Raw genomic sequence first — 57671 nt, forward strand, 5'->3', positions numbered from 1 at the left:
GGCAGAAGGATACCGTCATTTCATGCATGCTACGGGTCTGGATGTGACGATTAAGGAACTGCTCAAAGGCCTGACGGACGTAGAAGATCCGGTACAGCTCCGCGATGTCACTGCTTCTATCCGCAAAGCCATCTGCGATGCCGATATGCCGCAAGACCTGGCAGGCTCCATCCGCAGCAGCTATGAAGAACTGGGCCGCAAAATGGGCGAAACCGATCCCTTCGTAGCCGTCCGTTCCAGCGCTACGGCAGAAGATCTGCCCGATGCCAGCTTTGCCGGCCAGCAGGATACCTACCTCAACGTAAAGGGTGCCGATATGGTCATCCAGAAAGTTAAAGAATGCTATGCTTCTACCTTTACGGACCGTGCTACTTACTATCGTACGAAACAGGGATTTGACCACCTTTCCGTCGCCCTGAGTGCTGCCGTACAGATGATGGTATTCTCCAAGGCGGCCGGCGTCATGTTCACCGTCGATCTGGTGACCGGTGATGATTCGACCATCACCATCGAAGGAGCCTGGGGCCTGGGCGAATACGTCGTACAGGGTACGGTTACGCCCGATAATTTCCGCGTACGCAAAGACGACCTGGCCATCATTTCCAAGATGATCAATACGAAACCGATCAAACTGGTCCGCAAGGATACAGGCGATGTGGAAGAACAGGCCGTACCGGAAGACCAGCAGAAACAGCCGGCTATTACGGACGATCAGGTCAAAGAACTGGCCGGTTATGCCAAAGCCATTGAAAAACATTACGGATGCTATATGGATATGGAATGGGGCGTCGATGAACGGACTAACAAGATCTGGCTCCTCCAGGCCCGTCCGGAAACCGTATGGTCCAAGAAGAATAAAGAAAAGAAACCAGCCAGTGCAGAAAGCGGTGTCAGTGCAGCTATGACGAAAGACAGAGTTACCATTGTAAAAGGCCTTCCGGCCAGCCCGGGCCATGCCGCAGGCAAAGCCCATGTCATCCTCGATCCGTCCAAAATCGAAGAATTCAAAGATGGAGAAATCCTGGTCACGACCATGACGGCTCCCGACTGGGTACCGGCCATGAAGAAAGCCAAGGCCATCGTCACTGATGCCGGCGGCATGACCTGCCATGCTTCTATCGTCAGCCGCGAACTGGGCATCCCCTGCATCGTCGGCACCAAGAGCCGCAGTCAGGAAGCTACGACGACCATTCAGGACGGACAGGATATCACCGTCGATGCGACGAATGGTATCGTCTATGAAGGCATCGTAGAAGACATCGTCAAACCGGCTGCTGCACCGGCTGCCACGGCTGCTACGGTCGTTGCTGAAACGGCTCCGATCACGGGAACGAAGATTTATATGAATCTGGGTAACCCCGATCTGGCTGAAAAATACGGCGTTCTCCCCTGCGACGGCATCGGTCTCATGCGGGAAGAATTCATCTGGACGACCTTCATCCACGAACACCCCTTATACCTCATTGAAACCGGTCATCCCGAACGCGTTGTTGACCAGCTGGCCGACGGCATGCGCAAAGTCTGCCAGGCCCTGGCTCCGCGGCCGGTTACGCTGCGCTTCAGCGATTTCAAATCGAGCGAATACCGCAATCTTAAAGGCGGCGATAAATACGAACCGCAGGAAAGCAGCGCCCTCCTCGGCTGGCGCGGTGCGTCCCGCTACTACGACCCGAAATACATTGAAGCCTTCAAGCTGGAAATCAAGGCTGTACGCAAAGTCCGTGAAGAATTCGGCTTCAAGAATCTCAATGTCATGATTCCCTTCTGCCGCCGTGTCGATGAAATGGAAAAAATCGTCAACCTCATGGCTCAGGAAGGCCTGCACCGTGGACCGGACTTCAAGGTATGGCTCATGGCAGAAATCCCGTCCAACATCATCCTCGCCGACCAGTTCAACAAGTTCGTCGATGGCTATTCCATCGGGTCCAACGACCTGACCATGCTGATCATGGGCTGCGACCGCGACAATGACACCGTTGCGCCTCTCTTCGATGAACGCAATCTGGCTGTCAAACGGGCTATCCGCCATCTCATCAGTGTCGCTCATAAAGACGGCAAGACCGTTTCTATCTGCGGCCAGGCACCGAGCGTATATCCTGATTTCACGGAATTCCTCGTCAAGAGCGGCATCGATTCTGTATCGGTCAACCCCGATGCTGTCATTGCGACGAAAAAGAATGTGGCCCAGATTGAACAGCGGATCCTCATGGATTCCCTGACTGGCAAGGGCCGTGCTGATACAGAAGATTATACATGGTAATACGTTCCTGACCGGGGCGGCCCTAAAAGTGTAAACTACTCATAAGGGCCGCCTTTTTATATTTTCTATTTGTTCCTATTGTATATCCTATACAGATAGTATATAATTATTGGTGTATACTTATAGACTGCCATGGAGCAGGAGGTGAAGAGAGGACATGTTATCGGAACGCCAGGAAACTATTTTAAATATCGTAAAAGAACAGAGCCCGATTACGGGCCAGCATATTGCCGCACAGCTCCACGTGACGCGGGCGGCACTGCGATCGGACCTGGCAATACTTACTATGTTGGGATTGATTGATGCGCGTCCGAAACTGGGTTACTTTTTTACGGGTAATAAGGAAAAGGATCTGCTGGCACGGATTATTACCAATATCCGCGTCGAGTCCTGTCTGTCCCAGCCAGTGATCGTGGGCGAGCATACGAGCGCCTATGATGCGGTCATTGCCATGTTCACGGAAGACGTGGGGACGGTGTTTGTAGGGACGGACAATATTCTGGCAGGTGTCGTCTCACGGAAAGACCTTCTGAAAACGGCGCTGGGCAATAATGACCTGAAAGCCCTGCCGGTGCGCATGGTCATGACGCCGTCGAGCAAGCTCATTTACGTGGAACCGCAGGAGCAGGCTCTGGTAGCGGCACAGCGGCTCATGGAATATGAAGTGGACTGTCTGCCTGTCGTCCATGTCCTGGACCGCGATGAAGAAGACCGGAAAGAACTCCAGATTGTCGGACGTATTTCGAAAACTAATATTACCCGTCTCTTTGTAGAATGTGGCTTGGGGAGGAGATCATAAGTGGCCAGACCGATTGTCTATGCCTGCTCGGATTCACTGGGAGAAACGGCGGAACGCGTAGCCCGTGCCGCTGCCAGCCAGTATAATCAGGAAGAATTTAACATCATCCGCGTTCCCTATATCCGTTCGGAACAGCAGATTGAAGATATTGTAAAAAAGGCGGAAGCAGATCACGCCATGATCTGTTATACGATTATTTCACCGGTCCTGCGGCGCAAGCTCAAGACGCTGACTAAAAATTCGGATGTGACGGTCGTCGATATCATCGGACCGATGATGGATGGCATCGGAAATATCGCGACGACCGAACCGACCATGAAGGCCGGCATGATCCACCGCCTCGATGAAGAGTATTTCAAACGGGTCGAAGCCATCGAATTCGCCGTCAAGTACGATGACGGCAAGAATCCTATTGGCTTTTTGAAGGCCGATATCGTCATCGTCGGCGTGTCCCGCACGTCCAAGACGCCTCTTTCCATGTACCTGGCCCACAAGCGCATCAAGGCGGCCAATCTGCCGCTGGTACCGGAAGTGGCCCTGCCGCCGGAATTGTTCCAGATTCCGGCCCGGAAAATCGTAGGTCTCATCATCGACCCCTTTAAACTGAACTTTATCCGCAGCGAACGGCTCCGCAGTATGGGGCTGGATTCCAATGCCAGTTATGCCAATATCGACCGCATCAATGAAGAACTGACTTATGCCCGCGGCGTCATGCGCCGTCTTCATTGCCCGGTCATCGATGTGTCATCCAAAGCTATTGAAGAAACGGCAAACCTCGTGATGGATATTGTCAAACGCAATCGTGAACTGTACGATGAGTAATGTATAGTAAAAGACGCCGTTTCGGCGTCTTTTTGCGTATGAGGAGGAAATCGTATGAATCGTGGAAACTCCCTTACTATCCAGGATGCACTGCGTCATGCCCTGAATGACCCATCCTTTGCCCGGCAGCCCCTGTTCCAGTCGGAGCTGCTCGGGAACCTGCGCCGGCCGGCGATGCTGGCACCCATTGCAGAGGATCTGGCCCGTACAGCAGATGGGAACGGCCGGTTTTATGCACCGGCCGTCGCGTCCTGCCTGGCAAAGCATCTGGATGTCTTTGCCGCCGTGCCCGAAGGCGGCTGGCTGTCGTACTGCTATTATTCCATTCTGGCCCGGCTGTTTCCGGAAAATACGGCAGCCTGGGACGAGCCGGCCATGACCGCCGCACTGGACGATGCGCCGCCCTACCGCATCGGACGGATCCTGCTGCTGCAGATCCTGCGCGGCCTGTACCAGTATGAACGGTATACCCTGCCCTTCGACCCGACGAAGGATATGGAGCTCCTGTCGGAGGATGAAATCCGGGCCAACGGATTTATCCCGGAATACCTCCATATGAAAGAGCTCATATGGGACCATTATATCTATGAATTCATGCGCATCGGCATCGACATTACGCCTTTTAATACGCTGGGCCATATCGGCGGTGTCCACTATGTCGCCATGTACATGGCCCGCCAGCTGCGCCAGTGCGATGTGCCCGTAGACCTGGGGCTTATTTCCGGGGCCGCTGCCTGCCATGATATCGGGAAATACGGCTGCCGCAAGCAGGAAGAGCGGCGCGTCCCGTACCTGCATTATTTCTACACGGGACTGTGCTGCAGCCGCTTTGAACTGCCGGCTATCGGCCATATTGCAGCCAATCATTCCGTATGGGATCTGGAACTGGAAAACCTGTCTGCCGAGTCGCTGCTGCTCATCTATGCCGATTTCCGCGTCAAGAGCAGCCGGGACGAAAAAGGCCGGGAAATCGTCCATTTCTATACTCTGGCCCAGGCCTTCGACGTCATCCTGGGCAAACTCGACAATGTCGATGATAAGAAGAAGCAGCGCTACCAGAAAGTCTATGCCAAACTGGCAGACTTTGAAGAGTTTATGAAAGAACGGGGCGTCATTACGGACCTGCCGGAGGAGTTCTCCCAGGCGCCGCTCTTTCCGCCGGAACGGATCCACCGCGAACGGGTGCTCATGGAAGGAAATGATGTCGTCTCCGAGCTGAAATACGCCGCCATCGACCACAACCTGCGCCTCATGGCGATATTCCGCAGCGAGAGTGATTTTGGCAACCTCATCGAAGCCGCCCGGAGCGAACGGAACTGGAAAAATGTCCGTACGTATATCAGTATTTTCCGGGAATATTCGACGTATATGACGGAACATCAGAAGATGATGACCCTCAAATACCTCTATGAACTCTTGTCCCACCGGGAAGGGGATATCCGCATGGATGCAGCGGCCCTCATGGGCTCTATCGTGGCCGATTTCAACGACCGCTATACGAAAGAGCTGCCGGATGGAGTGTCCCTGCCGCAGAAGGAAATCACCAATCTCGTCCTGTTCCGCCATTATCTGTCGCTCATCATCAAGCCGGGGCTGCGCTTTACGGCCCAGCACCGCATGTGGATCGGCTACTGCCTGGGGACCTTTGTCAGCACGGTCCTTCAGGACTGCTATGTCACGGACCGGCCGTCCTATATGGACATCCTGTGCTCATATTATGAACGGACGAATTACATGACCGAGCTGTATATCATCCTCCTGAAAGCACTGGGCGATGTCGGGTCCGCTTATATGGATGAAACGTTCCAGGAGACGGCCCGTTCGTTCATTACGACAGCGGCCGGAGCGGAAGACACGAACTTGCAGATCGCAGCCCTCTACTGCCGGCACAAGCTGCACCTGTGCCCGGAAACGGAATTCTGGCAGGATCTGCTGACCGTCAAGGAACTGCCGTCTGAGCGTGAGGCTTTTTATCAGAAAGAGGGAAGCCTCTATCTGGATGACCTCAAAATGGGGACCCACTGGGTCGTCAAGGTAGCCAACATCGACCTCATGATCCATTATCTCGACGATGCCTGTGACAGCGGCACGGTCATGCACCTGTGCATGCATCTGACCAACCTGCTCAAAGTGAGCGAATCTCTGTTCGTCCGCCAGGCTGCCGGCCAGGCACTCATGTCTATCGCCGGCCGCATGACCTACGCCCAGCGCAATGAAATGGCGGTGGAACTCTTCAACGGGCTGGAAATCGGCGACCTGCAGATTTCCAAATATGTGCCGGAGTATCTGGGACGGATGATCCTGAAACTGCCGCCGCAGGAACTGGACGAATTCGTCATCACCCTGGATCAGCAGATCCTGACGGCCAGCACTCAGGTGGCGTCGTCCATGGTCAGTACGATAGGCGTCATTCTGGAACATTTCCGGGAATTCATGGCGTCATTTCCCAATTATGAGGAAAAGAACAGGGAACGGCAGCGCCATCTCCTGTATATCATGATCAAGGCCTATGCCCATTACGACAAGGAACGGAGCCGCGACGCTTTCCGCGATATCGGCCGTTTCGTCTTTAACAGCCCCTGCATGCCGCAGGAACAGACGGATTTTCTCTTTGCCCATTCGTACAAGAAATTGCTGATCACCCTCTATGAAAATAGTGAAGGGACGCTGGATTTTTACAGCAATGCCGCCGTGCTGAACCATATTTACCGCTATATCAGCCGTCACCAGTTCCTCTGCGGCCCCTTCCAGTTCCCACGCCATCATAAGGCCTGCTTTTATCCCGGCACCTTTGACCCCTTCAGTCTGGGGCACAAAGCAGTGGCCTGCCGGATCCGCGACCTGGGCTTCGATGTCTATCTGGCCCTGGATGAGTTTTCCTGGTCCAAGCATACCCAGCCGCGGCTCATGCGCCGCAAGATCATGAATATGTCTGTAGCCGATGAAGAGGATATTTATCCCTTCCCGGACGACGTGTCGGTCAATATTGCCAACGAGGCCGACGTGCGCCGCCTGAAGGAAATCTTCACGGGTAAAGAGCTGTACATCGCCGTCGGAACCGATGTCATCGAAAACGCCTCGGCCTATAAAGCCGTGCCGACGGCCGATTCCATCCATACGGTGAACCACATCACCTTTGCCCGGGAAACGCGGGAGACGAAGAATAAGAAGGGGACTGGCGGCTATCCCATTACGGGCAAAGTCATTCCGCTCCTCCTGGATAAATTCTACGAAGACATCAGCTCGACCCGTATCCGGGAAAATATCGACCTCAACCGGGATATTTCCAATCTCATTGACGCCGTAGCCCAGAATTTCATTTACGATAACAACCTGTACCTGCGCGAACCGGCGTACAAACACGTCCTGGAAGCCCGGGAAATCGGTATCGGCGCCTTCCGGCCCAGAGGAGCGGAAAGTCTCTGGCCGATTTACAGCCGTCTCGGCGCCCTGGGGTATGACATCGACGTAGTGGACCGCTACATCGAACGGGACCGCAATATCGACAAGGAACGGGTCTGGACGATTTATATCGATAACGCGGGGAAGCAGAAGCAGATGATTGCCTACGCGGCCGTCCACAATGCCCACAGCCGGGACCTGCTGTCCGAATTCGGCGATATGCAGACGGCGGACCACATCCGGCGCCACGCGGCCGGCAGTATTGCTTCCATCGGTTTTTTGTATATTGCCGGCGATTCGGATATTAGTAATGCCGGCCAGATCATCATCACGGAAGTCCTGACGGAACTCATTGCCCGGGATTACGCTTATGCCGTGTACCATCCCGTCGATGAGGCTGGTTATAACGACGCCGTCCTCGATGCCCTGGTGAAACAGGGGTTTGTTAATATCGCCCCGCCGGGATCGGCCCATCCCCTGTATGCGGTCAATATGAAGGATCCCATCGTCATTTTCCGCGACGTGGAAACGATTATCAAGAACCCCTTCAACAAGCATCCCCGGGTCCTGCAGGCGCTGGAACAGGCCCATACCAATCTGTTGGCCGTCATGCGGCGCATTTATCCGGGCAAGCTGCTCCTGTCGTTCAATACGAGTGCCATGCACCATAAGATCATTACCAAGATGGCCCACATCAACGGCGTTTCTATCGTCGATGATCCGAAGAAGCGGCGCGGCCCCTATATGTCTGTTCCCTTCGGCAAGGCCCTGAGCGACGTCCTCGTGCCCAATACGGTTACCAAATCGCTCCACATCGAAAAGTATTTTAACCGCGCCGTCAAGGGATTTACCATTGCCGAAACCCACCACTATTCGTCGGTGGAAAACCAGGTCCGGACCATTAAGTCCTTCAACCGGCCGGTCATCCTCATCGACGACCTGCTCCACAAGGGACACCGCATGCGCATGCTGACGCCGTATCTCATCAAGAACCAGGTGGAAATCAAAGAGGTCCTCGTCGGCGTCATGACCGGTCAGGCCATGGATATGATGGCGGAAAAGCACATCAAGGCCGAATGTGCCTATTACCTGCCGACGCTGGAAGTCTGGCTCAACGAACGGGACTGCTATCCCTTCATCGGCGGCGACAGTATCGACAATGCCCACGATTACAGCGGGTACGACCGCAATCCGTCGGTCAATCTCATCCTGCCCTATGTCAAGCCGGCTTTCATTAAGCACAGTGACCCTGATGCGGCCTTCCTCTATTCCCTTACCTGCCTGAAAAACGCCCGGCTGATCATGAAGACCCTGCAGGATGTGTATCAGGAAACGTACGAAAAGCGCCTGACCCTGAAGCGTCTCGGCGAAGTCGTCACCTATCCCCGCTATCCCGATATCGATGTGGGTGTCACCTTCGACCAGAATATGGATCTGACGCGGTTCATAGAAAACGACATAGAACGGCTCATCCGCCTGCGCTGGGGCGAATACTGGAAACTGGATGAAGAATAAGGGGGAACTGTGTATGGAACAAGTACATTATATCCATGAATTGCCGGGACAGGCCGGTATTGCGGCTCCGCTGTCCCTTGCCGGCCGGCCCTTTACGCCGGGGAAGAAGGCGCGCGTCCACATTCTGGCCCTGGGTGACGTGGGAATGACGATGCTCATCGGCCTGCGCCTCCTCGGCGCGGCGGATATTGCCTGTATCGGCATCTGCGACCTCAATGAAAACAATCTGCGCCGGCTGGAAATAGAAATCAACCAGATACGCTATCCCTTTGCCGGCCAGGGAGACGGGCCGGTACTGCCACCCGTATATATGGTCATGGAAGAGCAGCTCTTTGACTGCGACGTCTTCATCTTTTGTGCCAGCAAGGGTGTACCACCCCTTTCGGCAAAGGGAGACGTACGCATGGCCCAGCTGGAAGCCAACAAAGGCCTCATCGGCCATTTTGCCGGGCTGGCCCGTCAGGCGGCATACGGCGGTCTGGTCTGTATCGTTTCCGATCCCGTAGACCCCCTGTGCGCGGCCTTTTTGGACGAATCGGGCGTCCAGCCCTGGCAGATACAGGGCTACGGCCTCGGCGTCATGAATGCCCGGGCCTGTTACTATGCAGAACAGGATGAACGGATGGCCCATTACCTCAAGGAAGGACGGGCTTTCGGCCCCCACGGAGAAGACCTGGTCATCGCCGACCGCATCGATGGCTATGACGATGCTCTGTCGCGGGAACTGACCAGAAAGGTCGTAGAAGCCAACTACGTCGTCCGGAATCTGGGATATAAGCCGTACATCGCACCGGCCCTGTCGTCGGCGGCCCTGTCCATCCTGCTGACGCTTGAAGGACGCTGGCATTACGGGTCGGTATATCTGGGAGACCGGTACCGGGGTGCCTTCCTGGGCGTCCGCAGCCGCTATACGGACGAAGGGCTGGTCTACGAGGACCGGTCTCTGCCCAAAGCGTTGTATGACCGCATTGCCTATGCCTACCTCAGGTTGTGCGAGTTACGATAAGAAGGGATGTACTATGTTGTATGTTGTCAAAATGGGATGGCAGGAACCGGGCCATCCTGAACGGGTAGACAGCGCTTTGCGCTACGCCCTCCAAAACGTGCCTCATACGGTCATCGACAGTCTGGCCCCCTTTGTGGCCCTGTGCACGCGGCGCAGCGGCGGCGAAGACCTGCGCTTCCTCTTTGCCATCAATCTGGCCCGGGGCGGCCTCAATATGGCCTACGCCCGCATGATTTCCTTCCTTTCCCAGCATGTCCACTGTCTTGAAGGCTGCTGCGGTGCTGTCGTCGTCGATGGGGCCGATGAGCTGTTTACCAAGAAAATTGGCAGGGAAATGATTTTCATGGCCAACCGTTCCGGCTGCGCCTTTCCGGGAAAGCCGCTGGTCGAGGCGACGGGTTCGCTGTACAATTTCACCATACAGGCCCGGGTGCGGGGAGTCGATAATCTGGGAGCCTATCAGGAAGGCGTCCGCCAGCTCGTGGAGAAACTCCTATCCTTTGCACCGCCGCCAGAATGCGGGCGCTGCGTTCTGGCGCTCCACGCCAGCAGCCGCCGTACCAGCAATACCCTGCTGTTGTGGGAAATGGTGCGCCGCTATCTCACGGCGTCGCGGGTAGAGGAAATATCCCTGCGCAACGGGGCGGTCGTGGACTGCCGGGGCTGCAGTTATGAGGCCTGCCTGCACTTTGGCGAACGGGGAGACTGCTTCTACGGCGGCATCATGGTGGAACAGGTCTATCCCGCCGTGCGCCAGTGCGATACGCTGGTCCTCATCTGCCCCAACTATAACGATGCCGTCGGGGCCAACATCATGGCCTTTTTCAACCGCCTCACTGCCTTGTTCCGGACGGACTGGCAGACTTTTTCGAAAAAACGCGTCTTTGCTCTGATTGTTTCCGGTTACAGCGGCGGCGATATCGTGGCCGAACAGATCATCGGGGCGCTGAACTGCAACAAGAATTTCATCCTGCCCGGTCATTTTGCTCTCATGGAAACGGCCAACGAACCGAAGAGTATCCTCCGCTGTCCGGGAATTGAGGAACGGGCGGAATTATTGGCCCGTAATATCGATATGAAATAATAGAAGCGCAAAAAAAGGGTATAAAAAAAGATGATTCAGAGAAGAATCATCTTTTTTTATACCGGATTATACATCACGCTGTACTTTGCCGGAACGGAGGCAGCGGGTGCAGACGTTTACGCGTTTGACTTCGCCGTCTACGATAGCGCGTACTCTCTGGATGTTCGGCTTCCAGGTTCTTTTGGTTTTTAAATGGGAATGGCTGACATTCATGCCCGTTACGGTACCTTTACCGCAGATTTCGCAATAATTTGCCATGGGTTACACCTCCTAGTACTTTCGCAGTACAACATACAAATCTTATCATAAAATATGGGGCAAATCAAGGATTATTTATTAAAAGCCTACAAAATATGATACAATAAATACAATCAAATGACAAGGAGTATTTTCATGGATAGTTCAATTCGCCGGCTGCCCGGTATCGGAGTACGCCGGGAGAAGCTGTTTGCCCGTCTGGGAGTCACGACGATTCCCGCACTGCTCCAGTATTTCCCCCGCGACTATGAAGACCGGAGCCACGTCGTCCCCATCGGCCGGGCGGACCTGGAACGGAAGGAACCGGTCCTGGTGTGCGGCCGCGTCGGGACCATACAGGAAATACGGCCCCGGCGGGGCATGACGATTTTAAAGGTCGTGCTCCACGATGAAACGGGAGCCGTAGAAATGACCTGGTTCAATCAGTCGTTCAAGAAAAAACAATTTCATACGGGCATGACTGTATCGGCCTTCGGGCGCATCGAGTGGAATTATGGCAGGCGCCAGATGAATACGCCCGATGTGGAAGACGGAGAACCGCAGGGGCAGGGATTCATGCCGCTCTACGGACTGACGGACGGCCTGCGCCAGTCTGACGTGAGAAAAGCCGTGCGCCAGGCCCTGACCCTGGCCCGGACAGAACAGGATCTCCTGCCGGCGCCGTGCAGGCCGACGAGCCACTCCCGGTTTCCCCTCGTTGAAGCCTATGAGATGATGCATTTCCCAAAAAGCCGGGAAGAACAGGAGAAGGCCCGGGAACAGCTGGCCTATGAAGAATTGTTTGACATGCAGGCCGGCCTCTGCCTGCGCCGGCGGCGGGAAGGACGGCGGCAGGGCATCAAATGCGGCCCCAACGGCCCCTTACTGAAGCAGTTTTTTGACCAGCTGCCTTTTGCCCTGACCAGAGGCCAGACCTGTGCCTTCCTCGATATCCAGAACGACATGGAAGGCGAAGTGCCCATGCAGCGCCTCGTCCAGGGGGACGTCGGTTCCGGCAAGACCGTCGTCGCGGCCCTGGCCCTGGCCAAAATCGTGGAAAACGGCTATCAGGGAGCCCTCATGGCGCCGACAGAAATCCTGGCATCCCAGCATTACGAGGAATTCAGCCGCCTCTTTCAGGGCCTGCCCGTGCGCATTGCCCTGCTTACGGGACGGACCGGGGCCAGGGACCGGGTGCAGCTGCTGGAAGACCTGCAGAGTGGGGCTGTACAGATCCTCATCGGTACCCATGCCCTTATCCAGGACGACGTGCAGTTTGCCGCCCTGGGGCTCGTCGTCACCGATGAACAGCACCGCTTCGGCGTGCGCCAGCGGGAAGCCCTGCAGAAAAAAGGCCGGGCGCCGCACACGCTGTACATGACGGCGACGCCGATTCCCCGTACGCTGACGCTGTCTTTGTACGGCGATCTCGATGTATCATCCATCCGCGACCTGCCGCCGGGACGACAAGTCGTCAAAACCTATGCTGTCGGCGAGTCCATGCGCCGGCGCATCTATGCGTTCATGGAAAAGGCGATGAAAGCCGGCCAGCAGTGCTACGTCGTCTGCCCCCTCGTGGAAGAGTCGGAAAACGTAGACCTGCAGGCGGCTACGGCATTGTATGACCAGCTGCGGACGTCCGTTTTTCCCCGGTTCCGCTGCGGCCTCGTCCATGGGAAGATGGCAGGGAAAGAAAAGGAAGCCGTCATGGAAGCTTTCTCCCGCGGAGAGATACAGCTCCTGGTGGCGACCAGTGTCATCGAAGTCGGGGTCAACGTACCCAATGCGACGATTATGCTCATCGATGGTGCCGAACGGTTCGGACTGGCCCAGCTCCATCAGCTGCGGGGACGCGTCGGCCGGGGCAGCCTGCAGGCGTACTGCATCCTCCTTGCTAAAAAAGGCAGTGAAGAGACGAGACAGCGCCTGCACTATATGGAGACCATCCATGACGGGTTCGTCCTTTCGGAAAAAGACCTGCTCCTCCGTGGGGCGGGCCAGCTCTTCGGCTATGTCCAGCATGGCCTGCCCGATCTGCACGCCGCCGATATCATCCGCGACGTGGCGCTCCTTGCAAAGGCGCGGGAGGAAGCGGCATCCTTTGTGAACGGACCCGGTGCAGAAGAACCGGTCATCCGGGCCCTGAAGCGGCGGTTTGGCGGGTCGTTCCAGAAACTGCTGAATAACTGAATGGGAGAGGTCAGGGAATTTCTGTATAAAATATGTACAGAATCGGGGGAATCAGCTATAATAAAGGATAAAGTGCCAATGTGGCATAGTTCTGCTTTTCAAGGCAGAACAGACTATTATAGAATAAGGCGGAGATGGAGTTGTCTAGTAAAATCGATATATTATCCGTTCCCATTGCCAACATCAGTTTGGCGGAAACGAAAGACTTTGTGTTCCGTTGCATTGCCGAAGGCCGTGCAGCATCGATTGCGACGGCCAATGCGGAAATGGTGATGCGGGCCCAGAAAGACCGGGAACTGGCACAGGCCCTGCAGGAAGCCGACCTGGTGATTCCCGACGGCGCCGGCGTCCTCTGGGCGGCAGAGCAGAAAGGACAGAAATTCAAGGAACGGGTTACTGGCTGTGATGTGGCGGAACTGCTGCTCAAAGAAGCGGCAGCGCGCCAGACCCCGGTCTATTTGTTCGGAGCGGCGGCCGGCGTAGCAGACGAAGCGGCGGCCAATGTTGAAGCGCGCTATGGAAAACTGAATCTGGCCGGGACCCATTCGGGCTTTTTCAGCGCTGCCGAGGAAAAAGACATCATTGACGAAATCCGCAGCCATGGCACGCGGATCCTGCTGGTGGCTCTCGGCGTCCCCAAACAGGAAAAATGGATCCGCGACCACTTATATGATCTGGGCCCCTGTGTCTGCATGGGTGTCGGCGGTACTTTTGACGTGCTGGCCGGCCGCGTAGGCCGGGCCCCCGTATGGATGCAGCAGAACCGGTTGGAATGGCTGTACCGCCTGTGCAAAGAACCGAGCCGCTTCCGGCGTATGCTGGCGCTGCCCCGCTTTATGGCTGCCGTTAAATTCGGCGGCCGTATGTGAAAGGAGCCGTGGTGACGTGAAAAAACCGCTTATCATAGAAGATGGCTACGTATTCATTCTGGTACCGGCCCTGCTGGCTGTCCTGGCATGGCGTTTCCTCAATCCCTATGCGGCCGTACTGCCGGGTGTACTTGCCTTGTATTTTGCCTATTTTTTCCGTAATCCACCACGCCATATCCCCGATGATGAGCTGGCTCTCGTGTCGCCAGCCGACGGGACGGTTGTTTCGGTAGAAGAAACGTTTGAGGATTTGTATCTCAATCAGAAATGTCGGAAAATCACTATATTCCTGTCTATCTTCGATGCCCATATCAACCGCACGCCTCTTTCGGGAATCATCAAATTCCAGCAGTATACGTGCGGCCGCTTCCGCCCGGCCTATGAAAAGGGCGTAGGCTATGAAAACGAACGATATTCCCTGGGCATTGAAAACAAGCGCACCAATATCCTCGTGACGCTCATCGCCGGCGTACTGGCCCGGCGTGTCGTTTCCTGGGTGACGCTGGGAGATGAGCTGCAGCACGGCCAGCTGTACGGTATGATTAAGTTTGGTTCCTGCATCGAAGTATTTGTACAGGATAACGTCGATATATACGTCACGAAAGGCCAGAAGGTCCGTGGCGGAGAAACTATCATAGGGAGGATTCAAGAATGAAAAAAGTAATTCCCTGCCTGTTTACCTCAGGCAATCTGGGATTTGGCGTCCTGAGCATCATGCTTACGTCCCAGGGTTATCTGACATGGGGCGCTGTGTGCATCCTGCTGGCTATGGTATGTGATGCCCTCGACGGGCGGACGGCCCGGGCCCTGGGGGTGCAGGGCGAATTCGGTAAGGAACTGGATTCCCTGTCGGACTGCGTTTCCTTTGGCGCGGCAACGGGATTTCTGATTTATTCCTATTCACTTCATGAACTGGGCTGGATTGGCATGGTCCCGCCTGTCCTCTATGCCTGCTTTGGTGGCCTGCGCCTGGCCCGTTTCAATCTGAATACGACGGTCATCCACGGCTATTTCCAGGGTATGCCCATCCCGAACGGCGGATGTATCGTGGCGACCTATGTCCTGTCGGGCGTCCATCTGCCGGCCTGGATCATCGCCATCCTGACCCTGGCCCTCGGCTATCACCTGGTCAGCAAAGTCCATAATCCCGATTTCAAGGGCGCCAGCCCCGATGTGCTTCACAAATCGGCCCTGGCGATTGCCGTACTCTGCGGTGCCCTGGTCCTCTGGCTGGTAGACTGGCATCTGGTCCTCATCATGCCATTCTTCCTGTACATCATTTTTGGTCTGGTCAATACGGCCATGAATGCCGCTGCTTCTCACTGAGTTCGTTAGGGAGAGTCGTGTATGGAACATCTTTTGGATATCATCATGATACCCATACAAGTAATCATCGTATTTTATTCGCTGTACTATTTTATCCTGGCCTGCTTCGGTCTCATGAAGAAACGGGACCGGGTGATGATGCCACCCAAACATACCTTTGCGGCAGTCATCTGCGCCCATAATGAAGAACGGGTCGTAGGCAACCTCATCGACAATCTGAAGGAACTGAATTACCCCAAAGACATGTACGATGTCTATGTCGTAGCCGACAACTGCACGGACAAGACAGCCGATGTCTGCCGGGCCCACGGGGCCTTTGTCCGCGTGCGCACCAATAAGGAGCACGTCGGCAAGGGCTATGCCATGGACTGGATGTTCTCCCAGATGCTGGCCCAGGAAAAACAGTATGACGCCTTTGTCGTCTTTGATGCCGACAATCTGGTCCATCCGGAATTCCTCCGGGAAATGAACAACCATCTTTGCAAGGGCGAACAGGTCATCCAGGGCTATATGGATTCCAAAAATCCGACCGATACGTGGATTGCCGGTACCTTTTCCATTGCCTTCTGGCTCATCAACCACATGTGGCATCTGGCCAAGTATAATATCGGCCTTTCGACGGCTCTGGGCGGCACGGGCATGTGCATCGCCACGGACATCGTACGCAAGTATGGCTGGGGCTGTGACTGCCTGACGGAAGATATGGAATTTTCCATGAAGGTCCTCCTCGAAGGAGTGCGTACCTGCTGGGCCCACGACGCTATCATCTATGATGAAAAGGCACTGGGATTCATGCAGTCCTGCCGGCAGCGCAAACGCTGGGCCCAGGGGCAGTGTGACTGCGGCGAACGGTTTATTCCCAAGCTCTTTGCCAGAGGCATAAAGACGGGCAATATCCGCATGCTCGACGGCATCATCACCCTGTCGCAGCCGTTCTTCATGATGATGTCCACCATCTATGCGGGCATTGCCATGGTCAATTCCTATATTCCGCTGTATACCAATATCCTCAACCAGCTGATCCCCGTCCAGATATGGACTGTCCTCGGTATCGGACAATATCTCATACCAGTCATCGTGCTGCTGCAGATTAAAGTGCCGCCTAAATCGTGGCTGTACCTCATCGTCTATCCCCTCTTTATGTACAGCTGGATTCCCGTCAATTTCCTGGGATTCAAAGACCGTCATAAGATGGAATGGAGCCATACCCTGCATACGAGAGCCGTTTCCTATGATAACGCCGCTCTGTTGCGCAAGCAGAATAAAGAATAGGAGAATCTATGCATATATTACTTACCAATGATGACGGACTGCAGGCACAGGGTCTGCAGATCCTGAAAGAAGAAATGATGGACTATGCCCGGAAGGTCACCGTCGTGGCTCCGGCAGGGCAGCGCAGCGCCGCTTCCCATTCCATGACCATCAACCGCACGCTGTATTGCCATGAACATCCCGGTGCGACGGACCAGGTACGGGAAATATCCGTTTCCGGTACGCCTGTAGACTGTGTCAAAATGGCTATGGAATATTTCCTCCGCGATGACCGGCCGGACCTCATTATTTCCGGAATCAATGATGGCTATAATCTGGGCAGTGACGTTCTCTATTCGGGAACCGTATCGGCGGCTATGGAGGGACCGTATTATCAGGTACCGGCGATGGCTGTTTCCATGGGAACGATGACGGAAGACCGCTGCCGGGAAACTGCGCGCCTGGTAAAAGCCCTGGTGGAACAGGTCTTTGTCTGTGGTAAATTCCCGGGCATACTGAACGTCAACATACCGCGGGAAGGGGAGATATCCCTGAAGAACGCCTGCGTCGTTCCCCAGACAGTGCAGATTTACCACAACGTCATCGCCGAAAAACGGGACATTGATGGCAGCCTCTGCTACAAGATAGTCGGGGATCTCGATCTTACGACGGCGCCGGAAGACAGCGACGTTGCCTGCATCCGCAACGGCCATATCGCCCTGACCCCGCTAAAATGGCAGCAGACGGCAGACCGGGCAATGGAACTTGTACGGCAATATATTTGATAAAGTCATGTATACATGGTACAAAATGCAAGCCCTGTATGGACAAATTTCCATACAGGGCTTGCATTTTGTAAAAGAAGTGGTTATAATAACAAATACATCATACATATTGCGTGGATGAAGCATGCGGGAGAAGGCAGAGGCCTACCGAAGGAGTTAAACTCTCAGGTATCCGTATCCGGATGGGACCGTATGCAGACACGACTCTGGAGAGTCCCTCTTGGGCGCCGAAGGTGCACGGAAGTCATTTCCTTATCTCTCAGGCAAAAGGACAGAGGCTGTAAAAAGCGCAGATCGCGTATTTGTGCGTTTGTTTTGGCCTGTCTCCGGAGACATGATGGAGACAGGCTTTTTTTGTTATCATTTTTCTTTTTATTCGTTGCCATACCATGGGATAGAGAAAGGGAGAGAGTCATGAGTTTAGAAACATTGAATGCGATTGACAGTTTTATCTGGGGGCCGCCGTTACTGATTTTGCTGATCGGCACAGGCATCATGCTGACCTTCCGGCTCCGGTTATTACAGGTTTTCCGTCTGCCGCGGGCTTTGAAACTGATATTTACGGCGAAAAATCAGGGGGAAGGAGATATCGATAGTTTCAAAGCGCTTTGCACGGCTCTGGCTGCGACGGTCGGTACAGGCAACATCGTCGGCGTCGCAACGGCTGTACATGCCGGCGGGCCGGGGGCCATCTTCTGGATGTGGATGGCTGCCTTCGTCGGCATGGCGACAAAATACGCCGAAGGCTGTCTGGCTGTCCGCTACCGCACGGTTGATAAAAATGGGGAAATAGCCGGCGGGCCGATGTACTACATCGAAAACGGTCTGGGAAAGAAATATAAGCCGCTGGCTGTCCTGTTCGCCTTCTTTGGTGTTCTCGTCGCCTTCTTTGGCATTGGTACCTTTGCACAGGTCAATTCCATTGTAGAAATCACCCGTCTGACGGCGGACATCCCCGTCGAATACACGGCAGTCGTCCTCACCATCGTCGTAGCGGCTGTTACTATCGGCGGCCTGCAGTCCATCGCCCGGGCCGCTTCAAAAATCGTACCGGCTATGGCTGTCATTTATGTCATTTCTACAGTTGCCTTTCTGGCTATCTTTTATGAACAGATCCCGGCTGCTGTCTATGAAATCATTCACGATGCCTTTACTCCGACGGCTGCTGCCGGCGGCTTCCTCGGTGCTACCGTCCTCGTCGCCATGCGCAACGGCGTGGCCCGCGGCGTATTTTCCAATGAATCGGGCCTGGGCAGTGCTCCTATCGTAGCGGCTGCGGCCAAGACGAAATGGCCGGCCGAACAGGGACTCATTTCCATGACCGGTACCTTTATCGATACGATCATTATCTGTACGCTCACCGGGCTGGTCCTCGTCGTCAGCGGTGCCTGGACGGGTGATGTCAACGGGGCTGCTCTGACTAATGCGGCTTTCCTGCAGGCTTTCCCGGCCTATGGCAGTGTAATCCTCTGTGTCGGACTGACACTCTTTGCCTTCACGACTATCCTTGGCTGGAATTACTATGGGGAACGCTGCATGGAATATCTGGTTGGCGTCAAAGGAATCATGCCGTACCGCATCGTATTCATCATCCTCGTGGCCTGCGGTGCCTTCCTCAAACTGGATGTCATCTGGATTCTGGCAGATATCGTAAACGGCCTCATGGCTATTCCGAACCTCATCGCCCTCATCGGTCTTTCGGGCGTCGTCGTAGCCGAAACCAAGGCTTATTTTGCTCATGTCAAAGCAGAAGAAATGGCAGTGGCAGAAGGAGAAAAAGAAACGGTCAGCGGCGACTAACACAGGAATCTGTGGTATACAGACCAGGTTACTGGAAAAATACGTATGGACGGAGCTGTCCTCGTGGGCGGCTCCGTTTCTTCTGGTTGAAATATGCAGAATACCCCTTGACGTATGGATACAGTATGGTATAATTAATTTTGTTCCAGTATTTTATGCCGGAGTGGCGGAATGGCAGACGCACCTGACTCAAAATCAGGCGGGTAACACCGTGTGGGTTCAAGTCCCACCCCCGGCACCATAGAATAGGAAAGGCTGTCCCATTAAGCAGATACATGCTTGATGGGACAGCCTTTTTTTATGCTTATTATACATAAAAGATACAGAAAGAATTGTTCTATTTTTCTGGAAGTGTGATATGGGCGTCGGTTTTGACAAAATTAAAACGAAAAATTTGCACGAGAAAAGAATAAATAATTGTAGTATATAAATTAATATGCGATAAGAAGAGAGAGACGATTTTAACACTAGATTGTATATCTATAAATAACGCTTATTTTTATGCTTTTTGTTATAATTTGTTTTTATCGTCACTCATGATAAAAACATTTCGTTAAAGCGATAATTACGTGTGTTTTGCGATGTTTATATATTGAATAATATAAATATGAACGGGATAAAATATAAAATCACTTTGTATTTATATTTAAACATATTATAAACAGTTTATAATTTTGCAAGAACTCCTATTGATTTTTCTATGCAAATGAATGTATGATTACAAGTAGTATTAACGCGCATAATTGTAAAATAAGTTAATATTATTTGGGTCGTCATGTAAAGGAGATACATGGTTATGACAAAAAAACATTCATTGACTCTTTTGATTCCAGCCTTTTGTTCTTGTCTTACTCATCATTTCAGAAACCCAATCAGATAATCCGGCCCGGGAACAGGGGAGTGCTACAGGAAATGGTATGAAAGGAATAGTATTTCATTACAACAGGGTAATGATATCGTCATTTTTAGGGTAACAGGTCCGGACATCACGAGTACAGGCAGACCGGTTGCCGTACATAATGGACAGGACAGGCCCATGCATTAACAGGGGGACAGCGATGTTCGTCTGTATCTTTGACAGGCAGGTGAACGGTATGAAATATCAGCGTCGCATGAAAGAGTTACGGCAGGAGAATAACATGTCTCAGGCCGACTTAGGAAAAGTTTTGAAATGTACACAAGTTGCGTATGGGATGTATGAAAATGGCAAACGACGGCTTCCTATCTGCGGCCTCATTACATTGGCCCGGTTTTACGATGTATCAGCGGACTATATCCTGGGGCTGACGGATAGCAAGGAAAGAAAATGAAGGGGAGTCATCGCGGCGGGAACTTTTTTGTTTCGAAGAACTCTGCTTTTATGATATAATACAGGTGTGAGCCTATATTGGAGGGAGTGGAGTCGATGAATGAAATTTTTACGCGGCGCAGTGTGCGCAAATTTTTGCCCCAGCCGGTAGAAGAAGAAAAAATTGAAAAAATGCTGCGGGCCGGTATGGCAGCACCGTCTGCCGGCAATCAGCAGCCCTGGGAATTTTACGTAGTCCGCGATAAAAAAATATTGCAGGATTTATCCCATTGCAGTCTCTATGCCGGATGTGCTGCCAAGGCACCGGCCGCAATTGTCGTCTGCAGCCGCGATGACAACATGCGTTTCCGCGCCTTTGCCAACCTGGACCTCAGTGCCTGTGTAGAAAATATTCTGCTGGAAGCTGTCTGTCTGGGCCTGGGCGCTGTATGGCTCGGAGTTGCGCCATATGCGTCCCGGGAATTGAATGTGCGCCGGGCTATCGGCATCCCGAAAGGTCTTACGGCCTTTGCGGTCATTCCTGTTGGCTATGCTGCCGATACGGTGGAAGAACGGGCGAAAGAGGATCGTTTCGATCCTGACCGGATTCATTACGTATAAAAAAGACTCCTGCTCAGGCAGGAGCTTTTTTATATACATATCTGTAAAGAGAAAGGAAAAAGAAGCATGTTTAACGTAGGGTTTAGTGAAGCTCTGGTCATCTGTATCGTAGCCCTGGTCGTATTCGGCCCGAAAAAGCTGCCGGAAATCGGACGGGCCCTGGGACGGGGATTACGGGAATTCCGCAAGGCGGCGTCGGATGTGATGGAAGGGGCGGAGGAGGATACAAAAGATGGAACCCAGGGAAAAGACCGATGAGGCGGTACTGCCGCTTACGGGCCATCTGGCAGAATTCCGGCGTCGCCTTATATACTGCCTGGCAGCCCTGGCACTGGCAAGTGGCGCTTCCTATGCGTATATAGAAGATATCATTGCCTTTATTTCAGCTCCCGCAGGGAAATTATATTTCATGCAGCCGGCGGAAGTGTTTTTTTCATATCTGCAGGTGGCGGTTTGTACGGGATTCCTGGTTACCGTGCCCGTGTGGGCGTATCAGCTGTGGCGCTTCGTCCGGCCGGCTCTTACGGGAAAGGAACGACGGGGTGTCTTTCTGTTAGTACCGGCTGCGGTAATCCTTTTCTACAGTGGGCTGGCCTTTTCGTATGCCCTCGTATTGCCGCCGGCTATGCGCTTTTTTATGGATTTCGCCAGTTCTTCCCTGCAGCCCATGTTTTCCCTGTCGGCTTACCTCTCGTTCTTTATGTCTTTTACAGTGCCGTTCGGACTGGCTTTCGAACTGCCCCTGGTCCTGCTGGTCCTGTCCCGCCTCGGACTGGTCACGCCCCAGGGGCTGCGGCGGAAACGCAAAGCTTTCATCGTCCTTGATTTTATCTTTGCTGCGGTTATTTCGCCTACGGGAGACGCCTTTACCCAGATGATGATTGCCCTGCCGGTACTGATCCTATACGAAGGCAGTATCCTGGTCATGAAATGGCTGGACAAGGGGCGTCTGGGGAGCCGTAACTACGTGCCATAAAAGCTGCTGTCTTGTATACAGTATTTATATTGTTTAGCACCGGCCTTTCTCTTGTAAAGTTGCGGGCATTTGTTATAATTAAAGTTGCAGTGAATTGCCTATGGGGAGATAAAAAAGGCAGACGCTGCCATCCAATATAACAGGAGGGACTATTCATGAAAAAAATTCGTTCGGTTTTAGTGGCCAACCGTGGTGAAATCGCTATCCGCGTATTCCGGGCCTGCAACGAGCTGGGAATCCGTACCGTGGCGATTTACTCCAAGGAAGATTCGCTTTCCCTGCACCGTTTCCGTGCAGATGAATCCTATCTGGTAGGCCAGGGGAAGAAACCGGTTGATGCATATTTAGATATTGAAGATATAATCCGCATTGCCCATGAACACGATGTCGATGCTATCCATCCGGGCTACGGCTTCTTGTCGGAAAATGCCGATCTGGCCAAACGCTGCCAGGAAGAAGGCATCATCTTCATCGGGCCGAAAGTCGAACACCTCATCATGTTCGGCGATAAGATCAACGCCCGTATCCAGGCTAAAAAAGCCGGTATCCAGTACATCCCCGGCAGTGACGGCCCGGTCATGAATTATGCGGAAGTAGAAAAATTTGCCAAAGACGTAGGCTTCCCGATCATGCTGAAAGCCGTCAATGGCGGCGGTGGCCGCGGCATGCGCATGGTAGACCGCATGGCCGATCTGCGCGATGCCTATGATCGTGCCAAATCCGAAGCCAAACTCGCCTTTGGCAGTGATGAAATTTATCTGGAAAAGTGTATTGTCAACCCAAAACACGTGGAAGTACAGATTATGGGTGACGAACACGGCAATGTCGTCCATCTCTACGAACGGGACTGCTCCATCCAGCGCCGTCACCAGAAAGTCGTTGAAATCGCGCCGGCCTTTGCTCTGCCGCAGCAGCTGCGTCAGGATATCTGCAATGCCGCTCTCAAACTTATGCGCAATGTCCATTATGTCAACGCCGGGACGGTAGAATTTCTGGTAACGCCTGATGGCAAGTTCTACTTCATCGAAGTCAATCCCCGTGTCCAGGTTGAACATACGGTCACGGAAATGATTACGGGTATCGATATTGTCCAGACGCAGATCAAAGTGGCCGAAGGCTATGCCCTCGACAGCGATGAAATCGGCATCAAGTCCCAGGACGACATCGAATGCCGCGGCAATGCCATCCAGTGCCGTATCACTACCGAAGATCCGACCAACAATTTCATGCCTGATTCGGGAAAAATCATCGTATACCGCAGCGGTGGCGGTTTCGGCGTCCGCCTCGACAGCGGCAATGCCTTTGCCGGTGCCATCATCACGCCGTACTATGACTCGCTGCTGGTCAAGGCGACGACCTATGGCCTGAACCACGCCCAGGCTGTACAGAAGATGCTCCGCGTCCTTGGTGAATTCCGTATCCGCGGCGTCAAGACCAATATCGGTTTCCTCATCAACGTCTTGAAACAGCCGTCCTTTGTCAAAGGCGATTACAATGTCAACTTTATTGACGAACATCCGGAACTGTTCAATCTGCCTGTCGTTCATGACCGTGGCACGAAGCTGTTGAAATACATCGGCGATACGACGATTAATGGTTACACCAATGCAGGGCCGCAGGAAAAACCGGAATTTGAACGGCTTGAACTGCCGCAGCCGGCAGAAGGCCCGTATCCCGACGGGACGAAACAGATTTTTGATTCCATGGGACCGGAAAAATTCTCCCAGTGGATCCTCGACCAGAAAAAAGTCCTCATTACCGATACGACCATGCGTGATGCCCACCAGTCCCTGATGGCGACGCGGGTACGCTCTATCGATATGCTCCGCGTACTGGAAACGGCTTCTAAAAAGCTGCCGGGATTCTTCTCCTATGAATGCTGGGGCGGCGCTACCTTCGACGTGGCCTACCGCTTCCTTTATGAAGATCCCTGGGACCGCCTGCGCCAGATGCGCAAAAAGGCGCCGAATATCCTGCTGCAGATGCTCATCCGCGGTGCCAATGCTGTAGGTTATACGAGCTATCCTGACAATGTAGTCAAGAATTTCGTACAGCTGTCTGCCAAGAACGGCATCGACGTATTCCGTATTTTCGACAGCCTGAACAGTCTGGATAATATGTATGAAACGGTACAGGCCGTCCGGGAAACGGGCAAGATTGCCGAAGTCGCCCTCTGCTACACCGGCGATATCCTCGATCCGTCCCGCCCGAAATACAATCTTGATTACTATGTCCGCATGGCAAAAGAACTGCAGAATGCCGGCGCCAACATCATCGCCATTAAGGATATGGCAGGGCTGCTGAAACCGGAAGCGGCATACCAGCTCGTTTCGGCTCTCAAAGATGCCGTCGATCTGCCTATCCATCTCCATACCCACGATGGCTCGGGCAATGCCGTGACGACCCTCTGCCGGGCTGCCGACGCCGGTGTCGATATCGTCGATGCGGCCTATTCGGCCTTTGCCGGTGGTACGAGCCAGCCGAGCATGAATACCTTCTACTATGCCATGAGCGGCAAGGACCGCCAGCCGGACCTCAATATTGACGCCATGGAAGAAATGTCCCGTTACTGGGCAACCGTACGGCCATATTACAAAGGAGTCGATAAGGCCGAACCGTATCCCAATACGGAAACGTATTATTGTGAAATGCCTGGCGGCCAGTTCTCCAACCTCCGCCAGCAGGCGAAAGCCGTCGGACTGGGCGACCGCTGGAACGATATCAAGAAGATGTACCACGATGTCAACCTCATGTTTGGCGATATCGTCAAAGTTACACCGTCTTCCAAGGTCGTCGGGGATATGACGCTGTACATGGTACAGAACGATCTGACGGAAAAAGATATTTATGAAAGGGGCGATACCCTTGATTTCCCCCAGTCCGTCGTAGAATTCTTCGAAGGCCGTCTGGGCTTCCCGTATCAGGGCTTCCCGGAAAAACTCCAGAAGATTATCCTGAAGGGAAAGAAACCTCTGACACAGCGTCCTGGCAAATTGCTTGAACCGGCTGATTTTGAAGCTATCCGTAAGAAACTGGAAGACGCCGGCTACAGCCATAGCGACGAAGACATTAACGCCTACTGCCAGTATCCGAAGGTATTTACGGACTACAATGACCGCAACAAGAAATATGGCGATGTCAGCGTCCTCGACACTCCGACCTTCTTCTTCGGTATGAAGCAGAATGAAGAAATCACGGTCGAACTGGAAGAAGGCGTAGACCTGGTCATCAAACTGATCAATATCAGCGATCCCGATGACAGCGGCATGCGCACTATCACGTTCATGTTCAACGGGGCAGAACGTGAAATCCAGGTGCAGGACAAAAACGTGGACCAGACCAGCGTCACCAGCAAGAAAGCCGATCCGGACAAGATCGGTGACATCGGCGCTACCCTTTCCGGCTCCGTCGTCAACGTCCTCGTCACCAAGGGCCAGAAAGTCAAGAAGGGCGATCCTCTGGTCGTAACGGAAGCCATGAAGATGGAAACGACCATTACGTCACCCATCGATGGCGTCGTCGGTGAAATCTATGCCGTCAAAGGCAAACCAATCATCAGTGGCGACTGCCTCCTGGAAGTACTGGAAGGCTGATCCTGATAGAAGTATATATGAATCCGTGGCATGAATTAGCTGTCATGCCGCGGATTTTTTTTATTCAGCCGTGCCTCCCGCTTATGGCAAAATGACTGTGCAACATCTACAAACTACAAACAGAAAAGAGGTTGTCTTTGTGGGACAACCTCTTTTGTGTATATAGGACCAGAATCTGTCTTTTAATGGCTGTATTGGGTGCGTTTGCGGCGCACAGTCCAGCTGATGGCCAATAAGATGAGACCGGCGGCGAAGAAGACATACTTCATGCCGATGAAGGTGGCGATGGCACCGCCCAGGATAGGACCGGTCATGGCGCCAATCTGCTGGGCCGAGAATAACAGGCCGAAGACGTGGCCTTTGGTGCGGGCGTCGGTGTGTTCGGCCAGGATGGCATTGATGGAGGGGAAAATGCCGGAGAAGAACAGGCCTACGGCGAACTGACTGGCAGCAAATCCATAGAGCGTCGTCGGCAGGGCCTGGAGGAAAAAGAAAATGCCAGCCAGGACCAGGGCATAGCGCATGGATTTGAAGAATCCGTGGTGCTGTCCGAAGCGTCCCCAGAGGGGGGCCGTGATGGCGCTGGCAAATCCGCCGAGAGAAAAGACGAGGCCTGAAACAAAGACGAGATTATCCATATTCTGGGCCATATGAGAGATATACGTAGTCAGGATAGGCTGGACAATGAGGATGACGACCTGCACCAGGGCAGAGCAGATCAGCATGTGAAAGATGATAGGGACTTTCCACAGGCTCTTTGGTTCGGCCGTGGCCTCTCCTTCGTCAGGCTCTGCCGGCTTGGCCGGTACACGGCTGAGGTCTGGTTCTTTGATGAAAAAGACGAGGACGAGGAAATTCAGGAAGAGAGCGCCTGAGGCGAGGAAAAAGGACATGCGCATACCGAACAGTTCTGCCAGGATGCCGCCGAATAACGGGCCGATGATGCCACCTGCCGTCAGGGCTCCCTGCATGATGCCCAGACAGATGCCCAGTTTCTGGGGCGGCGCATAAATGGTCATGATTGCCAGTTCCATAGGCCACAGGCCGGCGGCAAATCCCTGGAACATGCGCATAAATGTCAGCTGCAGTGGCGTGGTGACGATGCCGCCGAGGAAGTAACTGACAGACAGGAGCAGGCTGGCGCGGATAGCCATGAGACGCTTTCCCTTGCGGTCGGCCATTTTTCCCCAGATAGGAGCCATGATGGCACTGACAAGGAAGGTAGATGAAAAAACAATCCCCGACCAGATATTGACCGAAGTGGCGGAGACGCCCAGCTCACGGGTCAGGTACATGGGGAGAAAGGGGATGAGCATCGTATAGCTCGACGACATAAAAACGACATTGCACGTCAGGATAGCGAGACAGACTTTCCAGTTCACGTAATCGGCTCCTTTCAGGCAGCGGTAATAGAAGGAACAGCCGGAGCCGCGACGCTGAGTAGAAGCGTCGCGGCTCCGGCGGATATTTTTTGTATTATACTATTATAATACGGCAGTTTGACAATTTCAACATTATCCGTTGAAAATTCATACCTATACTTCTATAATAAAAGCAGTGTCATTATAAAAGAAAAGAGGATAGGACCATGTTTTTGTATATTATCAAGCGGATAGGCGGTGCCATCGTCGTCCTGTGGGCAGTCATTACGATTACCTTCGGGCTCATGCATGCCATTCCCGGTGGCCCGTTTACAGAAGAAAAAAAGCTGCCTCCGGCCGTACTGGCCAACATAGAGGAACGGTATCATCTCAATGATCCCCTGCTGACGCAGTATGGCGATTACCTGAAACACGCTGCCGTACTCGACCTGGGGCCGTCTTTCAAATATCCCGGTCAGACGGTCAATGAAATCATAGCGGAAAGTATGCCCGTGTCGGCCCAGCTGGGGCTGATCAGCCTGTTGCTGGCGCTGGGGACGGGCGTAACAGCCGGTCTTCTGGCGGCGTGGCGCAAGAATACGTGGATGGATTACGCCCTGATGCTCGGCGCGACCTTGGGCGTTTCTGTGCCGAGTTTTATCCTGGCAGCCGTCCTCATACAGCTCTTCGCCTTTACCTGGCCGGTCCTGCCGGCAGCAATGTGGAAGGGGCCGGCCTACGTTATCCTGCCGGCGCTGGCTCTGGCAGCCCATCCTACGGCCTTTATCATGCGCCTGACCCGGTCCAGCGTCCTCGATGCACTGTCCCAGGATTATATCAAGACGGCCCGGTCCCGCGGTATCAGTACGCGGCGGCTCCTCTGCCATCACGCCCTTCGCAACGCACTGCTCCCTGTAGTCAGTTATATTGGCCCTCTGGCGGCGGCACTGCTGACGGGAAGCTTTATCGTCGAATCGATTTTTGCCATTCCCGGATTGGGGCGCCATTTCGTGACCAGCATCTATAACCGCGATTACACGGTCATACTGGGCATTACTATATTTTACAGTTTTCTCATCATTTTTATGAATCTTATCATTGATCTCATATATCCGCTGCTGGATCCCCGGATCCGGCTGCAGAACCACAAGGAGGGATGACCATGACGCCAGACGATTTTGCGCCGCTTCAGGAGGCAGATAAAGAAACGCTGTACGTGCCGCCCCAGAAGCTGCGGGAGCGGGGATGGCAGCAGATGAAACACAATAAACTGGCCCTGTGGGGATTGGGCATCGTCATTATCATGACAGTCATGGCTCTGTTCGGCCCTCTCCTGGCACCGTATTCGTACGCCGATCAGGACCTGACCATGGCCAACGCCTGGCCCGGGCCGGATCACTGGTTCGGCACCGATTCCCTGGGCCGTGATTTGTTTGTCCGCGTCCTCTACGGGGCTCGCATTTCCCTTTCCATCGGCCTTGTGGCCAGTCTGATCAATGTCTGCATAGGCGTATTGTACGGCGGTTTTGCTGCTCTCTCCGGCGGCAGGACGGACCGGATCATGATGCACATCGTCGATGTCCTTTATTCCATTCCCATGCTTCTGTACGTCATTCTCCTCATGGTCGTATTCAAACCGGGCCTGATCAATATTTATCTGGCTCTGGGCATTGCCTACTGGCTCAATATGGCCCGTATCGTCCGAGGTCAGATCCTGAGCCTCAAACAGCAGGATTACGTCATGGCCGCCCGGTCCTGCGGGTCATCCACCTGGCAAATCCTGCGCCGCCATATGATCCCCAACTGTGTAGGGCCTATCATCGTGACGTTGACCTTGTCTATTCCCGATGCAATTTTCACTGAAGCCTTTCTGAGTTTCATCGGCCTCGGCGTCTCGGCTCCCATGGCCAGCTGGGGTGTCCTGGCTTCGGAAGGCATCAATAGTATGCGTTCTTTTCCTTTCCAGCTCCTGTTTCCGGCTCTGGCCCTGTGCCTGACCATGCTGGGTTTTATGTTTCTCGGTGACGGCCTGCGCGATGCCCTGGATCCACAGAATGATAAGGAGGGCGGACGATGAATCACCATCTTCTTTCCATAGACAATCTATCCATCTCTTTCCGTACTTACCGGGGTGTACTGGAAGCGACCCACCAGGTTTCGCTCGTCGTCGATGCCGGTGAAACCGTCGGTATCGTCGGGGAATCGGGATGCGGGAAATCCGTTACGGCCCATGCGGTCATGAAACTGCTCCCTGGCGACAGCGCGATATACTCATCGGGCCATATCTTCTGGGACGGCAGAGATATCCGTTCATTGGACGAAAGTGCCATGAACCGTCTCCGCGGCCGCGACATGGCCATGATATTCCAGGACCCCATGACGGCCCTCAACCCGGTCCTGACCATTGGCGATCAGATAGAAGAAGGCCTGCGCCAGCATCATATGAGCCGGCAGGAAGCAAGGCAAAAGGCCCTGTCCCTATTGCGCGAAGTGGGCATCACGTCGCCAGAGCGGCGGCTGTACCAATATCCGCATGAACTGTCGGGAGGGATGCGGCAGCGCTGTCTCATTGCCATGGCATTATCCTGTGAACCCCGCCTGTTGTTTGCCGATGAACCGACGACGGCTCTCGATGTGACGACGGAAGCCCAGGTCCTCCAGCTCCTGAAAAAACTGCAAGGGGAACATCAGATGGCCGTCGTCCTCATTTCCCACAATCTCGGTGTCATCGCCCAGATGTGCCGGCGTGTCTATGTCATGTATGCCGGCGTCGTCGTAGAAACGGGCCGGGTAGAAGATATTTTTGATCATCCCGCCCATCCGTATACGAAAGGGCTGCTGGCGTCGCTGCCAGATCCGGCCCATAAAGATAAAGTCCTCACAGGCATTGCCGGACAGGCTCCGGATTTATTCCACATGCCGTCGGGGTGCCGGTTCTATCCGCGCTGTCCCCGGGCAATGCGCATCTGTGCCCATATGGCGCCGCCGGTCTATGAACGGGAAATAGGACACACGGTTGCCTGCTGGTTGTTCTGTCCGGAACGGGAGGTGTGTCATGGCTCTCATTGATGTCCATCATCTGACAAAAAACTTCATCGTCCGCACGGACTGGCTTGGCCGTCCCCGGAATGTACTGACGGCCGTTCACGACGTGTCGCTGGCGATTCATTCCGGCGAAACGGTCGGGCTGGTCGGAGAATCGGGATGCGGGAAATCGACCTTTGCCCGCACTGTCCTCGGCCTGTATGAGAAAACGGTGGGAACGGTCCTGTTCAAAGGGCAGGATGTGCAGCAGCCCGATGCGGCAACGGCATTTCACCGCCAGGTACAGATGATATTCCAGGATCCGTACGCTTCGCTGGACCCGCGTATGACCGTCGAAGATATCATTGCCGAACCGCTGCGCAACTATGGTATCTGTTCGTCCCGGATCCAGCTGCAGCAACGCGTGGCACAGCTGCTCGACGAAGTAGACCTTTCCCGGGAAGCGGCCCAGCGCTATCCCCACGAATTTTCCGGGGGACAGCGGCAGCGCGTCGGCATTGCCCGGGCCCTGGCGCTGGAACCAGACTGCATTTTCTGTGATGAACCGATTTCAGCCCTCGACGTCTCGGTCCAGGTCCAGATTGTCAATATGCTGCAGCGGCTGCAGAAAGAACGCAACCTGGCTTACCTGTTCATTGCCCACGACCTGGCCATGGTCCATCACCTCAGCCGGCGCATCGGCGTCATGTATCTGGGGCGCCTCGTCGAGCTGGGAGACGGTGATGCCGTGTATCATACGCCGCTGCACCCCTATACACAGGCCCTGATTTCGGCCGTTCCCGTGCCGGATCCGCACTATCGCCGGCAGGTCTGTATATCCGGTGAAGTCCCCAGCCCGCTGGCACCGCCGCCGGGATGTGTGTTCCATCCCCGGTGCCCGCTGGCCGATGAACGCTGTAAGATGGAAGCCCCAGTCCTGCAGGAAATCATGCCGGGACGAATGGTGGCCTGCCATCATGCCGGGAAGGAGGTCCGGTGATGAAGAAATTATGGATACTCCTGCTGTGTCTGCTGATGCTGATTCTGGCGGGATGCGGCACCGATACAAATGACAAGGTCAGTTATGCCCTGGAAGCCGAGCCGGCCAGCCTTGACCCGGCTATGACGACGGGGCTGGCCGAAGCCAACGTGCAGGCCGAGCTTTTCGAAGGCCTGACCCGGCTGGACAAGGACAATCAGCCCCAGCCAGCACTGGCAGACCGCTGGGACCTGTCAGCAGATGGAAAAACCTATACCTTTCACTTGCGGCCGGGAATCACCTGGAGCGATGGCACTCCCATCACGGCTCATGATTTCGTCTATTCCTGGATGAGGGTCCTCGATCCGTCCGTAGCGTCTCCCAATGCCTACATGATGTTCATCATCGACGGTGCGGAAGCGTACAATAAGAAAAAAGGAATGGCAGAGGATGTAGGTATAAAGGCATTGGATGACCAGACACTGCAGATACGGCTGAAGAATCCGACAGCGTATTTTCTCAATCTGACGGCGTTTCACTGTTATTATCCCGTCCCTGAAACCTGCGTCCGGGGCAATCCCGATACGTGGGCGGCCAATGCCAGCGGATTTGTCGGCTGCGGTCCCTTTACCCTGGAAACGTGGGTCCATTCCAGTGAAATCGTGGTGAAGAAGAATCCGGCCTACTGGGACGTGGATCATGTGCGGTCTGATTATCTCGATTTTCCCATCAGTGAATCCCAGTCTACGCGGCTGACCCTCGTCGAAAGCGGGCAGGCCAATATGATGGTAGAACCGCCGCCGGCAGAACAGCAGCGGCTGGAATCAATGGGACTCTATCAGGTAGCTCCCTATTTGGGGACTTATTATTATGTCTTTAATACACAAAAAGCCCCCTTTGATGATGTCCGCGTCCGTAAAGCCTTCGCTCTGGCGATGGAACGGGAAGGCCTGGTGAAGCATATCGTGCGGGGACGCAAAGAAGCGGCTTACGCCTGGGTACCGCCGGGAATGAAAAATCCGGCTACCGGTCAGGACTTCCGCAAAGAAGGCGGGAATCTTCAGGAAGAAAATGTGGAAAAAGCGAAAGAACTCCTGAAAGAAGCCGGCTATGATGAAGCTCATCAGCCCGACGTGACGATTCTGTTTAATACGAATGAAATGCACAAGGCCGTTGCCGAAGCCGTGCAAGCCATGTGGCAGGAAAATCTGGGTGTCCATGCGGAACTTACCAATCAGGAAGCCAAAGTATACCTGGCCTCGCGGACACAGGGAAACTATCAGGTGGCCCGGGCATCGTGGGTAGCCGATTATGCCGATCCCATGACCTTCCTCGACGTATTTGCCGACGAAGAAAATGACGCCCAGTACCATAATGAGGCCTATGCAGATTTAGTCGGCAAAGCGAAAGAAGAAAAAGACCTGGGCCGGCGTATGGAGTACATGCATCAGGCAGAGCAGATACTCTTCGACGATTGTGTGCTTATACCGATTTATTATACGACCCAGCCTTTTGTCGTACAGCCTTATGTCAAAGGCTATCACTGGAGTCCCCTGGGACTGATTGATTTAAAGGAAGCCTATATTGAAAAATAGAGAAAACGTGAGAAAGGATTGGTCTTCTTGCAGCAGTATACATTAGGCCGGGCCCTGCAGCCCGGTGACACTCTGGGAATCGTCGCTCCGTCGGCGCCGCTCGATGAAAAGCGCTTTCAGGCGGGACTGGCCTATCTTCATTCCCTGGGACTTAAGACGAAGTGCGGCCAGTCGGTGCAGGAGCGCTGGGGATATCTGGCCGGGAGCGATGACGTGCGGGCTCGGGATATCAACGGATTTTTTGCCGATTCCTCTATAGACGGGATCCTCTGCATGCGCGGCGGCTATGGGGCAGCCCGGCTGCTGCCGCTCCTGGATTATGATGCCATTGCCCGCCATCCCAAACTGTTCATCGGATTCAGTGATATCACGGCCCTCCACACGGCTCTCCTCCAGCGGTCCGGCCTGGCTACCATCCACGGAGCGATGCTCACGGGTCTCGGTGGAAAAGCCACGCGCTATACGTATGAACAGTTTGCGGCAGGACTTGCCAATCCGGCCATGACCGGCCCGGTCCGGCTGCCCCGGGGACATCACCTGGAAACCCTCGTCGAAGGCGATGCAGAAGGCAATCTTGCCGGTGGCAATATGATGCTCATTTCGTCGCTCATAGGGACACCTTATGAACTGGATGGGCAGGGACAGATTCTGTTTCTGGAAGAAATCGGGGAAGAAGCCTATGCTATCGACCGCATGCTCTGCCAGTTTGAACAGTCCGGACTCATCGACCGCATAGCAGGACTTGCCTTTGGCGAATTTACCCGCTGCCATCCCGTAAAGCCGGCAGCAGGCGAATGGACCGTGCGGGAAGTCATCGAACAGTACGTCCGGCGCTGGGGGAAACCGGCCATCTGGGGCCTGCCCTACGGCCACGACCGCCATAACGGCTGGCTGCCCCTGGGACGGCCGGCCCATCTCATAGCTGGAAAAGAAAAAGCACGGCTGGTGCTGGGATGAAACGAATCGGGAAGGACATTTCCAAAGAAAGAAGGACAGGATATGGATGGAAAGACGATGAAAGACATCAGCGACCGCAAGGTCGATGAGATAGAACAGTGTATCTGGGATATAGCAGACTATCTGCACAGTCATCCGGAATTGGGGACGCAGGAGGTCCTGGCTTCGGCCTATTTGCGCCGCGTGCTGACAGAGGCGGGATTTACCGTGGGTGATTGCGTGCCCGAAGCGTTCCCGACGGCTTTTGAGGCCGTCTGTGGCAGCGGCCCGGTACATATCGGCTTTCTTGCCGAATACGACGCACTGCCCGGTATCGGCCATGGCTGCGGCCATAATCTGATTGCCGCCATGAGTGTGGGAGCGGCTATTGCCTTTGCAGCCGCAGCATCGGATGAGGCGACGATTCATGTCTATGGCTGTCCGGCAGAAGAAACGGCGGCCAGTAAGGCCTACATGAGTGCCCACCATGTCTTTGATTCTCTTACGGCGGCGCTCATCATCCATCCCGGGGAAGACAAGACGACTCTGGGAGGGACGTCTTATGCGACCCATCCGCTGGAATTCACCTTTACGGGGAAGCCGGCCCATGTGGCCGACCCGTCATACCATGGAATCAATGCCCTCGATGCCCTCGTCGATTTTTACGGTCAGTTGAAACAACTGGAACAGACTTTTACGGAACGCCATATCATTGGGGCCATCATTACCGAAGGAGGGACGGCGCCCAATATCATTCCTGACCGGGCGGTGATGCGGGCGACTATCCGGGCCCTGAAGACGGAATACCTGGAACAGACCATGCTGCCCCAGATCAAGGCTCTTGCACAGCGCGTATCCGATGCACATGGAACGAAGCTCACTATGTATCACTATGAACCGCTGCTCATGGATATGGTCAATGATCCCCGCCTCGATGTCGATTTTGCCGACGCCTTCAGTGAACTCGGGGAAGAATTTGATATTAAAGACGATGATTTCGCCGAAGGGTCTACCGATGTGGGCAATGTGAGTTATATCACCCGAATCAGTCAGCCCAGTCTTTGTATCGGCTATGACATATCGGCCCATACGCCGGAATTTGCCGCCGCTGCCGGTAGCCGATATGCAAAAATACAGGCCCTTGTCGGAGCCAAGGCCATGGCCCGTGTGGCTATCGATGTACTGCATGAAAAACCGGTCCGGGAAAATCCGGCAGATGAACGGGAAGCGGCGTGGCGTCAGGCTTTTGGTGGATAGAACTGATATATGGGCTTGTCATACCAGACGATAGAGACAAAAAAACGGCAGCAACATGACTGTGAAAGTGCATGTTGCTGCCGTTTTTTATTAGGGGACCTATCGTTCCTTATAGCAGGATATATTTTAATACAAAGATGACGGCCAGGACGTACATGAGAGGACTGATTTTCTTTTGTCCACCGGTCAGTACGTTGACGACTACGTAGGAAATGACGCCAAATGAGATGCCTTCGGAAATGCTGTAGCAGAACGGCATGGCAATGATGGTAATGTAGGCCGGGATAGATTCGGAGAAGTCATTGAAATCGATTCCGGCTACGGAAGTGAGCATGAGGAAACCGACGATGACCAGGGCCGGTGCCGTTGCAAAGGCCGGGATGGCCATGAAAATCGGCGAGAGGAACAACGAGAGCAGGAAGAGAACAGCAACCGTCATGGCTGTAAGGCCCGTGCGTCCGCCTTCACTGACGCCGGTAGCGCTTTCGACGAAGGTCGTCGTCGTACTCGTGCCGAGGACGGCCCCGATGGTGGTGGCACAGGCATCGGCCATGAGGGCGCCTTTGATGCGGGGCAGTTTGCCGTTAGCATCGAGCATGTTGGCTTTGGACGATACACCGATGAGTGTACCCAGGGTATCGAAAATATCGACGAAGAGGAAAGCGAACATGACGACCAGAAAATCAAGGCTGAATACATTGCTGAAATCGAGCTGGCCCAGAATGGGTGTCATGCTGGCCGGGACGAACGAGGCGGCACCGGCGGAGAGATTGGGGATGACACTGAACATTTTCAGCTCCGGATTGGGTACATAGAGGCCGGCCAGTTCGCAGATGACGGCCAGAATCCACGTGCCCAGGATGCCCCAGAGAATATTGCCCCGTACTTTTTTGACCATCAGGATGCCCGTGAACAGAATCCCAATCATAGCGATGAGGACGGTGATACCGACGGTGTGGAAGGTACCGGTTGCCACAGACTGCTTAAAGGAAAACAGGGAAATCTTGGTAGCCGGGTTGGCGACGATGATCTGGGCATTGAGCAGACCGATAAGGGCGATGAACAGGCCGATACCGGCAGATACGGCTTTTTTCAGTGTCATGGGAATGGCATTGAAGATAGCTTCGCGGACGTTCGTAAGGGATAAGACGATGAATATGATGCCTTCAATAAAAACCGCGGCCAGCGCCATTTGCCAGGAATAACCCATCTGCAGGACGACCGTAAAGGCGAAGAAGGCGTTGAGGCCCATGCCGGGTGCCAGAGCGAAGGGATAGTTGGCAAAGGCAGCCATAAAGACCGTACCCAGACAGGAAGCCAGAGCCGTTGCCGTAAGGACAGCGCCCTTATCCATGCCGGTGATGCTTAAAATTGCCGGATTGACGGCCAGAATATAGGCCATGGTCATGAATGTCGTGATACCAGCCAGCATTTCTGTCCGGGCTGTCGTGCCATTAGCTGATAAATGGAATAGCCGGTCCAGAAAACCAGTTTCAGTTTGCATAGTGTATCTCCTTTCAATAAAAACATAAGGAATATAAAAACATATATTTTATTATAAATTGATTACTCTCAATGGGCAACAAAAATCTGATATATATGAGAGGAAGATGAGAAAAAGATTTTCGGGAAAAGAAAGAGACTGCCTGGAAAGACAGTCTCAATCGTGTTACTCTTTTATGGCTTCGTTTAAACGGACTCCGTTGAGAAAGGGCAGGGTCGGTTTTTCTTTGGGATCGACCGGTTCGCGGATGCTTTCAAAGGTCGTCGTAAGCATCAGCTTCAGGCGGTTGGTCTGATTGACCGAGCTGGCACTGGGGTCGTAGTCGATGGCGACGATATTCGTTTCCGGAAATGCCGCTTTCAAGGTCTTGATCATGCCCTTGCCAGTCACGTGGTTGGGCAGGCAGGCCCAGGGTTGGAGGCAGACGATATCTTTGGCGCCCCGTTTGATCAGGTCGATCATATCCCCGGTCAGGAACCATCCTTCGCCGGCTTCATGGCCGAGAGACAGGAATTTCTTTGCGTCTTCGGCAATGTCGTAAATCGACGTGATGGGGTCGAAGTGGCGGCTCCGGGCTACGGCTTCCCTGTAGGGTTTGCGGTACCATTCCAGCAGCTTCACGAAGGACTTGCTCTTGAAGTTATTCCACCAGCTGCCAGACAAGTGTTTGTAACGGAACTGGTCGTCGAGGAGACCGTAGAAGAAGAAGTCAGCCAGACCGGATACGATGATTTCCCCGCCTTCTTCTTCAATCATGCGTACGATGTGGTTGTTGGCAATGGGATGGAATTTGACGTAAATTTCCCCGACCAGTCCGATACGGGGTTTCTTTTCGTCGATCATATCGATGTTATCGAATTCCTGCACCATGGCGCGGATATTCTTCACGAAGGTGGAGCGGTCGGCCTTTTTCAGGTCGGCCATGCATTTGTTCTGCCATTTTTTAAACAGGGCTTCAGCCGTACCTTTTACCTTTTCATAGGGACGGGTCCGGTACAGCACCTGTTGCAGCGTATCGCCGTAAATCATGCCCATGACCAGACGGTGCCAGAAGCCGATATGGGGCTGGAATCCCGGCTGTTTGTTCAGTCCCTTGAGGTTCAGGGACAGGATGGGGATATCGCCCAGATTGGCATCGGCCAGGGCTTTTCGTATCATGCCGATGTAGTTGGTAGCACGGCAGCAGCCTCCCGTCTGGGAAATCATGACAGACGTATGTTTCAGGTCGTATTTGCCCGATTTAAGCGCCGTAATAATCTGGCCAAGGGACATGATTGCCGGATAGCAGGCGTCGTTATGAATATACGCCAGGCCGGTGTCGATTGCCTTCTGTCCCTGGTGATGGATCATTTCTACCCGGTATCCTTCATAATCGAAAGCCGGTTTGAATAAGGGGAAATGAATCGGCGTCATAGACGGTGCAAGGATGACATCCTTTGCCTTGTCTTCTTTGGTGAAGACGGCTTTTTCATACGTATAAGGTTCGGGTTTGTCCGAAATGGGTTTGCGGTGGTTCATGACGAACAGAAGGGACCGCAGGCGGATACGGATAGCACCGAGGTTGGAGCCTTCGTCGATTTTCAGCAGCGTATAGATTTTATGACCGTGTGCCAGAATTTCCTGCACCTGATCGGCGACGATGGCATCGAGACCGCAGCCGAAGGAATTCAGTTCCACCAGTTCCAGGTTGGCATGCTGTTCGACGTACTGGGCCGCACGGTAGAGGCGGGAGTGATAGGACCACTGATCTACAACGCGCAGGTGGCCCGGGAATTGTCCCAGCGGCGCCACTCCGTCTTCGGTGAGGACGGCAAGGCCCAGGCTGTTGATGAGTTCGGGAATGCCGTGATTGATTTCCGGATCGACGTGATAGGGGCGTCCGCAGAGGACGATAGCCCGTTCGCCTTTTTTGGCGAGCATGTCCAACGTGGCTTTGGTCATGGCATAGTATTGCTGCTTATACGCTTCTTCTTCTTTCCAGGCGGCTTCACAGGCCTCTTTGATTTCGCCTTTTTCCAGTCCCCATATGCGGAGTTCATCCTGCAGGCGCGGGACAATACGTTTGGGGTCGTGGAGCGGCAGGAATGGGCACAGGTACCGTGTATTCGTATCGCTCAGCCGTTCGGCCATGTTATTGCGGATGACTTCCGGGTAACTCATGACCATGGGGCAGTTGAACGTATTGTCTTTACTGCCTTCTTTGGGCCCGTTCTGGATGCAGGGATAGAAGATGCGATCGACACCTTTTTCCAGCAGGTTTTCAATATGGCCGTGGACAAGTTTGGCCGGATAGCAGGCCGAATCGGAAGGAATCGTTTCCATGGCCTTTTCAAAGAGCTTTTTAGACGAAGGATCGGATAAGACGACGCGGTATCCAAGGTGGGTGAAGAAGGTAAACCAGAAGGGATAATCTTCGTACATATTGAGCACGCGGGGAATGCCTACGGTACCGCGGGGAGCGTTTCCTGCTTCCAGCGGCTTATAGTGGTTGAACAGGCGGTTGTACTTTACCTTGTACATATTCGGCAGAGGCTTACGCTTTTTGGCCGACGAACCGGCAGCGCCCCGTTCACAGCGGTTCCCCGTGATGAAAGACCGGCCGTCATTAAAGGTATTGACCGTGAGAAGACAATTATTGGTGCACAAACCGCAGTGGCGGATTGATGTCGTGACTTTGAGGCCATCCAGGTCTTCCCGGCTGAGGAGCGTTGATGTGGCATGGTCTTCGTGATAGGCATTCTTGCAGATCAGTCCCATGCCGAAAGCGCCCATGAGGCCGGCGATAGCCGGACGGATGACGTGGCGGCCCAGAAGCTTTTCAAAGGCGCGCAGTACGGCGTCATTATAGAACGTGCCGCCCTGGACCACGATATGTTTGCCCAGTTTGGCCGGATCTTTTACTTTGATGACCTTGTACAGGGCATTTTTGATGACCGAGTAGGAAAGGCCGGCGGAGATATCGGCGAGGGTTGCCCCTTCTTTCTGGGCCTGTTTGACCTTGGAATTCATGAAGACGGTGCAGCGGGAACCCAGGTCGATCGGGCTTTTGGCAAAGAGTGCCGCTTTGGCAAATTCTTCGATGGATAAGTTCAGCGATTTGGCAAAGGTATCGAGGAAAGAGCCACAGCCCGATGAGCAGGCTTCATTGAGCAGGATATCTTCGATGTGGCCGTCCTTCAGGCGGCTGCATTTCATATCCTGTCCGCCGATATCAAGGATGAAATCGACATCAGGGCAAAAATGGGCAGCGGCCTGATAATGGGCTATCGTTTCTACTTCACCAAGGTCGATGTGCAGGGCTTCTTTTAACAGAAATTCGCCGTACCCGGTGATACCCGATTTGGCGATGAAGGCACCTTCCGGCAGGAGCCGGTAGATTTCAGCAACGATTTTCTGGGCTGCTTTCAGCGGGCTGCCTTCATTGTTCTGATAATGGGAATAGAGAATTTTGTTGTCTTCACTCAGGAGGACGGCCTTGATTGTCGTGCTGCCTGCATCGAGGCCGAGATAACATGGGCCGCGGTACGATGAAAGGTCGGCTCTGGGGACCGTATGCTCGCTGTGGCGGCGATTGAATTCGTCGAATTCTTCTTTGGATGCAAAGAGAGGTTCCACCCGGTCCGACTGTGCCAGAGATGACTCATCCACATTTTTTAGCTGCCGCATGAGATGCATGAAGGAGAGCGGTTTTTCTTTAAAACTGCCAAGAGCCGCGCCAATGGCGACATAGACCTGGGCGTTTTCCGGCGCAACGACCTGATCGTCGCGCAGATGCAGCGTCCGGGCAAATTGCTTGCGCAGCTGGGGAAGGAAGGTAAGCGGTCCGCCCAGGAAGCAGACTGTTCCTCGGATAGGTCTGCCACAGGCAAGGCCTGTAATGGTCTGCAGGACGATGGACTGGAATACCGAAGCTGCTACATTTTCCTTGCTGGCACCATCATTGAGGAGGGCCTGTACGTCCGTTTTGGCGAAGACACCGCAGCGGGCGGCAATAGGGTACAGGGTATCCGATTTTTCTGCCAGTGCATTGAGGCCGCTGGCGTCGGTGTGCAGGAGCGTCGCCATCTGATCGATGAATGCACCTGTTCCGCCGGCGCAGTTACCATTCATACGGTGTTCGTTACCACCGGTAAGATAGGTGATTTTTGCATCTTCCCCGCCGAGTTCGATGATGACGTCTGACTGGGGATGATACGTACGTACGGCTTTGGTGCCGGCAATGACTTCCTGGATAAAGGTAATGCCAAGATAGTCTGCCAGTGCAATGCCGCCCGAACCGGTAATCGCCATGGTAATCTGCCGGTCGCCAAAAATTTCATAGGCATTTTCCAGCAGATCCCAGACCTTTTGCCGGATATCCGTATAATGACGGACATAGCAGGCGTGGAGGCAGTGCTTTAATTCATCGAGTACGGCGATTTTTACGGTTGTAGAACCAATATCGATGCCGATATGTAATAAATTTTTCATAGATAAACCTCACACAATTAGTCTGTAGTAGTAACTATATCTGGAAACTTGTATAGATAGAGTCTACATTATATTTTACCATATTATAAAAAAAGAGGAAGCGTTCAAATGAAATATCGTAGAAAAATAGAAAAGAGATTCCTAATAAATAATCATTAGTCGAGGAATTTGTGGTGTGTACAGAAAAAATAGAAGAAAATGCAAAAAACATATTGACAGAACGTTCAGGAAATGATAAAATCATCTACGTTATCGGCACTCGATACTGTGTGCGAGATAATCGAAATACATATGGCGGGTATGGTGAAGCGGTTAACACGGCGGATTGTGGCTCCGTTATGCTAGGGTTCGAATCCCTATACTCGCCCCATAGGGGTATAGCCAAGTGGTAAGGCACCGGACTTTGACTCCGCTATGCGCTGGTTCGAATCCAGCTACCCCTGCCAGCCATGATCCACTAGCTCAGTTGGCAGAGCACCTGACTTTTAATCAGGGTGTCCCGAGTTCGAATCTCGGGTGGATCACCAAATAGGAACTGTCGCGTATGCGGCAGTTTTTTTATTTATAAGATGGGAAGATGGCTATTGGTTCAATACTGTCGTCCGGGAGTGAGACATAGCAAAAAAGCGTGCTGCACGATAATTCTCTTATCGCGCAGCACGCTTTTTTAGTCATGCCTGTTTCTTAAATGAAAAGCAGGAAGAATACGAAGGTGTCGATGATAAACACCGGAATCAGGATGGAGTTGGACCAGGCCATGTAACCGAAGAAGCTGGGCATCTTGATGTTGTTTTCTTCAGCAATCGCCTTGACCATGAAGTTAGGAGCGTTTCCGATATACGTATTGGCGCCCATGAATACGGCACCAGCCGAAATGGCTTCCAGCATGATCTGGCTGACCGTACCGACGGCTGTCTGAATACCTGTTGCAGCGCCGAGAGCACCGGCTGTCTGCAGGAATACAAGGTATGTCGGCGTGTTATCCAGGAACGACGAGAGGAAGCCCGTAGCCCAGAACATCTGCCAGGGCTGGTTGATACCCAGTTCGGCACCGTGTGTCTTGAGCAGCATCAGTGCCGGAATCATGGTGATAAAGATACCGATGAACAGGACGGCAACTTCGATAATCGGGCCGTTAGTGAATTCGTTGAGTTCACGGGTATGTTCTTTCGTAGTCTTAAGGGAGAGAAAAGCCGCGATGAGGATAATGATGACTTCCGCCAGTGTAGCAAAGGGGAAGACGATTTCATCGTAGACATGGATACCGGCGCCGTGGGCGAAGGCAGGAATCATTTCCGGAAGCAGGCCGTTAGCCAGTACGCCGACGATGATCATGGCGATGAAAATCAGGTTGTGGCCCCCTTCGATGCGGATCGGTTCTTTATGACCTTCTTTCTGCATGTCCATAGGGGAACGGCCGGCAGCGATTTCTTTCTTGTAGTAATGATGGTCGATGAGGCAGAATACGGTAAAGAGAAGAATCAGGTTGAACACCAGGATGGGCAGCAGATGGAACGTCCAGGTAAAGGGAACGCCGCGCTGGAAACCCATGAACAGTGGCGGATCGCCAAGGGGGGTGAGACAGCCGCCCATATTGGCGACGAGGAAGATGAAGAAGACCATCATGTGGACTTTCTTCTGGCGCCAGGCATTGGCCCGGATGAGAGGACGGATCATCAGCATGGCAGCTCCGGTCGTCCCAATCCAGCTGGCAAGTGCCGTGCCGATGAGCAGCAGCAGAGCATTGATTTTTGTCGTGCCGGCCAGAGTACCTTTAATGACGATGCCGCCAGCGGCGACAAAGAGACCGTAGAGCAGAACGATGAATGGGATGTAGTCCAGCAGTACCGATTCGAGGAGACGAAAGGCCCCTTCACCGGCACCGTAGGCTGCGGAAAAGGGAATGAGGAAGATGAGCGACCAGCCGAGAGAGACCCACTTCATATTCTTTTCCCACCATTCACCTTTAAAAAGAGGGATGATAGCAATAGACAGGAGCATGCCGACGAAGGGGATGATGCTCCAAACGGGCAGTGAATTGTTCACTAATTCATGGGCTGCCTCGTTAGCGAATACCGGTGGTGCGCTGAGTGTGAGCAAAGCCAGTGAGCCAGACAGTATCCTGCACAGTTTGTTCATGTAAATCACCTTTCTTGTTAAAATTTTTAATAAACTTAATTTTATTATAGCACAAATCAATGTCTCGTGGCTATGCATAAATAGCTATGAAATGTGTACATTCCAGACTATACCTGAAACCAGGATAAGATTATACAGAATTATATATGCGCATAATCGTATAAAACGAGGACTGGCAATAGGAGAGATTTTTTTAAAAATTTTCAATAAGTTTTGCAGGAATTTGATAGATAATAGCGAATACATATAATAGGAAAGGTCAGTACGATGGTGAGACGAGGAGGGATTTATATGAAAGCTTACAAAAATATCATTGTCCCAACCGATGGTTCTGTGAACTCCAAACGCGCATTAGAACATGCTATAGTTCTTGCTTCTTCTTTGGGTGCGTCCATTACGTTGGTGTACGTGGCTAATATCGTATCCGTCATTTCTAATTTTGATCAGATTCCCAATGCCAGCGGTTATGTGACTGAACAGGTCGCCCTCGATATGGAAGAAGAAGGCAAAGGCGTCCTCGACGATTTTGCTAAGGAAGTACCGGAAGGCATCGACGTGAAAACAGTCTTTGAAGTCGGCTCGCCCGGACCAGCCGTCTTATCAGTTGCTAAAAAGTATAAAGCCGATCTGATCGTCATGGGAAGCCGTGGCCTGGGACCGCTGAAAGGGTTGTTCATGGGTTCGGTCAGTAGTTATGTCGTAACTCATTCCGGATGCCCTGTTCTCATAGTTAAATGAATGCAGGTGGCAGGTTCCCTGTGCCGGTTTGTGACGGAAGGCAGGATTCCTGTACCGATGCCAGGTAGAGACGAGAAAGAGACTTTGTTCTGTAAAATAGGGACAGAGTCTCTTTTTTTATAGGGAATTTGTAGTTTTTGTGATATACTGATATCGATATAAGCTGATGGTACGCTTAGAATGAATACATACTCTGCCTGGGGGACACATATAATATGGAACACATGGACACAAAATGGCTGGAACAGCAGATCCGGGAATGGGAATCCAGAGGATGGGTTTCCCGTGAAGGGGCTGTCCAGATACGTCATATACTGGAAACGAAAACGGCAGGCATTCCCCTGCCATTGCTGATTGTAGTAACGGCGCTGGGCCTTACTATTGCCGGTATGGCACTGATATGGGGACTGTCTGGTTTCTGGTACCAGACGAGTTTTGCCGTGCGCATAGGACTGGCGGCAGGACTGCTGCTTTTTTCACAAATCGCCGTTGGTGCCGGGATGCTCCGCAGTCGGCAGGGAACCTGGGGCGGTGAAGTGATTGCTGTCACTCATGTCCTTATACTGGGCGTTTCTCTGGCGATAGCTTTGCAGACCTATTATGTGGGCTGGGATACGCCTTCCTATCTTGCTGGATGGGTACTGCTGTCACTGCCAGGTATCTATCTCCTTCGTTCCGCCGGGGCAGTGATTCTCTATGCTCTGGGGGTACTGCTCTGGGCAGCCAGCGGAGGTCCGGTCAATGCGCCGGGAGGAGCAGCTTTTATGTGGATTCTGCTCGTACTGCTGGTGCCGTTTTATGGCCTGCTGCAGCGCCACAATGATGAAATCCGCCTGTCCGTATATTCCTGGACCCTTACGATTACGGTGTTCGCGGCATTCGGACTGGCTGCACTCGATTCAGAATATATCCCGTTCCTGCTGCTGGCTACCCTGGCGGCGGCGATTATGCTGGCAGGGTATTCCATTGACATCCGCAAAGCCTGGGGCGTGCCGTTCCGCTGGTTTGGCCGCTGTGCCGCTGCAGGATCGCTGCTCATTTCATCCCTGCCGTCATCGTGGTATGGGATTGCCCGCATCCAGGGATTTCACTGGACGACGATTACTGTTACGGTTATATTATTCCTGTCTATTCTGGCGCTGCTCCTGAAAGGTGTCAAAAAACGTTTCTGGGGTCCCGTGCTGTATGCGGGTATCCCGGTCATCATCGCAGCAGAAACTATGCTGGTACGGAGCGGCCTTTACTCTTCCGTACCGCTTATCGTTTCCTCTATCTATCTGATTCTCATTGGATTTTATGAAATGGTCCAGGGAATCCAGAGCGGTCATACCAAGCATACGAAGTTTGGCATCTGCGCCCTTCTTTGTCTGGTGGCGGCCTTCTTCTGGAGCGGCAGTGTTTCCCCGCTGGTACCGGTTGTGGCAATTATCATCCTGGCACTGGTGCTGATACAGATACGCCGCACATCAGACAGCCGCCGTGATGCGGCAGAACGGGCGCGGCACCGGACAGATCTGCGCCATAATGTAGCGACGGTACGTGCAAACCGCAAAGCCCGCAGCCGCCGTAAAAAACAGCCGGCCTCTATCAGAAAAGCTGGATCTCCTGATGTTCCAGCCGGACAGCCGGCAGAAACGGATGATATGGCTGATGTGGCAGAAGAGATGCCGGAATGGATGAAATCGATTCACATGCCGGAACTAAAAGAAGAACCGGAACCGCCCGTTCCCCCGGCACAAACGGTTACGCCGAGAGAACCGGAACTATCCCGGTTTACGCCGCCCGTATTTCATAATCCTGATGACATCCCACTGCCTCCGTCCGTACCGGCAAAAGAAAAAGCACAGGCGCCGGCTGCCCGGCCGGCACAGCATCACGGTTCGCCCTGGGGCAGTGCTGCGCCTAAACCGGAAAGGGAAAAACACTTTACCCATTCTCCCTGGTCATCAGAAGGAGGCGATAGAAAATGAAATTACCAGATATGACTCTTCCTTCTGACAGCCGGATTAAATGGTTCGTCCTCATCGTGGTTTCTATCGTCCAGCTGGCTGCCCTGGGGTATATTGGCTGGCGCTGGCATAACATCACGGTCGATGGCATCCCTTACCAGTGGCAGTGCGTGCCCCGTCTGGAAGTGTCCAGCTTTGGCACCGATTATATACGCGTTGTCTTTCCCGAAGACACGGCTCCCTGGATGGATGTAACAGAACCAGAAGAACATCAGACTATATACGTACATATTGCCCGTGACGATAAAGGCATGATGGAAATCAAAGGCGCATCGGCTTCTAAGCCGCTCATCGGAGGAGACTACATGGAAGCGAAAGTCGTTTCATATCATGATGGCAATGTACAGTTCCAGGTAGGCTTTAACCGCTATCGCATAGCTCCGGATAAAGCCGATGGCATTTATGACATTGCTTCTGGTGACAGTGTCATAGCCAGCATCCGCATGAAAAAAGGTCTGGGCGTCATTGAAGGTATTTATGTCAATGGCATTCCCCTGGAAGCATCCAGCAACGGCGCCGCTATGGAGGCAGCCCGGTCAGAACGGCAGGGTGGTGGAGAAACAAGGTCCTCCGGCCGGTCCCGTATTGTAGAATCGGGAATGGTACCGCCCAAGGAAGAATAATGCATGTAGAAAGAGAGGACTTTATGAAAACCTACCTAAAACTGGGATTGACTGTACTGCTTATAGCCGCCTTTTGTCTGCTCTCCGGCTTCCGGGCCCAGACAATCATCCACGATGATGGCAGTGAGACGCAGGATGTGCTGAAAGTTTCAGAATCGGCATCCGGTCAGAAAAAACTCCGGGCTGATGCGGATGAGTTTCAGAAGCGGAATTATACAATCATGGATTATGACAACGACAATGGCAAGGGATTCCGGGCTATGAAGACCATTACCAAAGATGGTGCCAACCGCAGCTCCGTTGACCGCGTCGTGCATAAGACCCATGACGGATTCTTTTGTTCGACCTATTATATTGATTATAATTTTACGGCTGACAGCATTAAAGAATTGCGACTGGGAATGCCCATTGAAGAAAATGGGGCGGACCTGGAATATATTGTCTCTTTTCCATCGGGAACGAATGTAAAGAGCAATGCGTCCAAAGCCGACGACCAGGGCAGTACATATATGTGGAGCCTGAATAATTCGTCTCCGTCTAAAATCAGCCTTCAGGCGACGGTATGGCATAAATTGGCGATTTATGTCGCCCTTTTTGCGATTGCAGCCATTCTGCTTTTTGTCATTATCATGGAAATACGCCGCCGGAATACGATCAGCTGGAAGCGGGCTGCCCACATGCGCCGTGTCGAAATCCTGGCATTGCTGCTTCCCCTGATTATATTCGGCTATATGGGATATGAATATTATACAGGCACTCATATCACGTCAGATGCCCTGGCGAAAGTGTCGCAACAGAAACAGGAAGAACTGCTGGAAAGCCGGGAAGAAGATAAAAAACTCCACGATGCAGATACAAAAAAACAGCGCAGCGATGAGCTGTCTATGAGTAAAATCCGCAGCAAGACGCTGGAACTTTCCAGTGCTCTCCGTGATCTGAACCGCAATTATCAGTCCGGACGCATCAGCCGCAGCGGGGCCCGGTCGGAGGCCGCCAGCGTCGCGTCCCAGGTACAGGAACTGCTCGACAGCAGCAAGGGCCTGTCCCAGGCTGACCGGGATGAATTGCTGCATCTTATTGAAGAAGCGGAATCCCTGGCCAGTGAACAGTCTTCTTCCAGTCAGGAGGAAGTCCGTTCAGCTGTTTCAGACGAACAGCGGCGGGCCGATGCTATTGCATCGGATACGACCGCAGCGGTATCCGGACCGGACAGCCGTGAAGCCGATACCGTCCGTGGCGACAGCGCTTCGTCTAAAACGGACCGTACAGCCGACAATAATAAGAGTAAAGCGGCAGAAAAAGCAAAATCAGACAAGTAAATCGATAGATTTTCCATATTGATATTTATTACTGCCTGCAAACATGATATGATACAGGTAGATGAAAATTCTCTTTATATTTTAAAGGAGGTAACGATACTTATGCAGATTACAGAAGAAATCAAAAATGGCATCTATTGGATGGGATGCAATGATTTCCGGACTGAATTATTTGAACGGATTTTCCCGATTCCCGAAGGCGTCACCTACAACTCCTATTTCATTGATGACACAAAGACCTGTGTCATCGACGCCATGGACAAAGGATGCCGTGATGAGTTCCTGGAAGATGTAGAATATCTGCTTCATGGCCGCAAGCTCGATTATTTCGTCCTGCAGCATATGGAACCAGACCATGCCAGCTCGGCCGTCGCCCTGTTGGAAAAATACCCTGATGCCAAGATCGTAGGCCAGCCCCAGACGTTCAAGCTGTTTGAACAATTTTTCCGCAAACCGATGCCGGACCGTTATGTCGCAGTCAAAGAAGGCGACCAGCTGGCGCTCGGCAAACATACACTCCAGTTCGTCAAGGCACCGATGGTTCACTGGCCGGAAGTTATCATGAGTTATGACCTGACGGACCATGTCCTCTTCAGTGCCGATGCTTTTGGCATGTTCGGTACATTGGGCAATGTTTATGCCGACCAGGTCGATTTTGAAGAAAATTATCTCGATTCTGCCCGCCGCTATTATGTCAATATAGTCGGCAAATTTGGCCCCCAGGTCGTCAATGTCCTCAAAAAAGCATCGGGCCTTCCCATCGATTATATCTGCCCGCTCCACGGTGTCGTATTCCGTACGCCGGCAACCATCAAATACATTATTGAAAAATACCTTCACTGGGCAAAATATGTGCCGGAAAAGAAAGGTGTCGTCATTGCTTTTTCGTCCATTTACGGCAATACAGAACGGGTTGCCTGCGCACTGGCCCATAAGCTGAGCCAGCGGGGAATCCAGGATGTCCGCCTCTATGATGTGGCTAAGATTCATTCATCCTACATCACGGCGAAGGCCTGGGAATACAGCCATCTCGTACTGGCTGCTCCGACGTACAACCTCAATCTGTTCCTGCCTATGGAAAACTTCCTCCACGATCTGAAGACACTCATGTATCAAAAGCGTACTGTTGGCGTCATTGCCTGCCACAGCTGGGCATCGGCTGCCTATAAGACGATGGTCGATTACGTAGAAAACCAGTTCAAGTGCTGCGAACTGCTGGAACCGACGATGGACATCAAATCGTCTCTGAAAGACGATCAGGAATGCGAACTCGATGATCTGGCAGATAAACTCGTCGAAAGCATCAATGAATATCCGGATCCGAAAACACTGATTTAACGGGTGTGATGAAAACGGGACTGCCACAGTAGGACGGTCCCGTTTTTTCTCCGGTTGTGCAAAAGGAACGATGATATATTGTTAGAAAGCACAGGAGGTGAGTTCTATGATTATTCGTGACAATACGGCTAAAAGCGGTGATCCTCATGAACAGGAAAAAGCCCGCAATAACGGGGAAGAACTGAAAATAGACCTGGGCCGGGACCTGACAGAAGATGAACAAAAGATTTTTGAAAAGCTGCGGGAAGGCCTGCATATGTAATGGCGGCGGCAAAGAGGATGTCTCAAAGGGCAGCCTCTTTTTTTTAAGCAATGGAAGAACGTATGTTTGAAAGACAGCAGCGGATGTGCTATGATAGGGGAAGAAAAAAGGGGGGGAGTCGGTATGGATTGGGACGGAATCCAGGAAAAATTGCAAATTCTGAGTGATGCAGCCAAATACGACGTTTCCTGTTCATCCAGCGGCAGTCACAGAGCCAATCAGAAGGGCGGCATCGGCAATGCCGCCTGCTCCGGTATTTGTCATACCTGGTCCAGTGATGGCCGCTGTGTATCCCTGCTGAAAATACTCATGACGAATTATTGTATCTATGACTGTGCCTATTGTGTCAACCGCTGCAGCCGGGAGACGAAGCGGGCTATGCTGACACCGGAAGAAATTGCCGATATTACGATACAGTTTTACCGGCGCAATTATATAGAAGGGTTATTCCTGAGTTCCGGTGTCTACCAGAGTCCCGATACGACGACGGAGCTTCTCATCCGTACGGCGCGGCTGCTCCGCGATGTCTATCATTTTAACGGATACATCCATATGAAAGGCATACCCGGGACGGATGAACGACTGATCCGGGAACTGGGACAGTATGTGGACCGGCTCAGCGTCAATATAGAACTGCCCTCATCGGCAGGCCTCCGGCTTTTGGCGCCGCAAAAAACGAAGCAGAGTATCCTCCTGCCCATGCGTGCTGTCCGCGCAGGCATTGCCGAACGGCAGGAGGAACGGAAAAAGAGCCGCAAAGTACCTGCTTTCGTACCGGCCGGGCAGACGACGCAGCTCATCATCGGAGCGACGCCGGACAGTGACCGCACGATTTTGCGTCTTAGCGAATCATTGTATCGCCATGTGAGCCTGAAACGCGTTTATTATTCAGCCTATGTGCCCATGCTCCATGGGCCGGGACTTCCGGAACTGAGGACGCCGCCGCTCCTGCGGGAACACCGTCTTTATCAGGCGGACTGGCTGCTGCGTTTTTATCAGTTTACGGCCGATGAAATACTGAGTGACGATATGCCTGATTTTGATCTTCACCTCGACCCGAAAGCCTGCTGGGCCCTGCGGCATCCGGAAGTCTTTCCCATTGAAATCAACCGCGCTTCCTATCACATGCTGCTCCGCGTGCCGGGCATTGGCGTACAGTCGGCACGGCGCATCTGCGCGGCCCGCAGGCAGGCCTGGCTTTCCTATGACAGTCTGCGGCGCCTGGGAATCGTCCTCAAACGGGCAAAATATTTCATCACCTGCCGGGGACGGTACTATGGCGGTCATACAGGGCAGGGGGAAATCCGGCGGCATCTCCTGCAGGATGAGGGGCGGTCCCGCTACGAAGAAGTTGATTTGTTTTCGGGAGGCACCATATGAATTACGAATATGACGGGACGTTTTTCGGCTTTTTGTCGGCTGTATTTGACGCCTGGCATGATGGCATAGAAAAGACAGAAAATATCCGCACCCAGGGGGAGCTATCGCTGTTTGATCAACCGCGGTTTGTGCCTTCTGATCCCGGCAAAGCCCGGCGGATCCTGGAAGCACTCCGTAAGCAGTGTGGCGGCAGGGCCAGTCATTTCCTGTACTATGCCTTCATGGCAGAACTGCCCGGGAGGGAAGAGGCGCTCCTCCTGTACCTGAGGCTGGCCTTTCATTATAAAAAAGAATTTCTCCGTCATCTCAGCGATGAACCGGTCTGGGCAGTACGTCAGATGGCCCGCAGGACGGGCAATGAGCGCCACAAGTTACTGGGGCTGCTGCGCTTCCGTGAATTGTCCGATGGTATGCTCTATGCCCGGCTGGCACCTTCCTGTGCTGTCGTACCCCTTATGGCACCGCACTTTGTTTCCCGTTTTCCCGGAGAACGGTGGGTCATCCACGATATACGCCGGCACATGGGTGTCCTCTATGAGAATCACACCCTTTCCCTGATTGAAATCCCAAGGACGTTGCAGGAATTATCTCTTTCCCGGGACGAGCAGGGATTCAATCATCTCTGGCAGGCGTATTATAAGACTATTGCTATAAAAGAACGGCGCAATGATACGGTGCGGCGCAGCTTTATGCCGGAAAAATACTGGCCCTGGCTCATAGAGGATGCGAAACATTCATGATTTGTTATTTCCTTTTTCCCCTGCTTGTTATATAATAGTAACATTGAAATAAAAAAAGAAAGGTTGGAATTCCGTGAAACCCGTTGTCGTAAGCGTTACGAGCATCCAGCGCAATGAACAAGGTCAGGAGCTGAAAATGGAGCTCGTATCGGAAGGCAAGTATTATAGGAAAAAAGATACCCAGTATATTATGTATGCCGAAAGCGAAATCACAGGACTTGAAGGTGTGACCACCATCATCAAGGTCCTGGATAATGGCAACGTCGTACTGGTACGGACAGGGAAGATGCAGCAGCGGCAGGAATACTGGCCGGGAAGGGAAACCCATTCGTGGTACGATACGCCTCTGGGCAGGCTTCCGGTCACGCTGAAGACCTATGTGTGCCGCTCCACTCTGTCAGATGGTACGGGACATATCGAGCTGGGATACGATGTGACAATCGATGGTTTTGCGTCCAATTATAATCAGCTGTCTATTGATGTGCAGGAGGATCATGCGTAATGGAAATGAAAGAATTAGTCAAGCAAGGCATACAGGAAGCTCTGGACAGAGCTGTCAAGGCGGGCACACTGCCTCAGGGAGAATACCCTGAAGTCGTGCTCGAAGTACCTCCCCAGAAGAAATTTGGCGATTTTGCGACGAATATTGCCATGCAGTCGGCGCGCATTGCCCATACATCTCCGCAGCTGATTGCCCGCGCTATTGTAGACCAGATGGATTATCCCTGGCTGGACAAGGCAGAAATTGCCGGTGCCGGCTTTATCAATTTCTTTCTGAATCATATGGTAATTTACGATACGCTCCGGCAGATTCTTTCTGCAGGTGAACAGTATGGGCAGGCAGAGCTGCGGGAAGATGACACCGTGCAGGTCGAATACGTCAGTGCCAACCCGACGGGACCGCTCCATGTCGGCCATGGCCGCGGCGCTGCCTACGGCAGTGCTCTCGTAAATCTTTTACGCAAGGCCGGCTACCATGTACAGGCTGAATATTATATCAATGACGCCGGCAATCAGATGGATAATCTGGCGGCTTCCGTCAATGCACGCTATCTGGAACTTTTAGGATATCCTTCGGAAATCCCGGAAAACGGATATCACGGCCATGACATCGTTGAAACGGCCCAGGCCATTATAGACCAGGACGGGGATGCGTATTTATCTATGGCAGAACCGGAACGGCTGGCGTACTTCAAGGACCGGGCCTATGCAGAAAAACTGAAGGCCCTGCGGCAGGATCTGGCTGCGTTTAATGTCCATTATGATAACTGGTTCAGCGAACGGACTCTCCATCCCGATGCCATCCGCGCGGCCTGTGATGAATTGAAAAAACGGGGCAAGGCCTACGAAAAAGACGGGGCGCTCTGGCTGAAATCGACCGATTACGGCGACGATAAAGACCGGGTCATCATCCGCGATAACGGCGTGCCAACCTATCTGGCTGCCGATATTGCCTATCACAAGAACAAATATGAACGGGGCTTTAAGAAGATGATCAATATCTGGGGTGCCGATCATCATGGATACGTAGCCCGCGTCAAGGCGTCCATGGCAGCTCTCGGATATGATCCGGCTCAGCTGGAAGTGCTGCTGCTGCAGATGGTCAGCCTGTTCCGCGATGGCAAGCCCGTGAAGATGAGCAAGCGGACTGGCCAGGCAATCACCCTGAATGAGCTGATTGAAGAAGTCGGGACCGATGCAGCCCGGTATTTCTTTATCATGCGCTCTCTCGATACGCAGCTCGACTTCGACCTGGACCTGGCGAAATCCCACAGCAATGAAAATCCGGTCTACTATATCCAGTATGCCCACGCCCGGATTTACAGTATTTATAAACAAATCGAGGAAGCAGGCGGTACTATCCCGGAAGAATGGTCTGACGTAGTCTGGGATACACTGAAGGAACCACAGGAACTGGAACTGATCAAGAAGATGGCGGCTTTCCCGGAAGAAATTCAGATTGCCGCACGGGAACGGGCTCCGCACCGCATAGCTCATTTTGCTCATGAACTGGCCAGCCTGTTCCATAACTTTTATAACCACTGCCATGTCATCCAGCCCGATAAGGACCTGGAAAAAGCAAGACTGGCCCTGGTTACGGCCGTCCGGATTACCATCGCCGGATGTCTGGCTATTTTAGGGGTTTCTGCTCCTGAAAAAATGTAATATAATATACTTTATGATTTCCTGCCGCAGTTGCGGCATCTTACAGTACTTACTTTATCAGTCTACGAGCAGTCATGCTCAGCAGGGAGGAATTATGGCTAAATACATATTTGTGACAGGCGGGGTTGTTTCATCACTCGGTAAAGGGATTACGGCAGCGGCACTGGGCCGTCTTCTGAAGAATCGTGGTTTCAAGGTTACGATTCAGAAGTTTGACCCCTATATCAATGTAGACCCCGGTACGATGAGCCCCTATCAGCACGGTGAAGTTTTTGTCACCGACGACGGCACGGAAACAGATTTGGATTTAGGTCATTACGAACGTTTCATTGATATCAATCTGGGTAAGAATTCCAATGTCACGACCGGCAAGATTTACTGGTCGGTGCTTCAAAAAGAACGGCGTGGCGATTATCTGGGCCATACGGTACAGGTTATTCCCCACATTACCAATGAAATCAAAAACCGCGTGTACCGTGTAGGCGATGATGACAATGCCGACGTCGTCATTACGGAAATCGGCGGGACTGTCGGCGATATTGAAAGCCTGCCGTTCCTGGAAGCCATCCGCCAGATAAAGAAAGAAGTAGGCCGCAATGACGTGTTGTATATTCACGTCACTCTGGTACCGTACATCGGAGCTGCGGGCGAACTGAAGACGAAACCGACCCAGCACAGCGTAAAAGAATTGCGGGGTATTGGCATCCAGCCCGATATCATCGTCTGCCGTACAGAACGGCCGCTGTCTGATGAAATGAAAGATAAACTGGCCCTGTTCTGCGATATTGATAAAGATGCTGTCATCGAAAATAAAACACTGGACAGTATCTATGAAGTTCCGCTTCTCCTTTCTGAAGAAGGATTGGATCGTATCGTACTGGAAAAACTGGATCTGCCGGATAAACCGTGCGATATGGAAGACTGGAAGAAGATGGTCCATGCTATCTATCACACGGAACATGACCTTACGATTGCCCTCGTAGGCAAATATGTAGCACTTCACGATGCCTACCTCAGTGTAGCCGAAGCACTGAGTCATGCTGGTTATGCCTATAAGACCAAAGTGCATATCAGATGGATTGATTCGGAAACGCTGGAACCGTCTGATGCCAATCTTGATGAAGTGTTCAGCGGTGTAGATGGCATTGTCGTACCCGGCGGATTTGGCAACCGCGGTGTAGAAGGCAAGATTAAGACGGTACAGTATGCGCGGGAACATAAGATTCCCTACCTGGGACTTTGCCTGGGTATGCAGTGCGCTGTCATGGAATTCGCCCGCAACGTCGTAGGCCTGAAAGGGGCAACGAGTTCGGAATTCCAGGAAGATGCCGAATTTCCGGTCATCGATCTCATGCCGGATCAGGTGGATATTTCTAACAAAGGTGGTACGATGCGCCTCGGCTTATATCCCTGCAAACTGGCTGAAGGCACTAAGGCACGGGAAGTTTACGGACAAGACCTTATTTACGAACGGCATCGTCATCGCTGGGAATTCAACAATAAGTACCGGACAGAACTTACCAAAGCCGGGCTGGTCATATCGGGGACATCTCCTGACGACCGGCTGGTCGAAATTGTAGAACTTCCGGATCACCCCTATTTTGTCGGCTGCCAGTTCCATCCGGAATTTAAATCCCGTCCGACTAAAGCCCATCCGTTATTCAGAGGACTCATCTCGACAGCGTTGGAATTAAAAAATAAATAAATCCGTCTGTATATTCTGCTGCTCCGCTATATCATGCGGAGCAGTATTTTTTGTGGCATCCTGCCCGAAAAGTTTATCGTTTAAGTTATATTTGTTGTCACTTTTTGATATAGTACTTTGTTCTAATTTTTCACATACATGGCCCAGGCTATGGTGATAATTCCATGAATCAGATAAATTCTTATCTATGTATCACGAATATGTGATGAATACAGACCTTTTCTGTATATAAAATACGCATAATCAATATGCAGAATAGGAAAAATGTTTTGGGACAAAAGTCGATAATCATGCGGAATATATAGAAGACATGCGGAAATAGGGTAGGAGCTTGCTATAATTTTCACATTGAATAATAAAAGAGATGATGATATAATGATAACGATTGAAAGTGGATAATTCTGTCCTGATAAAACGTTTATCTGCTTTCGAAAGAGCGGTCACCTAGTGATTGCAGATTTGTAAGCACCCCTTTGGGATACGATATAGTGCAGTCGGAATTCATCGGCGGCATTACGGCTTTCATGCCGTCTTGTAGAGGCGTCAAGTTATTCGACAGGTTTTTGACAGACAAGAAATATGCCGGGCCGGAAAACGTATCGCTTCTCTAAATTGGTTGCTTAATGTTTTTATTTTTTCATTATATATTTAATGAGGTGATTTTTGATGTTGAAAACCTTTAAAAGAGGTGGGGTTCATCCTGACGATGGCAAAATCTATGCAAAAGATAAAGCCATAGAAACCCCAGCAATACCGGATCAAGTAGTCATCCCGATGAGCCAGCATTTTGGCGCTCCTTGCACTCCGACAGTCAAGGTTGGCGATCATGTCAAGAAAGGGCAGCTCATTGGTACGAGCGATGCTTTTCTCCATGCTGACATCCATGCTTCTATTTCCGGTGATGTTGTCAAGGTAGCTCCCATGCCGCACAACATGATGGTTAAGTGCATGGCTGTTGTCATCAAATCGGATGGTAAGGATGAATGGGCTGATGGCATTCCCCAGGAACGGGACTGGACTAAGCTCGAAAGCAAGGAAATCATCGAACTGATTAAAAAAGCAGGCGTTGTAGGCTGCGGTGGCGCTACCTTCCCTGCTCATGTAAAATTTACGCCTAACAAACCTGTCGATACTTTCATTGTAAACGGTGCCGAATGCGAACCGTATCTGACATGCGACTACCGTGCCATGGTAGAAGATGAATATGTTCAGAAACTGGTAACCGGTGTCCAGATCATCATGAAAGCTCTCGGTGTACATCAGGGTTATATCGGAATTGAAGATAATAAACCGGAAGCTATTGCCAAACTGACAGAAGCTTTTAAAGATATTCCGGAAGTTACGGTTCAGCCTTGTGTCACGAAATATCCGCAGGGCGCTGAAAAAATGATGATTGAAGCCATGACAGGCCGTCAGGTCGAACCGGGCGGACTGCCGATGAATGTCGGCTGTGTCGTAAGCAATGTCGGTACGGTCATTGCCGTTACCGATGCCGTATGCCATGGTATCCCGTTCATTTCCCGTCTGACGACTGTAACCGGTGACTGCATCAAGGAACCGAAGAACCTGAATCTCCGTATTGGTACATTGTTCCAGGAAGTCATTGATTATTGCGGCGGTTTCTCCCAGACTCCCGACCGGGTAATCGGCGGCGGCCCGATGATGGGTCTTGCCCAGTACCAGCTCGATGTTCCTATTACCAAAGGTGCATCTGGTATCCTCGCATTATCGCCTGAAAAATGCCAGGTTGGTGAAGAATCTCCGTGTATCCGTTGCGGCCGTTGTGTAGAAGCATGTCCGATGGGTCTTATCCCGAGTCAGCTGAGCATCTTCTCTTCCTGCCAGGCATGGGATAAATGCATGGAATACGGTGTTATGAACTGCGTAGAATGCGGCAGCTGCGTTTATACCTGCCCGGCAAAACGCAATATCGTCCAGTATATCCGCAACGCCAAGGCACAATGCAAAGCTATGCAGAGAGCAGCACAGGCCAAAGCCGATGCGCAAAAGGCTAAGAACTAATTGGAAGAAGGGATATCATGAGTCCAGAAGCGAAAGGACAAACTATAGGAAAGGATGCTAAAGACATGCAGGAATTAAATCTTACTGTATCATCTTCACCGCATGTTCGCTGTAACGAAAGCATTCCTAAGATTATGTGGAATGTTGTAGCTGCTCTCGTACCGGCTGCTGCGTTCGGCGTTTACTATTTCGGTGCCAATGCACTTCTTAACATGGTCGTTGCAGTTGTGTCTGCAGTTATTTTTGAATTTTTATGGGAAAAAGCACTGCACAAGAAAGT

Annotated in this window: 43 protein-coding genes, 4 tRNA genes and 2 riboswitches (2 of these 49 cut by a window edge); of the genes, 42 read left to right on the plus strand and 5 right to left on the minus strand. The window is 52.6% G+C overall.

The window, feature by feature from the left end; all coding sequences use genetic code 11:
• The 6 genes from ppsA to B2U90_RS08555 all read left to right on the plus strand — a co-directional run.
• A protein-coding gene (ppsA, locus tag B2U90_RS08530) for a phosphoenolpyruvate synthase (RefSeq protein WP_292017589.1) crosses the window boundary here: on the plus strand, window positions 1–2260 show its 3' portion. The gene continues 140 nt to the left of window position 1, outside the view; only the last 2260 of its 2400 coding nucleotides appear in the window; its start codon lies off the left edge, out of view; the stop codon is at window positions 2258–2260.
• A gap of 157 nt (window positions 2261–2417) precedes the next feature.
• Window positions 2418–3059: a helix-turn-helix transcriptional regulator gene (locus B2U90_RS08535; RefSeq protein ID WP_059076655.1), complete on the plus strand. Its 642-nt coding sequence runs from the start codon at window positions 2418–2420 to the stop codon at window positions 3057–3059.
• Complete coding sequence (locus B2U90_RS08540) at window positions 3060–3881, plus strand: pyruvate, water dikinase regulatory protein (protein WP_059076656.1); 822 nt, start codon at window positions 3060–3062, stop codon at window positions 3879–3881.
• Between the two features lie 54 nt (window positions 3882–3935).
• Window positions 3936–8798 (plus strand): phosphohydrolase, encoded by a 4863-nt coding sequence (locus tag B2U90_RS08545; RefSeq protein ID WP_292017590.1) that lies wholly within the window; start codon window positions 3936–3938, stop codon window positions 8796–8798.
• Window positions 8799–8811: 13 nt separating this feature from the next.
• Complete coding sequence (locus B2U90_RS08550) at window positions 8812–9804, plus strand: lactate dehydrogenase (RefSeq protein WP_292017591.1); 993 nt, start codon at window positions 8812–8814, stop codon at window positions 9802–9804.
• Window positions 9805–9817: 13 nt separating this feature from the next.
• Window positions 9818–10888 carry a flavodoxin family protein gene (locus B2U90_RS08555; RefSeq protein ID WP_292017592.1) on the plus strand — a complete coding sequence of 357 codons (1071 nt, stop codon included), beginning with the start codon at window positions 9818–9820 and terminating at the stop codon, window positions 10886–10888.
• Between the two features lie 66 nt (window positions 10889–10954).
• Here B2U90_RS08555 and rpmB read toward each other — a convergent pair whose 3' ends face one another.
• The gene (gene rpmB / locus B2U90_RS08560; RefSeq protein ID WP_059076660.1) at window positions 10955–11146 is read right to left on the minus strand and encodes a 50S ribosomal protein L28; all 192 of its coding nucleotides are present in this window, start codon (window positions 11144–11146) and stop codon (window positions 10955–10957) included.
• 117 nt (window positions 11147–11263) lie between these two features.
• Between rpmB and recG the strand changes: the two genes are divergently transcribed.
• The 13 genes from recG (at window position 11264) to B2U90_RS08625 (ending at window position 25824) form a co-directional block, all read left to right on the plus strand.
• On the plus strand, window positions 11264–13315 hold the full coding sequence (gene recG, locus B2U90_RS08565; protein ID WP_292017593.1) for an ATP-dependent DNA helicase RecG: 2052 nt from the start codon (window positions 11264–11266) through the stop codon (window positions 13313–13315).
• A gap of 140 nt (window positions 13316–13455) precedes the next feature.
• Entirely contained in the window at window positions 13456–14184 is a 729-nt protein-coding gene (locus tag B2U90_RS08570) for a WecB/TagA/CpsF family glycosyltransferase (protein ID WP_059076662.1), read from the plus strand.
• 16 nt (window positions 14185–14200) lie between these two features.
• Entirely contained in the window at window positions 14201–14839 is a 639-nt protein-coding gene (locus tag B2U90_RS08575; RefSeq protein ID WP_059076663.1) for a phosphatidylserine decarboxylase, read from the plus strand.
• Complete coding sequence (locus tag B2U90_RS08580) at window positions 14836–15510, plus strand: CDP-alcohol phosphatidyltransferase family protein (RefSeq protein WP_059076664.1); 675 nt, start codon at window positions 14836–14838, stop codon at window positions 15508–15510. The genes B2U90_RS08575 and B2U90_RS08580 overlap by 4 nt, the downstream gene beginning before the upstream one ends.
• Window positions 15511–15531: 21 nt before the next feature.
• Window positions 15532–16782, plus strand: coding sequence for a glycosyltransferase family 2 protein (locus B2U90_RS08585; RefSeq protein ID WP_059076665.1), 1251 nt, complete (start codon window positions 15532–15534; stop codon window positions 16780–16782).
• 8 nt (window positions 16783–16790) lie between these two features.
• Window positions 16791–17546 carry a 5'/3'-nucleotidase SurE gene (gene surE / locus B2U90_RS08590; protein WP_292017594.1) on the plus strand — a complete coding sequence of 252 codons (756 nt, stop codon included), beginning with the start codon at window positions 16791–16793 and terminating at the stop codon, window positions 17544–17546.
• Between the two features lie 117 nt (window positions 17547–17663).
• Window positions 17664–17731: riboswitch (glycine riboswitch) on the plus strand.
• 11 nt (window positions 17732–17742) lie between these two features.
• Window positions 17743–17831, plus strand: a riboswitch (glycine riboswitch).
• Between the two features lie 129 nt (window positions 17832–17960).
• Window positions 17961–19346: an alanine/glycine:cation symporter family protein gene (locus B2U90_RS08595; RefSeq protein WP_292017595.1), complete on the plus strand. Its 1386-nt coding sequence runs from the start codon at window positions 17961–17963 to the stop codon at window positions 19344–19346.
• Window positions 19347–19503: 157 nt separating this feature from the next.
• Window positions 19504–19587 (plus strand) — tRNA-Leu (locus tag B2U90_RS08600).
• 853 nt (window positions 19588–20440) lie between these two features.
• Window positions 20441–20656: a helix-turn-helix domain-containing protein gene (locus B2U90_RS08605; RefSeq protein ID WP_059076801.1), complete on the plus strand. Its 216-nt coding sequence runs from the start codon at window positions 20441–20443 to the stop codon at window positions 20654–20656.
• A gap of 95 nt (window positions 20657–20751) precedes the next feature.
• Window positions 20752–21255: a nitroreductase family protein gene (locus tag B2U90_RS08610; RefSeq protein ID WP_059076669.1), complete on the plus strand. Its 504-nt coding sequence runs from the start codon at window positions 20752–20754 to the stop codon at window positions 21253–21255.
• 66 nt (window positions 21256–21321) lie between these two features.
• Entirely contained in the window at window positions 21322–21513 is a 192-nt protein-coding gene (locus B2U90_RS08615; protein WP_059076670.1) for a Sec-independent protein translocase subunit TatA/TatB, read from the plus strand.
• Window positions 21488–22231, plus strand: coding sequence for a twin-arginine translocase subunit TatC (gene tatC, locus B2U90_RS08620; RefSeq protein ID WP_059076671.1), 744 nt, complete (start codon window positions 21488–21490; stop codon window positions 22229–22231). Before B2U90_RS08615 ends, tatC begins: the two co-directional genes overlap by 26 nt.
• Window positions 22232–22386: 155 nt before the next feature.
• On the plus strand, window positions 22387–25824 hold the full coding sequence (locus B2U90_RS08625) for a pyruvate carboxylase (RefSeq protein ID WP_059076672.1): 3438 nt from the start codon (window positions 22387–22389) through the stop codon (window positions 25822–25824).
• A gap of 182 nt (window positions 25825–26006) precedes the next feature.
• Here the strand turns inward: B2U90_RS08625 and B2U90_RS08630 are convergent, their stop codons facing one another.
• Complete coding sequence (locus B2U90_RS08630) at window positions 26007–27206, minus strand: MFS transporter (protein WP_075581962.1); 1200 nt, start codon at window positions 27204–27206, stop codon at window positions 26007–26009.
• Between the two features lie 206 nt (window positions 27207–27412).
• Here B2U90_RS08630 and B2U90_RS08635 point away from each other — a divergent pair, with 206 nt between their 5' ends.
• Genes B2U90_RS08635 through B2U90_RS08665 form a run of 7 tightly spaced genes read left to right on the plus strand, consistent with a single transcriptional unit; the run spans window position 27413 to window position 34976 of the window.
• Window positions 27413–28345, plus strand: a complete 933-nt coding sequence (locus B2U90_RS08635; protein ID WP_059076674.1) for an ABC transporter permease — start codon at window positions 27413–27415, stop codon at window positions 28343–28345.
• Window positions 28346–28347: 2 nt separating this feature from the next.
• Window positions 28348–29262 carry an ABC transporter permease gene (locus B2U90_RS08640; RefSeq protein ID WP_083501484.1) on the plus strand — a complete coding sequence of 305 codons (915 nt, stop codon included), beginning with the start codon at window positions 28348–28350 and terminating at the stop codon, window positions 29260–29262.
• On the plus strand, window positions 29259–30254 hold the full coding sequence (locus B2U90_RS08645) for an ABC transporter ATP-binding protein (RefSeq protein WP_292017597.1): 996 nt from the start codon (window positions 29259–29261) through the stop codon (window positions 30252–30254). Before B2U90_RS08640 ends, B2U90_RS08645 begins: the two co-directional genes overlap by 4 nt.
• Window positions 30241–31209 (plus strand): ABC transporter ATP-binding protein, encoded by a 969-nt coding sequence (locus B2U90_RS08650; RefSeq protein ID WP_113855410.1) that lies wholly within the window; start codon window positions 30241–30243, stop codon window positions 31207–31209. Before B2U90_RS08645 ends, B2U90_RS08650 begins: the two co-directional genes overlap by 14 nt.
• On the plus strand, window positions 31209–32783 hold the full coding sequence (locus B2U90_RS08655) for a peptide ABC transporter substrate-binding protein (protein WP_292017598.1): 1575 nt from the start codon (window positions 31209–31211) through the stop codon (window positions 32781–32783). Before B2U90_RS08650 ends, B2U90_RS08655 begins: the two co-directional genes overlap by 1 nt.
• A gap of 27 nt (window positions 32784–32810) precedes the next feature.
• Window positions 32811–33740 carry a S66 peptidase family protein gene (locus tag B2U90_RS08660; protein ID WP_292017599.1) on the plus strand — a complete coding sequence of 310 codons (930 nt, stop codon included), beginning with the start codon at window positions 32811–32813 and terminating at the stop codon, window positions 33738–33740.
• Window positions 33741–33782: 42 nt separating this feature from the next.
• Window positions 33783–34976 (plus strand): amidohydrolase, encoded by a 1194-nt coding sequence (locus B2U90_RS08665; protein WP_292017600.1) that lies wholly within the window; start codon window positions 33783–33785, stop codon window positions 34974–34976.
• 109 nt (window positions 34977–35085) lie between these two features.
• On the opposite strand, the gene B2U90_RS08670 is transcribed toward B2U90_RS08665, so the two are convergent.
• Both B2U90_RS08670 and B2U90_RS08675 read right to left on the minus strand, forming a co-directional pair.
• Window positions 35086–36480: an NCS2 family permease gene (locus B2U90_RS08670; RefSeq protein ID WP_059076680.1), complete on the minus strand. Its 1395-nt coding sequence runs from the start codon at window positions 36478–36480 to the stop codon at window positions 35086–35088.
• Window positions 36481–36645: 165 nt separating this feature from the next.
• Window positions 36646–40950 (minus strand): 2-hydroxyacyl-CoA dehydratase, encoded by a 4305-nt coding sequence (locus B2U90_RS08675; protein WP_292017601.1) that lies wholly within the window; start codon window positions 40948–40950, stop codon window positions 36646–36648.
• Window positions 40951–41244: 294 nt separating this feature from the next.
• Here B2U90_RS08675 and B2U90_RS08680 point away from each other — a divergent pair.
• The 3 genes from B2U90_RS08680 to B2U90_RS08690 all read left to right on the plus strand — a co-directional run bounded on the left by B2U90_RS08680 (window position 41245) and on the right by B2U90_RS08690 (window position 41477).
• Window positions 41245–41320 (plus strand) — tRNA-His (locus B2U90_RS08680).
• Window position 41321: 1 nt separating this feature from the next.
• Window positions 41322–41396, plus strand: a tRNA-Gln gene (locus B2U90_RS08685).
• Between the two features lie 5 nt (window positions 41397–41401).
• A tRNA-Lys gene (locus tag B2U90_RS08690) sits at window positions 41402–41477 on the plus strand.
• Window positions 41478–41634: 157 nt separating this feature from the next.
• On the opposite strand, the gene B2U90_RS08695 is transcribed toward B2U90_RS08690, so the two are convergent.
• A complete protein-coding gene (locus B2U90_RS08695; protein ID WP_113855414.1) occupies window positions 41635–43089 on the minus strand; it encodes a sodium:proton antiporter in 1455 nt (484 codons plus the stop codon).
• A 291-nt stretch (window positions 43090–43380) separates the two neighbouring features.
• Between B2U90_RS08695 and B2U90_RS08700 the strand changes: the two genes are divergently transcribed.
• The 13 genes from B2U90_RS08700 to B2U90_RS08760 form a co-directional block, all read left to right on the plus strand.
• Window positions 43381–43827, plus strand: coding sequence for a universal stress protein (locus tag B2U90_RS08700; RefSeq protein ID WP_059076683.1), 447 nt, complete (start codon window positions 43381–43383; stop codon window positions 43825–43827).
• A gap of 215 nt (window positions 43828–44042) precedes the next feature.
• Window positions 44043–45797, plus strand: a complete 1755-nt coding sequence (locus B2U90_RS08705) for a DUF2157 domain-containing protein (protein WP_292017602.1) — start codon at window positions 44043–44045, stop codon at window positions 45795–45797.
• Window positions 45794–46459 (plus strand): hypothetical protein, encoded by a 666-nt coding sequence (locus tag B2U90_RS08710; protein WP_059076685.1) that lies wholly within the window; start codon window positions 45794–45796, stop codon window positions 46457–46459. The genes B2U90_RS08705 and B2U90_RS08710 overlap by 4 nt, the downstream gene beginning before the upstream one ends.
• Before the next feature lie 23 nt (window positions 46460–46482).
• Window positions 46483–47778 carry a hypothetical protein gene (locus tag B2U90_RS08715; RefSeq protein WP_257536634.1) on the plus strand — a complete coding sequence of 432 codons (1296 nt, stop codon included), beginning with the start codon at window positions 46483–46485 and terminating at the stop codon, window positions 47776–47778.
• Between the two features lie 102 nt (window positions 47779–47880).
• Complete coding sequence (locus B2U90_RS08720; protein ID WP_059076686.1) at window positions 47881–49116, plus strand: FprA family A-type flavoprotein; 1236 nt, start codon at window positions 47881–47883, stop codon at window positions 49114–49116.
• A gap of 106 nt (window positions 49117–49222) precedes the next feature.
• On the plus strand, window positions 49223–49378 hold the full coding sequence (locus B2U90_RS08725; protein WP_170087271.1) for a hypothetical protein: 156 nt from the start codon (window positions 49223–49225) through the stop codon (window positions 49376–49378).
• Between the two features lie 123 nt (window positions 49379–49501).
• The gene (locus B2U90_RS08730) at window positions 49502–50758 is read left to right on the plus strand and encodes a putative DNA modification/repair radical SAM protein (protein WP_150824440.1); all 1257 of its coding nucleotides are present in this window, start codon (window positions 49502–49504) and stop codon (window positions 50756–50758) included.
• Window positions 50755–51498, plus strand: a complete 744-nt coding sequence (locus tag B2U90_RS08735) for a TIGR03915 family putative DNA repair protein (RefSeq protein WP_292017603.1) — start codon at window positions 50755–50757, stop codon at window positions 51496–51498. Before B2U90_RS08730 ends, B2U90_RS08735 begins: the two co-directional genes overlap by 4 nt.
• A 73-nt stretch (window positions 51499–51571) precedes the next feature.
• Window positions 51572–52000, plus strand: coding sequence for a DUF1934 domain-containing protein (locus B2U90_RS08740; protein ID WP_083237101.1), 429 nt, complete (start codon window positions 51572–51574; stop codon window positions 51998–52000).
• Window positions 52000–53664, plus strand: coding sequence for an arginine--tRNA ligase (gene argS, locus B2U90_RS08745; RefSeq protein ID WP_113855418.1), 1665 nt, complete (start codon window positions 52000–52002; stop codon window positions 53662–53664). The genes B2U90_RS08740 and argS overlap by 1 nt, the downstream gene beginning before the upstream one ends.
• A gap of 94 nt (window positions 53665–53758) precedes the next feature.
• Window positions 53759–55369, plus strand: coding sequence for a CTP synthase (locus B2U90_RS08750; RefSeq protein WP_059076690.1), 1611 nt, complete (start codon window positions 53759–53761; stop codon window positions 55367–55369).
• Between the two features lie 666 nt (window positions 55370–56035).
• Window positions 56036–57391: an electron transport complex subunit RsxC gene (gene rsxC / locus B2U90_RS08755; RefSeq protein ID WP_059076691.1), complete on the plus strand. Its 1356-nt coding sequence runs from the start codon at window positions 56036–56038 to the stop codon at window positions 57389–57391.
• 17 nt (window positions 57392–57408) lie between these two features.
• Window positions 57409–57671, plus strand: partial view of an RnfABCDGE type electron transport complex subunit D gene (locus tag B2U90_RS08760; RefSeq protein ID WP_113855419.1) — the 5' end (the start) only. Its footprint extends 775 nt past the window's final position; only the first 263 of its 1038 coding nucleotides appear in the window; the start codon lies at window positions 57409–57411; the stop codon falls past the right edge of the window.

Source organism: Megasphaera sp. UBA4233 (assembly GCF_002395615.1).
GTDB classification, from domain to species: domain Bacteria; phylum Bacillota; class Negativicutes; order Veillonellales; family Megasphaeraceae; genus Megasphaera; species Megasphaera hexanoica.

Bases quoted from the DNA above. Each gene is read 5' to 3' on its own strand.
- B2U90_RS08535 (WP_059076655.1), top strand. From the start codon at position 2,418: ATGTTATCGGAACGCCAGGAAACTATTTTAAATATCGTAAAAGAACAG.
- B2U90_RS08545 (WP_292017590.1), top strand. From the start codon at position 3,936: ATGAATCGTGGAAACTCCCTTACTATCCAGGATGCACTGCGTCATGCC.
- B2U90_RS08550 (WP_292017591.1), top strand. From the start codon at position 8,812: ATGGAACAAGTACATTATATCCATGAATTGCCGGGACAGGCCGGTATT.
- B2U90_RS08555 (WP_292017592.1), top strand. From the start codon at position 9,818: ATGTTGTATGTTGTCAAAATGGGATGGCAGGAACCGGGCCATCCTGAA.
- rpmB (WP_059076660.1), bottom strand. From the start codon at position 11,146: ATGGCAAATTATTGCGAAATCTGCGGTAAAGGTACCGTAACGGGCATG.
- recG (WP_292017593.1), top strand. From the start codon at position 11,264: ATGACAAGGAGTATTTTCATGGATAGTTCAATTCGCCGGCTGCCCGGT.
- B2U90_RS08580 (WP_059076664.1), top strand. From the start codon at position 14,836: ATGAAAAAAGTAATTCCCTGCCTGTTTACCTCAGGCAATCTGGGATTT.
- B2U90_RS08585 (WP_059076665.1), top strand. From the start codon at position 15,532: ATGGAACATCTTTTGGATATCATCATGATACCCATACAAGTAATCATC.
- surE (WP_292017594.1), top strand. From the start codon at position 16,791: ATGCATATATTACTTACCAATGATGACGGACTGCAGGCACAGGGTCTG.
- B2U90_RS08595 (WP_292017595.1), top strand. From the start codon at position 17,961: ATGAGTTTAGAAACATTGAATGCGATTGACAGTTTTATCTGGGGGCCG.
- B2U90_RS08605 (WP_059076801.1), top strand. From the start codon at position 20,441: ATGAAATATCAGCGTCGCATGAAAGAGTTACGGCAGGAGAATAACATG.
- B2U90_RS08610 (WP_059076669.1), top strand. From the start codon at position 20,752: ATGAATGAAATTTTTACGCGGCGCAGTGTGCGCAAATTTTTGCCCCAG.
- B2U90_RS08615 (WP_059076670.1), top strand. From the start codon at position 21,322: ATGTTTAACGTAGGGTTTAGTGAAGCTCTGGTCATCTGTATCGTAGCC.
- tatC (WP_059076671.1), top strand. From the start codon at position 21,488: ATGGAACCCAGGGAAAAGACCGATGAGGCGGTACTGCCGCTTACGGGC.
- B2U90_RS08625 (WP_059076672.1), top strand. From the start codon at position 22,387: ATGAAAAAAATTCGTTCGGTTTTAGTGGCCAACCGTGGTGAAATCGCT.
- B2U90_RS08635 (WP_059076674.1), top strand. From the start codon at position 27,413: ATGTTTTTGTATATTATCAAGCGGATAGGCGGTGCCATCGTCGTCCTG.
- B2U90_RS08640 (WP_083501484.1), top strand. From the start codon at position 28,348: ATGACGCCAGACGATTTTGCGCCGCTTCAGGAGGCAGATAAAGAAACG.
- B2U90_RS08645 (WP_292017597.1), top strand. From the start codon at position 29,259: ATGAATCACCATCTTCTTTCCATAGACAATCTATCCATCTCTTTCCGT.
- B2U90_RS08650 (WP_113855410.1), top strand. From the start codon at position 30,241: ATGGCTCTCATTGATGTCCATCATCTGACAAAAAACTTCATCGTCCGC.
- B2U90_RS08655 (WP_292017598.1), top strand. From the start codon at position 31,209: ATGAAGAAATTATGGATACTCCTGCTGTGTCTGCTGATGCTGATTCTG.
- B2U90_RS08665 (WP_292017600.1), top strand. From the start codon at position 33,783: ATGGATGGAAAGACGATGAAAGACATCAGCGACCGCAAGGTCGATGAG.
- B2U90_RS08670 (WP_059076680.1), bottom strand. From the start codon at position 36,480: ATGCAAACTGAAACTGGTTTTCTGGACCGGCTATTCCATTTATCAGCT.
- B2U90_RS08675 (WP_292017601.1), bottom strand. From the start codon at position 40,950: ATGAAAAATTTATTACATATCGGCATCGATATTGGTTCTACAACCGTA.
- B2U90_RS08695 (WP_113855414.1), bottom strand. From the start codon at position 43,089: ATGAACAAACTGTGCAGGATACTGTCTGGCTCACTGGCTTTGCTCACA.
- B2U90_RS08700 (WP_059076683.1), top strand. From the start codon at position 43,381: ATGAAAGCTTACAAAAATATCATTGTCCCAACCGATGGTTCTGTGAAC.
- B2U90_RS08705 (WP_292017602.1), top strand. From the start codon at position 44,043: ATGGAACACATGGACACAAAATGGCTGGAACAGCAGATCCGGGAATGG.
- B2U90_RS08710 (WP_059076685.1), top strand. From the start codon at position 45,794: ATGAAATTACCAGATATGACTCTTCCTTCTGACAGCCGGATTAAATGG.
- B2U90_RS08715 (WP_257536634.1), top strand. From the start codon at position 46,483: ATGAAAACCTACCTAAAACTGGGATTGACTGTACTGCTTATAGCCGCC.
- B2U90_RS08720 (WP_059076686.1), top strand. From the start codon at position 47,881: ATGCAGATTACAGAAGAAATCAAAAATGGCATCTATTGGATGGGATGC.
- B2U90_RS08725 (WP_170087271.1), top strand. From the start codon at position 49,223: ATGATTATTCGTGACAATACGGCTAAAAGCGGTGATCCTCATGAACAG.
- B2U90_RS08730 (WP_150824440.1), top strand. From the start codon at position 49,502: ATGGATTGGGACGGAATCCAGGAAAAATTGCAAATTCTGAGTGATGCA.
- B2U90_RS08735 (WP_292017603.1), top strand. From the start codon at position 50,755: ATGAATTACGAATATGACGGGACGTTTTTCGGCTTTTTGTCGGCTGTA.
- argS (WP_113855418.1), top strand. From the start codon at position 52,000: ATGGAAATGAAAGAATTAGTCAAGCAAGGCATACAGGAAGCTCTGGAC.
- B2U90_RS08750 (WP_059076690.1), top strand. From the start codon at position 53,759: ATGGCTAAATACATATTTGTGACAGGCGGGGTTGTTTCATCACTCGGT.
- rsxC (WP_059076691.1), top strand. From the start codon at position 56,036: ATGTTGAAAACCTTTAAAAGAGGTGGGGTTCATCCTGACGATGGCAAA.